Annotated in this window: 50 protein-coding genes and 11 pseudogenes (1 of these 61 running past the window's edge); 11 read left to right on the top strand and 50 right to left on the bottom strand. The window is 38.3% G+C overall.

Annotation, left to right across the window (positions count from 1 at the left end; translation table 11 throughout):
• The 15 genes and pseudogenes from WKT05_RS04970 to WKT05_RS04900 all read right to left on the bottom strand — a co-directional run.
• Positions 1-114: the 5' portion of an ABC transporter ATP-binding protein gene (locus tag WKT05_RS04970; protein WP_340413155.1), read on the bottom strand. 1281 nt of this gene lie to the left of the window's left edge; only the first 114 of its 1395 coding nucleotides appear in the window; its start codon is at positions 112-114; its stop codon lies off the left edge, out of view.
• Positions 107-808 carry an energy-coupling factor transporter transmembrane component T gene (locus tag WKT05_RS04965; protein WP_340413154.1) on the bottom strand — a complete coding sequence of 234 codons (702 nt, stop codon included), beginning with the start codon at positions 806-808 and terminating at the stop codon, positions 107-109. Before WKT05_RS04965 ends, WKT05_RS04970 begins: the two co-directional genes overlap by 8 nt.
• Before the next feature lie 19 nt (positions 809-827).
• Complete coding sequence (locus WKT05_RS04960) at positions 828-1415, bottom strand: MptD family putative ECF transporter S component (protein WP_009525612.1); 588 nt, start codon at positions 1413-1415, stop codon at positions 828-830.
• A gap of 19 nt (positions 1416-1434) precedes the next feature.
• On the bottom strand, positions 1435-2028 hold the full coding sequence (locus tag WKT05_RS04955) for a TetR/AcrR family transcriptional regulator (protein ID WP_340413153.1): 594 nt from the start codon (positions 2026-2028) through the stop codon (positions 1435-1437).
• A gap of 98 nt (positions 2029-2126) precedes the next feature.
• Positions 2127-3974, bottom strand: a pseudogene (locus tag WKT05_RS04950) (DUF4368 domain-containing protein).
• A gap of 40 nt (positions 3975-4014) precedes the next feature.
• Positions 4015-4740 (bottom strand): annotated as a pseudogene (locus tag WKT05_RS04945) (type IV secretory system conjugative DNA transfer family protein); the annotation flags it as partial.
• Between the two features lie 128 nt (positions 4741-4868).
• Positions 4869-5306 (bottom strand): hypothetical protein, encoded by a 438-nt coding sequence (locus tag WKT05_RS04940; RefSeq protein ID WP_106459980.1) that lies wholly within the window; start codon positions 5304-5306, stop codon positions 4869-4871.
• Positions 5293-5514 (bottom strand): helix-turn-helix transcriptional regulator, encoded by a 222-nt coding sequence (locus WKT05_RS04935; protein WP_106459979.1) that lies wholly within the window; start codon positions 5512-5514, stop codon positions 5293-5295. Before WKT05_RS04935 ends, WKT05_RS04940 begins: the two co-directional genes overlap by 14 nt.
• 80 nt (positions 5515-5594) lie before the next feature.
• On the bottom strand, positions 5595-7055 hold the full coding sequence (gene mobQ, locus WKT05_RS04930; RefSeq protein WP_340413152.1) for a MobQ family relaxase: 1461 nt from the start codon (positions 7053-7055) through the stop codon (positions 5595-5597).
• Positions 7056-7295: 240 nt separating this feature from the next.
• The gene (locus tag WKT05_RS04925; RefSeq protein ID WP_340413151.1) at positions 7296-7601 is read right to left on the bottom strand and encodes a DUF3847 domain-containing protein; all 306 of its coding nucleotides are present in this window, start codon (positions 7599-7601) and stop codon (positions 7296-7298) included.
• A 90-nt stretch (positions 7602-7691) separates the two neighbouring features.
• Positions 7692-8462: an alpha/beta fold hydrolase gene (locus tag WKT05_RS04920; protein WP_340413150.1), complete on the bottom strand. Its 771-nt coding sequence runs from the start codon at positions 8460-8462 to the stop codon at positions 7692-7694.
• Positions 8463-8491: 29 nt separating this feature from the next.
• A pseudogene (locus WKT05_RS04915) lies at positions 8492-8773 on the bottom strand (DNA alkylation repair protein); the annotation flags it as partial.
• 47 nt (positions 8774-8820) lie between these two features.
• Positions 8821-10200, bottom strand: coding sequence for an MATE family efflux transporter (locus WKT05_RS04910; protein ID WP_340413149.1), 1380 nt, complete (start codon positions 10198-10200; stop codon positions 8821-8823).
• A 1-nt stretch (position 10201) separates the two neighbouring features.
• Positions 10202-12676, bottom strand: coding sequence for a PEP/pyruvate-binding domain-containing protein (locus tag WKT05_RS04905; RefSeq protein ID WP_340413148.1), 2475 nt, complete (start codon positions 12674-12676; stop codon positions 10202-10204).
• Between the two features lie 23 nt (positions 12677-12699).
• Positions 12700-13296 carry a TetR/AcrR family transcriptional regulator gene (locus tag WKT05_RS04900; RefSeq protein ID WP_340413147.1) on the bottom strand — a complete coding sequence of 199 codons (597 nt, stop codon included), beginning with the start codon at positions 13294-13296 and terminating at the stop codon, positions 12700-12702.
• Positions 13297-13743: 447 nt separating this feature from the next.
• On the opposite strand from WKT05_RS04900, the pseudogene WKT05_RS04895 reads away from it, so the two are divergent.
• Positions 13744-13953: pseudogene (locus WKT05_RS04895) on the top strand (plasmid mobilization protein); the annotation flags it as partial.
• A gap of 155 nt (positions 13954-14108) precedes the next feature.
• Here the strand turns inward: WKT05_RS04895 and WKT05_RS04890 are convergent.
• From WKT05_RS04890 to WKT05_RS04835, 12 genes and pseudogenes are all read right to left on the bottom strand, one after another.
• A complete protein-coding gene (locus tag WKT05_RS04890; protein WP_340413146.1) occupies positions 14109-14747 on the bottom strand; it encodes a DUF4435 domain-containing protein in 639 nt (212 codons plus the stop codon).
• On the bottom strand, positions 14735-14986 hold the full coding sequence (locus tag WKT05_RS10640; protein WP_445323182.1) for a DUF4435 domain-containing protein: 252 nt from the start codon (positions 14984-14986) through the stop codon (positions 14735-14737). Before WKT05_RS10640 ends, WKT05_RS04890 begins: the two co-directional genes overlap by 13 nt.
• Positions 14987-15008: 22 nt before the next feature.
• Positions 15009-16544 carry an AAA family ATPase gene (locus tag WKT05_RS04885; protein ID WP_340413145.1) on the bottom strand — a complete coding sequence of 512 codons (1536 nt, stop codon included), beginning with the start codon at positions 16542-16544 and terminating at the stop codon, positions 15009-15011.
• Positions 16545-16923: 379 nt separating this feature from the next.
• A pseudogene (locus WKT05_RS04880) lies at positions 16924-17765 on the bottom strand (nucleotidyl transferase AbiEii/AbiGii toxin family protein).
• Entirely contained in the window at positions 17762-18349 is a 588-nt protein-coding gene (locus WKT05_RS04875) for a type IV toxin-antitoxin system AbiEi family antitoxin domain-containing protein (RefSeq protein ID WP_340413144.1), read from the bottom strand. The pseudogene WKT05_RS04880 and the gene WKT05_RS04875 overlap by 4 nt, the downstream one beginning before the upstream one ends.
• Before the next feature lie 497 nt (positions 18350-18846).
• A complete protein-coding gene (locus WKT05_RS04870) occupies positions 18847-19716 on the bottom strand; it encodes a ketopantoate reductase family protein (protein WP_340413143.1) in 870 nt (289 codons plus the stop codon).
• Between the two features lie 100 nt (positions 19717-19816).
• Positions 19817-20008, bottom strand: a complete 192-nt coding sequence (locus tag WKT05_RS10635) for a hypothetical protein (protein ID WP_445323181.1) — start codon at positions 20006-20008, stop codon at positions 19817-19819.
• Between the two features lie 152 nt (positions 20009-20160).
• Positions 20161-21159: pseudogene (locus WKT05_RS10630) on the bottom strand (recombinase family protein); the annotation flags it as partial.
• Between the two features lie 97 nt (positions 21160-21256).
• Positions 21257-21418: a hypothetical protein gene (locus WKT05_RS04850; protein ID WP_340413142.1), complete on the bottom strand. Its 162-nt coding sequence runs from the start codon at positions 21416-21418 to the stop codon at positions 21257-21259.
• 667 nt (positions 21419-22085) lie between these two features.
• Positions 22086-23822 (bottom strand): ABC transporter ATP-binding protein, encoded by a 1737-nt coding sequence (locus WKT05_RS04845; RefSeq protein WP_340413141.1) that lies wholly within the window; start codon positions 23820-23822, stop codon positions 22086-22088.
• Between the two features lie 3 nt (positions 23823-23825).
• Complete coding sequence (locus tag WKT05_RS04840) at positions 23826-25736, bottom strand: ABC transporter ATP-binding protein (protein ID WP_215508875.1); 1911 nt, start codon at positions 25734-25736, stop codon at positions 23826-23828.
• Between the two features lie 50 nt (positions 25737-25786).
• Positions 25787-26392, bottom strand: a complete 606-nt coding sequence (locus tag WKT05_RS04835) for a TetR/AcrR family transcriptional regulator (protein WP_340413140.1) — start codon at positions 26390-26392, stop codon at positions 25787-25789.
• A gap of 327 nt (positions 26393-26719) precedes the next feature.
• Between WKT05_RS04835 and WKT05_RS04830 the strand changes: the two genes are divergently transcribed.
• The 3 genes and pseudogenes from WKT05_RS04830 to WKT05_RS04820 all read left to right on the top strand — a co-directional run.
• Positions 26720-27160 (top strand): hypothetical protein, encoded by a 441-nt coding sequence (locus tag WKT05_RS04830; protein ID WP_238318865.1) that lies wholly within the window; start codon positions 26720-26722, stop codon positions 27158-27160.
• Entirely contained in the window at positions 27117-27521 is a 405-nt protein-coding gene (locus WKT05_RS04825) for a helix-turn-helix domain-containing protein (RefSeq protein WP_340413139.1), read from the top strand. The genes WKT05_RS04830 and WKT05_RS04825 overlap by 44 nt, the downstream gene beginning before the upstream one ends.
• A 17-nt stretch (positions 27522-27538) precedes the next feature.
• Positions 27539-28333 (top strand): annotated as a pseudogene (locus WKT05_RS04820) (IS3 family transposase); the annotation flags it as partial.
• On the opposite strand, the pseudogene WKT05_RS04815 reads toward WKT05_RS04820, so the two are convergent.
• The 6 genes and pseudogenes from WKT05_RS04815 to WKT05_RS04790 form a co-directional block, all read right to left on the bottom strand.
• Positions 28331-28579: pseudogene (locus WKT05_RS04815) on the bottom strand (recombinase family protein); the annotation flags it as partial. The pseudogenes WKT05_RS04820 and WKT05_RS04815 sit on opposite strands and share 3 nt — an antisense overlap.
• A 161-nt stretch (positions 28580-28740) precedes the next feature.
• On the bottom strand, positions 28741-30462 hold the full coding sequence (locus WKT05_RS04810) for an ABC transporter ATP-binding protein (protein ID WP_340413160.1): 1722 nt from the start codon (positions 30460-30462) through the stop codon (positions 28741-28743).
• Entirely contained in the window at positions 30462-32204 is a 1743-nt protein-coding gene (locus tag WKT05_RS04805) for an ABC transporter ATP-binding protein (protein ID WP_340413137.1), read from the bottom strand. The genes WKT05_RS04810 and WKT05_RS04805 overlap by 1 nt, the downstream gene beginning before the upstream one ends.
• On the bottom strand, positions 32188-33600 hold the full coding sequence (locus tag WKT05_RS04800; protein ID WP_340413136.1) for an ABC transporter ATP-binding protein: 1413 nt from the start codon (positions 33598-33600) through the stop codon (positions 32188-32190). The genes WKT05_RS04805 and WKT05_RS04800 overlap by 17 nt, the downstream gene beginning before the upstream one ends.
• A 9-nt stretch (positions 33601-33609) precedes the next feature.
• Complete coding sequence (locus WKT05_RS04795) at positions 33610-34290, bottom strand: energy-coupling factor transporter transmembrane component T (RefSeq protein ID WP_340413135.1); 681 nt, start codon at positions 34288-34290, stop codon at positions 33610-33612.
• Positions 34290-34895, bottom strand: a complete 606-nt coding sequence (locus WKT05_RS04790; RefSeq protein WP_340413134.1) for an MptD family putative ECF transporter S component — start codon at positions 34893-34895, stop codon at positions 34290-34292. Before WKT05_RS04790 ends, WKT05_RS04795 begins: the two co-directional genes overlap by 1 nt.
• A 150-nt stretch (positions 34896-35045) precedes the next feature.
• Between WKT05_RS04790 and WKT05_RS04785 the strand changes: the two genes are divergently transcribed.
• Both WKT05_RS04785 and WKT05_RS04780 read left to right on the top strand, forming a co-directional pair.
• Positions 35046-36014, top strand: a complete 969-nt coding sequence (locus tag WKT05_RS04785; RefSeq protein WP_340413133.1) for a helix-turn-helix transcriptional regulator — start codon at positions 35046-35048, stop codon at positions 36012-36014.
• 365 nt (positions 36015-36379) lie between these two features.
• Positions 36380-37385 (top strand): annotated as a pseudogene (locus WKT05_RS04780) (IS3 family transposase); the annotation flags it as partial.
• 150 nt (positions 37386-37535) lie between these two features.
• Here WKT05_RS04780 and WKT05_RS04775 read toward each other — a convergent pair.
• From WKT05_RS04775 to WKT05_RS04760, 4 genes and pseudogenes are all read right to left on the bottom strand, one after another.
• The gene (locus tag WKT05_RS04775; RefSeq protein WP_215508878.1) at positions 37536-37907 is read right to left on the bottom strand and encodes a metal-dependent transcriptional regulator; all 372 of its coding nucleotides are present in this window, start codon (positions 37905-37907) and stop codon (positions 37536-37538) included.
• Between the two features lie 11 nt (positions 37908-37918).
• A complete protein-coding gene (locus WKT05_RS04770) occupies positions 37919-39628 on the bottom strand; it encodes an ABC transporter ATP-binding protein (protein ID WP_012993135.1) in 1710 nt (569 codons plus the stop codon).
• Entirely contained in the window at positions 39628-40299 is a 672-nt protein-coding gene (locus WKT05_RS04765) for an ABC transporter ATP-binding protein (protein WP_340413132.1), read from the bottom strand. The genes WKT05_RS04770 and WKT05_RS04765 overlap by 1 nt, the downstream gene beginning before the upstream one ends.
• Positions 40300-40412: 113 nt before the next feature.
• Positions 40413-40628: pseudogene (locus tag WKT05_RS04760) on the bottom strand (hypothetical protein); the annotation flags it as partial.
• Between the two features lie 140 nt (positions 40629-40768).
• Between WKT05_RS04760 and WKT05_RS04755 the strand changes: the two are divergent.
• Positions 40769-41158 (top strand): pyridoxamine 5'-phosphate oxidase family protein, encoded by a 390-nt coding sequence (locus tag WKT05_RS04755; protein ID WP_215508879.1) that lies wholly within the window; start codon positions 40769-40771, stop codon positions 41156-41158.
• Between the two features lie 452 nt (positions 41159-41610).
• On the opposite strand, the gene WKT05_RS04750 is transcribed toward WKT05_RS04755, so the two are convergent.
• From WKT05_RS04750 to rlmD, 4 genes and pseudogenes are all read right to left on the bottom strand, one after another.
• On the bottom strand, positions 41611-42105 hold the full coding sequence (locus WKT05_RS04750) for a hypothetical protein (RefSeq protein WP_340413159.1): 495 nt from the start codon (positions 42103-42105) through the stop codon (positions 41611-41613).
• 20 nt (positions 42106-42125) lie between these two features.
• Positions 42126-42271 (bottom strand): annotated as a pseudogene (locus WKT05_RS04745) (DUF3847 domain-containing protein); the annotation flags it as partial.
• 70 nt (positions 42272-42341) lie between these two features.
• Positions 42342-42533: a CD1845 family protein gene (locus tag WKT05_RS04740; RefSeq protein ID WP_445323180.1), complete on the bottom strand. Its 192-nt coding sequence runs from the start codon at positions 42531-42533 to the stop codon at positions 42342-42344.
• An 88-nt stretch (positions 42534-42621) separates the two neighbouring features.
• Complete coding sequence (rlmD, locus tag WKT05_RS04735) at positions 42622-44205, bottom strand: 23S rRNA (uracil(1939)-C(5))-methyltransferase RlmD (RefSeq protein WP_340413131.1); 1584 nt, start codon at positions 44203-44205, stop codon at positions 42622-42624.
• An 81-nt stretch (positions 44206-44286) separates the two neighbouring features.
• Between rlmD and WKT05_RS04730 the strand changes: the two genes are divergently transcribed.
• From WKT05_RS04730 to WKT05_RS04720, 3 genes are all read left to right on the top strand, one after another.
• Positions 44287-45687: a protein adenylyltransferase SelO gene (locus WKT05_RS04730; protein WP_340413130.1), complete on the top strand. Its 1401-nt coding sequence runs from the start codon at positions 44287-44289 to the stop codon at positions 45685-45687.
• 84 nt (positions 45688-45771) lie between these two features.
• Complete coding sequence (locus WKT05_RS04725; RefSeq protein WP_340413129.1) at positions 45772-46449, top strand: aspartate/glutamate racemase family protein; 678 nt, start codon at positions 45772-45774, stop codon at positions 46447-46449.
• A complete protein-coding gene (locus WKT05_RS04720) occupies positions 46449-47660 on the top strand; it encodes a carboxylate--amine ligase (RefSeq protein WP_340413128.1) in 1212 nt (403 codons plus the stop codon). Before WKT05_RS04725 ends, WKT05_RS04720 begins: the two co-directional genes overlap by 1 nt.
• Positions 47661-47726: 66 nt before the next feature.
• Here WKT05_RS04720 and WKT05_RS04715 read toward each other — a convergent pair whose 3' ends face one another.
• The 7 genes from WKT05_RS04715 to WKT05_RS04685 all read right to left on the bottom strand — a co-directional run bounded on the left by WKT05_RS04715 (position 47727) and on the right by WKT05_RS04685 (position 55174).
• Positions 47727-48284 (bottom strand): hypothetical protein, encoded by a 558-nt coding sequence (locus WKT05_RS04715; protein WP_340413127.1) that lies wholly within the window; start codon positions 48282-48284, stop codon positions 47727-47729.
• A 163-nt stretch (positions 48285-48447) separates the two neighbouring features.
• Positions 48448-49893, bottom strand: coding sequence for a carbon starvation CstA family protein (locus WKT05_RS04710; RefSeq protein WP_340413126.1), 1446 nt, complete (start codon positions 49891-49893; stop codon positions 48448-48450).
• A 324-nt stretch (positions 49894-50217) separates the two neighbouring features.
• A complete protein-coding gene (gene yycI / locus WKT05_RS04705) occupies positions 50218-51057 on the bottom strand; it encodes a two-component system regulatory protein YycI (RefSeq protein WP_340413125.1) in 840 nt (279 codons plus the stop codon).
• Positions 51054-52391, bottom strand: a complete 1338-nt coding sequence (locus WKT05_RS04700) for a hypothetical protein (RefSeq protein ID WP_340413124.1) — start codon at positions 52389-52391, stop codon at positions 51054-51056. Before WKT05_RS04700 ends, yycI begins: the two co-directional genes overlap by 4 nt.
• Entirely contained in the window at positions 52388-54193 is a 1806-nt protein-coding gene (locus tag WKT05_RS04695; protein ID WP_340413123.1) for an ATP-binding protein, read from the bottom strand. Before WKT05_RS04695 ends, WKT05_RS04700 begins: the two co-directional genes overlap by 4 nt.
• Positions 54183-54866 (bottom strand): response regulator, encoded by a 684-nt coding sequence (locus tag WKT05_RS04690; protein ID WP_215508552.1) that lies wholly within the window; start codon positions 54864-54866, stop codon positions 54183-54185. The genes WKT05_RS04695 and WKT05_RS04690 overlap by 11 nt, the downstream gene beginning before the upstream one ends.
• Before the next feature lie 59 nt (positions 54867-54925).
• Positions 54926-55174, bottom strand: a complete 249-nt coding sequence (locus WKT05_RS04685) for a chorismate mutase (protein ID WP_340413122.1) — start codon at positions 55172-55174, stop codon at positions 54926-54928.
• Positions 55175-55192: 18 nt separating this feature from the next.
• On the opposite strand from WKT05_RS04685, the gene WKT05_RS04680 reads away from it, so the two are divergent.
• On the top strand, positions 55193-56050 hold the full coding sequence (locus tag WKT05_RS04680; RefSeq protein WP_340413121.1) for an ATP-grasp domain-containing protein: 858 nt from the start codon (positions 55193-55195) through the stop codon (positions 56048-56050).
• A gap of 150 nt (positions 56051-56200) precedes the next feature.
• Here WKT05_RS04680 and WKT05_RS04675 read toward each other — a convergent pair whose 3' ends face one another.
• Complete coding sequence (locus WKT05_RS04675) at positions 56201-56674, bottom strand: peptidoglycan recognition protein family protein (protein WP_340413120.1); 474 nt, start codon at positions 56672-56674, stop codon at positions 56201-56203.
• Complete coding sequence (locus tag WKT05_RS04670) at positions 56643-57200, bottom strand: RNA polymerase sigma factor (RefSeq protein ID WP_340413119.1); 558 nt, start codon at positions 57198-57200, stop codon at positions 56643-56645. Before WKT05_RS04670 ends, WKT05_RS04675 begins: the two co-directional genes overlap by 32 nt.
• Between the last annotated feature and the right edge of the window lie 471 nt (positions 57201-57671).

Raw genomic sequence — 57671 nt, 5'->3', positions numbered from 1 at the left:
TGTTCCTGAATGTCCTGTAATGACGGTTACTTCACCGGGTTTGAAAACCATATTTATATTTTTCAATATGCTTTCACCGTCAAAACTCACTGTTAAATTTTGTAATTCAAGCATATTTCCCCCTCATATACAGATAGATTATCCATACCATTATTGAGAAAAATATATAATCCATAAGTCCCATATATGTTTCACTAATACTTGTCCTCTTTTGATTTACAGCCAACCCTTTCGTCATAGCTGATACCGTCAAATCGTCTGCTGCTTTTGACAGGCACATCAATAATGGCACAAATCTATATTCAAATAATAAAATCGGACTCTTTATTAACTTTTTAAGCGTCAATCCTCTCAAACGCATAGCCTTTTTTATATTACTATAATCAATCCTTGCAGCATAAAAGAAACGTACCATTACCGTCAAGGGAATGGCTATTTCATCAGGACATTTCATTTTTTTTAATGAGTAAATGCTTTCTCCAACATTTGATGTAAGTATGGTATATCTCCCCATCAAAAATGCGGGGAGAATTTTTTTAATAACCATCACTATTATCAATAAAATTGCAACCACAGGATTGTAATTAAGCCCTATCAGAAATTTATCAGTAGCATAAACAAACAAAAGAGTAGCCACTCCAATAATAGCTACTCTTTTATATTTTGCGTTAATTAAAAGTATTATCGGAATTGTGGATATTAAAATGGCTTGCACGAAATACTTTGTTTGAATATTGCCTAATACCATCACATATGAAAGAACTATCGTCATAAAAAGTTTTGTGCGAAAATCAAGTTTGATTATCATCCTAACTCTCCATGAAATCTTATTTTTCCATACCGGTTTTTTTGAAGTGTTTTTTTAGAAATGCCATTCCAATGCTACAACCTATATATGCACCGATAATTCCTACTATTGCCATTACAACAATAATCCAATTTGGCATAACACTAAGCATCTTATCAATGAACTCTTGATCGTATCCTTGTTCTAACATTTGCTTAATATATTCATTTCTTGATATAAAAATTGGAAGCCAATTACCTAACGTGCAAAGAGGAGCAATTGAAAATGCCAATCTTGCTTTCTTTACATTGGTATATTCTCCTGATTTCAAAATTATTTCAGCAATAATACCGGCGATAACAGCCGTTAATAATGCCCAAGGTCCATGTCCCATAGCAACATATATCAATGCAATCAATAATGATTGAATAAAAATCATTCCTCTTTTTTTAATCTTGGTAGAATATAGCATATTTACAGGTCCTACCAAAACTCCCTGTGCAAATGGGACAACCGGCATTAAAACCGGAACCATTGCTAAAAATGATCCAATCATCATAAATATGAATCCTAATACGGAAAATAATCCTATATTGATTAAATCCTTTACCTCTAATCGTTTGCTCATTTGAAACCTCCTATTTGTTTTAATTTTTCTTTTCTACATCAACAATATAATTTATCATTGTTTCTTTTATATATCGTTTATGCTCGCTATAAGACTTTCTCGCACCTAAAATTTCTGAACTTAATATCAATCCATTGATATAATTCACTAAAAAACCGTCACCAAATATATCTGCTCTAATTCCAAGCTGCTTGGCGATTAAACTTAGCTCATTAGTCGTATTAAGTTTCAATTCTTGATACAACTTTTCCAAATCCTCATTATATTTTTTTGCCTGTAAAAGGAGCGTATATAATCTCATCAAATCTGTATCAGCCAGTGACTTATCAACCAAAATATCACCCATTTGCTGATATTTATCTTTGCCTCGATTATTTCCCAAATACTCATTTATCAAGCTGTTTCTGTAATCATTACCATCAAGCATTAAGTCTTTAAGCATTTCATTTGTACTTGCATAATGATGATAAACACCCCCTCTACTCATACCTATCTCTGTAATGACATCTTCCATCGTTGTGCTTTGAAAGCCTTTTGTTAAAAAACATTTTTTTGCAGCTTCTCTAATTTTCTTTTTTTTGATTTGTCCTACTTTTTGTTTTTCTTCTTTCAAAATGAAGACCTCTTTTCTACTCAACAGATAAAAACCGACAATGTCGTCGGTTTTTATTATATGCTATATGATAGTTAATGTCAACTAACTATTGTATATCATTTTTGTTTTTTAAATATTTTTCTATACTCACTTACCGGTATCCCTGTTCTTTTCAAACTCTTTAGCTTTTCCTGTTTTTTCTCCTCTCTCCTTGCCTTATATCTATCCTCATATTCTTTTTGCTTGCCGCTTGCTTTACGCTTAAAGTAGCTTTGATGAAGTCTGTTTTTTCTTGCCCTTTCTTTTTCTTCCTCCTCCCTTAATTTCTGCATTTCTTCTTCGGATAATTCTTCTTTCGGCGGTGCATAGTTGCCGATAAAGTTGAAGTAGATTTCGACTTTCTGATTGGCGGTTTGACTGCCTTTTCGATCTCGTTCGTGGACTAAGATTTTTTCTACAAACTCGTTAATGATAGTCGGTGTCAGTTCGTCAAAGTTATCATAGCGTTCAATCAACCGGATAAACTTTTTGGCTCTGTCGGTTTCTTTTTCGTATCGCTTGATGGCTTTTTCCAACTCATCGATTTCTTTACTAAGTTCCCTTTGCTCGGTTTCATACTGATTATTTAAGATTTCATATCGGTTATTCGGTATCTTCTCCAATATCATATCTTCGTATATTCGACACATTAAGCATTCCAATTCCTGAAGTCTGTTTTTACTATCTATGAGCCTTGTCCTTTTCTTTTCCATTTCCATTTTTTCGCTTTCTTCCATTTCGTTTTGATATGGAATGGAGAAAGGCTTCGTTATCTTCATCAAGGCTTTTCTTAATGTCTTGTAAGGTGCTTTGAATGAGATTTAAGACTGCTTCTGCTTTTATCCTGTGAGCGGATGGACAAAGTGTCCCGCAAGGTACTTTTTTGTAAGCACTTCAAGTATAATATGGGATATTCTTGTAATTATTTGTTCTATGCACATACATCTTGCTTCCACAATCGGCACAATACATCAGTCCTGTAAGGGAATGGTATTCTCCCCAACCATCAGGATGCCTTTTTACATTTCCTCCTATCCTTTGAACATTGTCAAATGTTTCTTGGTCTATACTTGGCTCGTGGGTATTTTCAAATATCAACCAGTTATCTTCAGATACGCATTTACTTTTCTTGTCTTTGAAATGTTTTCTTGTTTTGAAATTGACTGTATGCCCTAAGTATTCCTGTTTCTTTAAGATACTTGCAATCGTGGAGCTGCACCAACGATACGGATATTCAAACACTTTTTTTGATGTAGTCCATATCCCAATTTCTGCTGATGATAGGCGGGTATATCTATCTTGTCGGCTTCTAATATTCTTGCGATGGCATAGGGTCCTTTTCCGTCCATCGTCAGATGGAATATTCTTCGGACAACTTCTGCTGCTTTCTCGTCGATAATCCACTGATTTTTATCGTCCTTGTCTTTGATATATCCATAGGGTGGACTGCTTCCTGTATGCTTTCCGCTTTCGCCTTTGGCTTTGAATGTGGACTTGATTTTCCTTGAGGTATCTCTTGCATACCACTCATTCATAATGTTTCGAAAAGGAGTAAAATCATCGTCTTTGTAAAAGCTGTCTACATTGTCGTTTATGGCAATGAGTCTTACTCCCTTTTGTCTTAATATCTCCATACATTGACCGACTTTGAGGTAATCTCTGGCAAGTCTTGACATATCCTTTACGATGATACAACCGATATTTCCTTGATTAACTCCGTTCATCATTGCCATAAAGCCCGGACGATCAAACTGTGTTCCGCTGATTCCGTCATCGGTAAAATGAATGATGTTCTCCAAATGATTTTTCTTTGCGTATTCTTCCAAAATTTTCTTTTGATTGACGATCGAATTGCTCTCGCCTTGTAGTTCATCATCTCGGCTTAACCTCTCATACAAAGCGGTTATTTTCTCATAATTTCTCACGATTACCTCCTTTCGCTCAAATTCTTCAATAAAAAAAGAATTAAGCAAAACATTTTTCACTCAAATAGTGATGAAGTGTTCTTCTTAATTCTATTACTCCAGCAGCCAATTTGTACTTTTTATATTGCTTCACCGCAAAGTGTGTCGGTTCTTTCTTTTCCAATGCTTCAAAGAGTCTATCAATCGGATTCATGTAGGTTTCATCATCTTCTCTTACTTCTGAAGCGTCTATCATATCAAGCAGTGTTGCAAAGTTCTTTTCTTCTCTTGGAGCCTCATACCAGATGTAACCGATAAGTGCCGTATAGTAGAGTTTCTCAGCTTTCACCCAAAAGTCCTCACCTGCTTTTTCTCCCTCGCCCTTCGTGTTTGCGATGATTGTCTGAACGAGTTTTAAAATATCTTTTTCTGATCGAAGATAAGCAAATGGATTGTATTTCATAGATTTTTTAAAGTTTATTGTATTTAAAATCTTTATATCATATCCATTTTCATAAAGCATTTTCCCACACTCTAACACAAGTGTACCTTTAGGGTCTGTTACTACATAGGAAGAGTGCATTTGCATTAGATTTGGCTTTACATAAAATCTTGTCTTACCTGATCCAGAACCACCTATTACTAATACATTTTTATTTCTAGCGTATTTAGGGTTTTTAGGCCTTGAGTTCATTGTTAGTCTTTCGGTATTAGTTATAAGAACATTGTTTTCAAACTTAGGGTCAATGTATGGAGCAATATCCTTGCTTTCTCCCCAGGAAGCGTTTTGTCAAGTACCTTTTTATATTTATGGACGCTTGTCCTATACGGAATTTTAACTTTTAGTGAAAGAAAAACAGTAAACCTTTTTTGATTTACTGTTTTCATAAAACATATTTTCTTGACTATTATTTCTCATTCATATTTTTTTAATAAGCTGTTGAATACAATTACTCCTATACAAATTTGACTAATTAAATATGCTCCTAAGTATACTACAATGTGTTCGGTATCCATAATATCTAATACACCAAGAATTGAATACACCATGATAGAAATAGCTATAATCAACATTCCAATCCAATAAGTATATTTTCCTGCTTTATCCCTCAATTTTTGTTTTAGTTCATCTTGCTGTTCTATTTCTTCAATCTCCAATTTTTGTTGATACTTTTCCTTATTCTTTTGCCAATAAAAATATCGAGTTATAGTAACTATGCCACTACCTCCCAAAGCACCTGTCATACCATAAAATATCCCTGACATCTTATTGTCAAAAGCAATAGCTACATACAATGATATTCCGGCTAATATAATGTAAATTAGACCATAAATTAGATTACTTTTTTTCATGATTTTCCTCCTTTTCATAAGTAAATACTTCCTCTATTGTCTTGTTGAAATAAAGTGCTATTTCAAATGCTAAATCTAAAGATGGATTATATTTACCATTTTCTATCGCACTAATAGTCTGCCTTGAAACTCTTAATTCTTTTGCAAATTCTTCTTGAGTTAAACCATTCAGTTTTCTCAGTTCATCTAAATTGTTTTTCAAACACACCACCTTCCTTTTATCAAGTTTCCTTTACATTATAATTGTAACTTCTTTTCTTCATATTGTCAGGTTTCCTTTACAAAAAATCATAACCCTATCTCGTTACTTTTTACCTGTGATAGTTCCTTTGAATGCTCCTGTAACTGCTCCATACAGGTTTTAACTTTTTCTGCCTGTGCTACTTCTTCTCGTATCTCTAATATTTGATTGTATAGGCTCTTTTTCTCTTTCTTCAAAGTGGCAACTTCTGATTTCCATTTACTGATGGCTAAGGTTTTACTTTCTCCTAAATGGTCTTTCAAATATTTCTTAGCACTTTCAAATAAAATGAGTTCTGCTGTATGCTCATTATAAAAATCTTCCTGTCTGCTTTTCTTAGTTTGGGTATAGGCTTTGTAGGTATCCTTGTACTTCAAATATTTTTCTGACTGGTCTATGAGTTGCGTTTTTTCATCAATCTTCTTCTCGGTATCTTTTAAGGCTCTTGTGGTCTTATAGTTCTTATCTCTAAGGATAACTATATTTTCTTTAAGCTCGGATAATGAAGTGATGTTTTTCTCTTTGAGTAGCTGATAACTTTCAATATATTTCTCTAAGTCTGCATTATTCTTATCTGCGTTTTTACGGATAAGATTTTCCAAAACTGATAACAGATTTTCTTTGGTTGGGAGGGTAGACTTTATATTTTCATTTTCTACTTTTTCTTCTTTTCCTATTCCTCTTATCCAACTTAACAAGGCTTTTATTCTTCTTGAGATTTCTCTTAAAATCATATTTTGATGTTTGATTTCTCGGTTGATATTTCCTCTGTCGGTGGCTATGCTTTTCTTTTCCATTTGAGTAGCCGATACTCCTAAATGAATGGTCGGTATTTGCTCTATGCCCTGTCTTTCATAAGAACGGTGATCCACTTTTTCTTGTATACTGTTTTCTTCCAAATATTTGTTTGTAATATCTGCCCATGCATTTCGCCACTCTTCTGCTTTGTCTTGCTCATTCCAATCTGTTGTATTGATTTTTCTTGTTTTGTAATTGCCGTTTTTGAGTTTTACTTTTTCTCCGTTTTCATCAAGGATATATTCCTTTTTTGATTTTGCTCCCCATGTTGTATCTTCATTTAGTGGTCGCATGGTAAGTAGGATATGTGCGTGTGGGTTTCCGTCATTTTTATCGTGTATAGCAATGTCGGCACACATACCTATTTTTACAAAATTTTCTTTTACATACTCTCTTACAAGCTCTATCTGTTTTTCTCTATTTAATTCTTTAGGCAATGCAATTTCTATTTCTCTTGCAAGCTGTGAGTTTTTACTTTTTTCTATTTTCTCGACACTGTTCCATAAGACAGAACGGTTTGAAAATTCTTCAGGTGCATTTTGCGGTAATAGAATTTCGGTATAGGCTATTCCGCCTTTTCTTGTAAAGTCATGGACTATTCCGTCATATTCGTTTTTTATCTTTTCGCCACTACGATAGGCGGAAGCTGCTACTGCACTTTTGCCTTTTCCTCTTGAAATAATCTTTATACTAAGATGATATATAGCCATAAGAAAAAACCTCCTCTCTTTTTTAATGTGGGGACGATGGCGATGATAAAGACTTACTAAAAAAAATCGGATTGCTTTTTATCCGATTTCTTTTAGGAAGTACACAAGGGGTAGGAAATTTATTTCCGTAGGGGAGTGTAGATCCCCTGTATCAGCGTTAGCTGATATGCCCTCTGCAAGAGCCTTCGGAGAACGCACGCGCCTGTTAAGGTGTATATGTGCGCCCTTGTAAACAAGGGACTATTCCACTGTTTCCATTTCTTCCTCTTGATTTTCGCTTTCTTCTCGCTTCTCTATGATTTTTAAGATTTTTTGATTGATTGCTTCTTTGATAGTTGAAAATGAGATTAGTTGATAGAATTCATCTTTTGTAAAATCCTTGCTTTCGGTAAAGATACTTTCAAAGACTGCTCCTTTTTCATAAAGCCTTTTATCCCTCTTTTTGCGTTCTTCCTGTTTCTGTTGATTGATGAGCTTTTTTCTTTTGTTTTGTAACTGCTTGATTTCTTCTTCTGCCATTAAAATTTTTTCATCTATGTTTTTCATTTTCTGTTTTCCTTTCTTCTTAATTTTGAGCAAGAAAAAAACAGTAAACCTTTTTTGATTTACTGTTCTGTGTTAGTTTTTATTAAATTATCAATTAGTTAAAAATGGATTAACCAGTTTTATCCACTCTAATGGTAAATACGCTGATAAATATCCATGATTATAACCTTTAGCTTCGTAGAGAATACAATCAGGATGCATTTTTTGAAATAGCTTAGCCGATTCCTTAACGCAACCCATTTCTTTTTCACCATAAATATATAGAACCTGCGCTTTGCTTTCTGTAATAGAATATTTAAGCCTATATTCTCCCATATATGTTTGATACATAGTCACCAATGTTTTAATCGGCATCCTTGGCATATCCTCCATATAATAGCCTTCTATTTCTTCCGAATAAGCCATATTGGGATACATTTTTTTCATTAAACTCAACTGAATTTTACATGCATATTTGCTAAACATAAGTTTTCCGAATAATTTTACAATAATTGTACTAACCCTTGCCAGCTTGGGCTGAGGAATACAAATACTACCATCTATTATTGCTTTCTGAGCTATATCACTATTTAGCGATAATAACTCAATGGCAATTTGACCTCCCAAAGAAACACCTCCCACAGCAAACAATTTTCCATCGCAATTGTTTTTTATATAGTCCATAATTTGATGTGCGGAATTTTCAGTTGAAATATACTCTTTTTGATATTCTTCTCCATGACCATCAAGTGTTGGTAAAATCACATGATATGTATCGGATAATATACGAGCTTGCCGAAGATAATTCCACCAGGAATTACCTCCGCCGTGTATCAATAATATATGTGGAAATTTTTTATCACCAAATTCATGAATTATCATATTCCAAAACCTCTACAAACTCAAATTTGTTAGCTAATAAGTTTACTCGCTAACTTATACACTTGATTTATTTCTTTGTTTTCTAACTTCCAGTTATTGAGTTCAGCCTTAATTAACTCCGGCAATTTTTTGCTAATATCCCTTAAAGCATTTCCTACTGATTTCCTAACATATTCACTCGTATCTTCTTTTAAGTTGGCAATTCGTCTAATAGCTTCATTCGGATTATCTTTGAAATATGGTCTGCTCGTCCATATTCTCAGTCCCTCTGTAACTGCTCTCCTTGTATTAGGATTATTATTTTTTAACCATTATATAACACATATCGATAACCTCCACTATTTAATTTCTTGCTTTCTTAGGCACATTTTTGCTCTTTTCTACTAATTGTATTCATACCTCTAACAACAATAATTGCTAAGAAAAAAGACAATATGTCAGAAACGGGTTGGAGCAAATATATCCCAAACTTCCCATATAAATTAGTAAGTAAATATAAAAGAGGGATGTAGAAAATACCTTGCCTTGAAATCGAAATTATCAACGACCAAAAGTATTTCCCTATATTTTGCATTAACATACTACTTATCGCATAATAGGCTAACAAAGGAATGGATATACATTGCATTCTAAGAATTTGTACTCCTATAGAGATAACTTCTCTGTCCTTCGACATCAATGTAATTAAATACTCTGAAAAAATATATATCACTACTGTTGAGATAACCAAAAATCCTGTGCCAATAACAGCTGTCAATTTAAATGACAATCTAACTCTATCATATTCTTTTGCTCCATAATTCATTGCACAAATAGGTTGAAATCCTTGCCCCCATCCAATCATAATCATATAAGCTATGGCAACTATTCTTGAACTTACGGTTAATGCTGCAATAATACTGTCCCCAAAGCTTGCTGCAACTCTATTCAATAAAATGAGGGAAACACTTGTAATTGCTTGCCTAGAAAAGTTAGGCATTCCTCCTACAAGAATATGGTATATGCGTTCTTTACTACATTTGACATTTTTCAAAGAAACAGGAATATTACCATTTCTTTTCGCCAACATAGTAAGTGAAATACAAGCAATTATTTGCCCTGTCAACGTTGCAATTCCAGCTCCAACAAACCCGAACTTGAATATAAACATAAATACAGGATCAAGAACCATATTGCTGAACATTCCTAAAAGTAAACCTGTCATTCCATCTTTTACATTTCCACAAAGCCTCAGTTGATTATAAATAGTAATAGAATACAGACTAAATGGAACGCTTATTATAATCACCTTTAAATACTGAGTAGTAAATTCAAATAAGTTAACAGAAGCATTCCCACCAATGAACTTTGTCAAGTCTGATATAAAAATCCATGACATTATAGCTATCAAAAATCCACTTATAATAGAAAATGCTATTCCTATGGAAGAAATAATTGTCGCCTCTTCTTCATCTTGTTCTCCAAGTTTTTTAGACATAATATTACCGCTACCATATCCAAACCAAAAACCAATAGCCTGAATAATACTCACGAAGCTAAAAACAACACCAATAGCGGCCGTCATCGATTTATCATTTAAAAGTCCGACAAAAAAAGTGTCTGTCAAATTATAAATAACCATAATTAGCATACCAACAATTGTTGGAACAGACATTTTTACTATCAAAGGTAAAAGTGGTTCACTTAAAATCTTTTGCCTTCTCAATTCTTTTTGATCTATTTGATTTTTTGATTTCATATCAGCAACCTTTGACCTCGCCGGTATTACCATCTACTTGTATGGTATCTCCATCTTTGAATTTAGTAGTTGCAAAACCAACTCCAAGAACTGCCGGTATATTATATTCTCTTGCAACAATTGCAGCATGGCTCAAAGCAGAACCTGTATCTGCCACAACAGCACTTGCCAGCTTAAATAATGGAGTCCATTCAGGATCTGTAAGATGACAAACTAATATATCTCCTTTTTTCATTTTATAAAATTCTTTGGGACTATTTATTAGACACACCTTTCCAACTGCAATGCCAGTGCTTCCGCTTACTCCTTTTAAGACATCACCATCTGTTTTAAAAATCAATAACTTTGAAGCTTCCCAAACTTTTACTGCTAAAGGAAATTTTTCGTTTCTCCTATTTATTTTTTCCTTATCTGATTCATTTAAATTACCTCTGTTAATTACTTCCAACAGTTCTTTATGAAAAAGATTAGCCACTCCAGTTTCTATATTTTCATCACCCAAGAGTATAAAGTTAATTCTTTTAACACACTTTCTCACATAATAAAATAGTGTTTCCCACAAATATTGACTTTCTTCACGAACCACATGAAAATATCTAAAATATTTTATCTGTTTTTCTACATCCTGATACTTTCTACCATAGATTTCCTTTACGCTCTCCATAAGCTTAGAAAAATCCTTTATATCGTTACTTTCATTACTATTTACATTTAATATAGGTCGTAATATATTTATCAGCCTATCAGGATCCTCAAGAAATGTTTTTGCAGATAAACAATAACAGTTATAATCAGATTTAAAGCCATTATCTTTCATAAACTTATCTGATATATTCTTAAAATAATTGTACTTTTTATATAATTCCTTAAAATTATCTCCGGAAATTATTGCTTTTTTTAAAGCTTCATTTTTTCTTATCTCACGAGCCATTTTATAGACATCATTTGTAACCACTGATGTTTTATTATCTAAGTCCCAATAAAAATCAAATGATGAATGATTGCTATTTACTTTTTTTATTATTTTGGTAAATTTCTTGCTATTTAAAACTGATGGAAATAATGCATATTTGAATCTATCATAAGCAAGCTTTTGCAAAAGAACATAACTTTCTTCTAAGAAATTTCCACACTCCGTTAATGTCATATTTTCAAAATTTAAGTGCTTAATTTCTTCTATTTCAACTTCATATATATTCATAAAATCTTTGCACTTCTTATAACAGAACTCAAAATCTTTCATGTTCTTTAAAATATTAAAAAGTTTAAAAATATTCTTTCCAATTCGCTTTCCGTCATCAGAAAAAGTTTGTATGCCATCATCATTTATAATTGGATTTCTTGGTAAAATAATTCCACCTTCTGACAAAATGTTTACTTTCTGATCATTAATTGCCATCAAATAATCGAAATCAAGGACTCTATGTGCAAAAGGCATTTTTTCTAAAAAGAATGACATCACTTCTTGTGTATCCTTTTTGATTTTTTTACCCTTTATATACTTCTCTATTAAATCATTGCCAGTTATATCATTCTTGGAATTTTTTAATGTGGTAATCGCTCTCGCTTGTAAAATATAGACAATATCATTTTTGATAGCCCATTCAATATCCATAGGCATACCATAGTGTTTTTCAATCTCTAAACCGCACTTCATAAGTTCAAGTGTTTCTCTATCATTTAATGCACGAGTTTTTCTTTTATCAGAGTTTACCGATACTTCAACAGTTTCCTTATCCCCGTATATAATTTGAGTTTCCTTGCTTCCAATATTTACTTCGATTATATTTCCAGATTTGTCAATAATGTAGCTATCCGCTGTAACTCTTCCACTTACAACGCTTTCTCCTAAGCCAAAGCTTGCATTTATTTGCATCTCATTATCTTTTTTGTTTACTGGGTTTACAGTAAATAAAACTCCTGATTTTTCACTCTCTATCATTTCTTGAATAACAACTGCAATAGAAACTGAAGTTTGATCATAACCTTGATGAAATCTATAGCTTACAGCTCTATTCCCCCAAAGTGAAGCATAACAATTACGCACCCCATTTAATACACTTTCAATACCTTGAACATTTAAATAAGTTTCTTGTTGCCCTGCAAAACTAGCATCCGGTAAATCTTCTGCCGTTGCTGAAGAACGCACTGCAACTCTTGTATTATTTCCAAGATTAAAATATTTTTCTCTTATTGCATTTTCCAATTGCTCAGGAAATTTTCCAGACTTTATCTTTCCTCTAAAATGCTCAGCTTCATTTAGAAGTTTTCTTTCATCTACTACTGATTTTTTAATTCCATTCTCAATTAGAATGTCAATCCCATTTACTTTTAAAAAATCTCTATATGCGTCTGCTGTTATAACAAATCCACTTGGAACATTTATTTTAGCCGAAGTCATTTCTCCAAGATTAGCACCCTTACCTCCAGCAACTAATATATCTTCCTTTTTTATCTCATTAAAATCCAGAATCATTGCTATCACCTTCCTTTATTCAATTAAATTTCTATATATTTAAAAACAATGCTTTGTATATAGATATTAAGCACTTCTTCAAAGGTATCTTTATTAAAATGGAAATAATTTGAACATAGAACGAAGCTGCCAACAAAGGCATTTGATAAGCCTTGCTTATCTACGCTTTTTACTACATTATTTTTGTACCAATAATCTATTAACCTATCCAAAAAATCCCCATATAGATGTTCTACTCTATTCACTTTCTTTGAATCTTGACTTGCAAATATTCTAAATGCCTCTTGATAAATTGGTTGAGTTTTAATTTTCTCAGTCATATCTATTGAATACTTAAAAATTACCTCTGAAATGAATTTTTTAGGATTCGTAAGTGAATTTGAAAACTCTTTTTCAATGTTCTCCAATTTTTGTATTGACCTATATGCCATTAAGTCAATGACAAGAGATTCTTTATCTTTCCAAAAATTATAGAAACTCCCTTGAGCTATTCCGACTCTTTTTGTCAATTCCGAAATACTAAGTGATTTTGTACCTTTCTCATGAAATAAATCAAGAGCGGTTTCCATAATACTTTCTTTGATTTTTATCTTTTCTTCTTCTGTAAATGCCTTTCCCATATTTTTATCCTCCAAAAGTAGTTTATTTTTTCTGTGAATTTCTATCTTTTTATTCATAGATATTATAACTCTGTCAACAGTGAAAATCAATGAATATTATTTTTTATATTCACTGGCTGTCTAGAATTGAATAGATCGTTATAATTAGGCATAGTATAGTTATTAATTGATATCTAGCTTAATGCTTGTTTTACAAATCATTCTTTTGTAGCAAGCACAGTAAGTGTGCGGACGCTTACGAAAAAATTAATGGAGCAGCCCTTTACGGAATGCTCCATTTTTTTACGCACCTAACCACACGAAAGTTTACTTAAGTGTTTGGTAGGTGCTATGCAAGGACTTCCCAAGAGCTAATATAGTTAGCGATTGGTTGAAGCCTACTGCTAATTTTAACCTTGTTAGGGAAAACCCTAAGACCCCGAAATATATTTTATAAAGGAGAATAAAATGGCAAATAGATTTAGAAATGAAAGGATAGAAATAAAACTAACTAAGGAAGAAAAAGAAGCTTTTGAAAAGAAAATGAAACTTGCAAACTGCAAAACTATGTCCCACTTTCTTAGGAAATGTGTATTAGAAAAAGAGATTTATGTAGTAGATTTAGAACCATTTCGAAACCTACAATGGCTGCTTTCAAATGCAACAAACAATGTAAATTAGATAGAATTGTTATATAAATTTCAAATTTAAATAATTAAAGAATTTTGTTTTTGGTTCAGCAAACTATTATCATAAAAAAACTTAAAAATACATATTTCTTATTTAAAAATGTTTTTTCTTATTTTAATATTCTAGAAATATTATAGCTGCTATTACACGGATAATCTTTCTCTAATATAAGAAATCAATTCTGGTGGTGTATCTGCATATGCAGACAATTCTGAAATTATGTCATATAAATTAGCATGTATTTTTCTTTTTTTCGAAAAATATTTTCTATTACATTTTTTACCTGCATCTTGAAATACATCTCTAAAAACAGGTGTTAGTGCTTGAGTAAAATACTTCCCTCTTATTTTACTTACTGGATTTAATCTTAAATTTTCTATCTCTTTGTTGATTTCAGACTCTTTAATTTCAAGTGAATTTTTAACTAATTTCTCAAGGACTTCTATTTGACAAATATTCTTAATGGTACTATATTCTTTTAAATTTGACATTTGTATATGCTCAATACCTTGTTTAGATTTTTTGATTTGTAATGAATACCAAGCATTCGCATAAATAATCTCTTCAATAATTTTATCTCTTCTACTTGTTATATGATTATAAACAACTTTAAAGTCTAAATTATCATATTCATTTTCTTCAGAAATCCCAATTACTCCTATTAATATTCTCTTTATTGCAGAATTCGTAAAATAATTATTCTCTATTGAATAGGACGATGTTACATATATGCTATCAGGTATATTTTCATTATTGTCATAATCACGATCTATAAAATACATGTTTTTTTTAAATCTCCAATCGCGGTTTGATTTGAAATCATATTATGAACTGCTATAACATTATTTTTACAATTACAATGAAAAACGCTATATTCTTTATCTAAAATATACGAAGATATTCTACTAATATAATACTTAAAATCATCCTTGCCTTCAAAAAATAAAAATATGTCTTTCTTACTCTTTGAGGTTATATAACTTTGAAAAATAGACTCTATACAGTCAGATTCATTCTCCATAAAATTCAATAAACCCACAGGTCTACACCTCCCTATACTTATCAAGTTCAATAACGAATTTTCTATATTCATTTTTGAATATAAAAGGAGAATGTGTCGTTGCAATCATTAATCCAATTTTTTGAGAGTCAAAAATATCCTTCAAGAATTCTTTCTGCCACTCTATTGATAACGATATCTCTGGTTCATCAATTATAAATATACAAGGTGTTACTACGTCCAAATAAACTTTAGAGAAAATAGAAATAACCTGTTTTTCTCCTGAAGATAAATCTTCAAAATCAATTTTCCTATTATTAAAATCATAAACATTCATTGTTAAAAGCGATTCATCATATACTATTTTTTTACCAGATAAATACTTTGTACAAACATCAGAAAATTTTCTAAGTTTTGAATCTAATGGTTTTTGTTCATCATATATTTTTACTAATTTTTGTAAATAATATAATAAGAATTCTATATTAGGCATTAGGTTACCTTTTCCTGAATTATTGATGAAATTTTTTAAACTATCAATATTATCGATTCTTTCCTCGCCAATTCTTTTTATTATTACATCTACTTTATGCATATCGATTCTATTATATTCACTAAGATATTCTCTTACATTTTTCTTCAGTAACTCACTAATGATATTTGCATTCATTTCTATATATGCTGTATTTGCATCTTTTCTCATTTTATTTAGCAAATTACCTATTCTGTTCTTGACATCATTCATTCCAAATCCCATGTATTTTGGTGATAACTCATATCTATTGTACTCATCTCTACGATTTAGAAAAACTTTATCCAAACCAACTTCCACTCTTCTATACGTTGGATAAAAAAGAACGTCTTCTTCTAGTGCATCTTTTATTTTATACAAAATTCTAGAAAGATCTTCATATTGTAACTCTTTTAATTCTTGCAATATATACATAATCTTCTTATTTTTGATTAAGTCAATCTCATTACCAAAATATCTATAGGTTAATTCCTCAATTAGATCTAAATCAATATATTGTTTATATTCAAAATCCTTCCTTAATTTTATGGAATAACTTCTTGGCAAATACATTGATATTTCTTCGAGTAAATTTTCTATTCTTCTAGAATATTTATTATTTTTACTATTAACTTGAAAATATTGTTCTCTATCTATTTCATATTTTTCTCCCGAAATACTAACAGTCACTTTTTTAAAATTAATATCCATTAATATATTTTTATCGCTAGTCAAAATTGCAACTATTATATTCAATATAGTTGTTTTACCAACACCATTTTCAGATACCCATATAGAAATATCATCTTTAAATTTTATCAAATAATTATATTTTCCAAATAGCCCTTCTATTTTTATGCTTTCAAGAGATGTTAAATTAATATGATTATTCAATTTTTTATTAATGTTTATCTTATTTAAAACATCTATTATATCTTTATCACTTAAATCAATCTTATCTAAATCACTTAGTGAATCAATGTCATTTAATAGCAAATAGTTTCTTAATTGTTCATTTGTAAGTGCATATTCCTTGGCTATTTCATCTATACTTCCATATTTTTTCACTTATACATCCTCCTTAATTTTATTCCTTTAGCTATTTCTTCAATTTCACGATCTAAGAAAATCACAAATATATCGGTTGTTACATTTTGTCCATTCTTACTTTTATAATATTAACTTTTCCAAATTTTGCTATTTTTATCAATTTCTTTTTGTCATATCCAAATCTATTAGTTCTTTAAATAATCTTATATAAATAAAAGTTCTCAATATACCCAATGTTTAAGACTTGTATTTATTATATTATACCATTAAATATCCGTTTAATATAAAACGTTCTCTTTAAAAGAACATTTAAATTTAACAAAAGAACTAAAATAATTTCACTTCTCTAATACTTAATATTTTCTTGTCTATGATTTGCCAGACAGTGTCCGTTAAATTACATTTCATTAATTCTATTTGAAATAATTCTCACTACGTCAACAACCTTATCAAACTTCAGATTTCCAATATACTTATTTTCACTGAGATATACATCCCACAAGGATCTTAGGTATGAATCTTCTTTTATATCCTCGATTATTTCCTTATAGTCTTTCATTATCTCCTGACTTTCTCTTTTCTTTGAGGTTCTCTCTATTGCTTCTTTTAAAATTTTATAATCTATCTCATCTTTTTTTAGTTTGTAGAGGGTGTATAGGTCATAAAAGTCTCTCATTCGTGTTGTTGTTATATTTCTTCTGATTATGGTTTCGTATTTTTCAGCTAAAGTTGTTTCTAATGGATATGCCATTATTTTTATATTTTCTTTGCTAAAGATACATGGATAGGTGTATTCTATTTCTTTTGGTGTTATTGCATCTCCTGTTGTTAGGTCTAGTTTCATAGGGTTTTTGGTCTTACCAACATTTGCTGTTAGTGAAATTCTAAAGTTTTCGTACTCATCTTCTTCTCTTATATAAGAGATATCTTTCATTTCAAATTTTATTCCATCATCGACATCTATATTTATAATTTCATCTACGATTTCTTTTATTTTTTCTTCTTTTAGGGCTATGCCTTTAATGGTTGTGTCCATGTCCATAGTTGTTCTGTTTTCAATGCCAATCAAAGATGATATAAGAAATCCTCCCTTTATTACAAAATTGTTTTTTATTGTGATTTAGATAGTCTTTCTAAAAATCTTTCAAAGAAATATATTTGCAGAACTTCTTGCGACTTTAGATTTTTCTTCTCTGCAAGACTTCTTATCTTGCCCTTTATACTCTCGATATTAATCACGATAATACCTCCATATATTTCCTAATTTCATCTTCTATTTTAAATAGTCTACTGTATTTTATGAGTCGTCTTAGATTTTTATTTGGTGATTTAAAGTATCTTTTTAAGGCTTCTGTAAAAATCTGTTTATCTATTTTTTCTCTGTCGATTATGATGTCGCAAATTGTTCGATCTATATCATAAACTGGTATGAGATTGCCTTGCGGTGATTTTATTTCTGTCTTTCCTATTTCGTATAAATTTTTTTTTACATAGTGAACTTGTAGATCTTCGTACCTCTTTTTGATATGGCTGGCATTGTAGCCTTGGGGTACAGATATATGAAATACATTTGGAGTTCTGTCGGATAGGTCGTAGAGGTAGAGCGCTGTTTGATGGGAAAATATAATTCGATTACTATTGGATGATATTAGAACAAAATCATCTATTACTTTGCCTTTTAGTTGATATAGTCCTGGTCTTAATCTTTCTAATTGTCCAATTCTCGTTAATTCTGATAAATTATGCCTGGTATATCCTAGTTCTTCTGCTTCTTTGTTGGTGATTATTAAATTTTCTTGTATATACTCTTTAAGTGTATTCATAGTCCGCCTCCTCTCATTTACGCTTTTATTATAAGTTATAAAAGCGAATATGTAAAGTTGGCTCGTGATTGTTTTATATTTTGAAAAGGATGTAACGAATCCTTACTCCCCTTCAATAAAAAAAGAGCAGCTTTTACGCTACTCTTATAGAAAGGACAAAATGAGTTAATTATATTTTTTGTGTTTCCTCATACCAGCCTCAAAACTACTCTTACGTCCATGTAGTTTTTTTGAGTCTTTTTGACGTATCCTTCTTCATCTCTATCAAAGACAAAATGCTTATAAAACTGCTTGAAATGCAGGATTTCTAAGTTTATATCTTTTGTATCAACGCTATAGCTTCCACGTGTGTCAAGACTACCCTGATGATAACACTACATCAAGAACTTGGTCTGCACGCTCGTTGCACGATGGAAGTTGGCAAAGGAAAGGATGCTTGAGAAAAAACATCCAGTATGCTTTTAGAAAAGCATAAAAAACTACAAACACTTATCGGTTCATACGTCATAAATACCTATATAGTTATAAAATTGCTCATGCAACCGCCTCATTTCATCCGGAGCCTTTATTGAATGTCGGTACATAAACTTTTCTCCAAAACGGCTTCGAAAAATAATCCCAAGAATAAACCCCATAATGGAGCATGGAAGAATTTGTAAAAACTTCATTTTTATCGGAACAGGTTTAATTCCTTTTGTTTTAACATTAAAAAGATTTCTTCTGATTTGCTTCGCTGTTTTATTCATTAATACACGATCGTTTCCGGCATGCTCAGGATCATCTGAATGATAATAAGCATCTGCAATCGGCACGACCATTGCAAGATGACAAATCTGCCATGAATGCATGTCTTTTACAACTTGGCATGGAATCATTGCTGATCGGAACAAATCGAACAGTTCTTTTTCACGACCACCTGACATGCCGATTGTAGTTGGCTGAATAAAGCGAGGCGTAAGGGCTGCATCCAAAATATCTCCGTCAAAGCCGCCGCCGGCACCCGGGAAAGCAGGGAGGATACGTCCTTTTCCACAAATCTTTTCCCATGTATCATACGTTTCTAAAGAATTTACCATAGTTACAATGACAGGACTTATATTAGCTTTCAGTTCCGCCAAAGCAATATGTAACTGATTTTCTCTTACCGCAAGCAATATAAAATCATAACTGTCTAACGGCAGCAGTCGAGATAAAACGGATACTTTGGCAGTCCGAATCTCATTATTTTTTTTATACCTTAGCCCATACATCTGTAATTCTTTCAAACGATTTCCACGAGCATATACGGATACATCTGCTCCCGCTTCGGAAATCAAAGCCGCATAAAGACTTCCTATCACTCCTGCACCATAAATCAATACTCTCATCTTCACGGTCCCTTTATGTTTCTTCCTAAATTTCGATGTATTTTACGTATCCAAACAAAAGCTCACTATCCATTTAGATAAATGACCCGAAAATTCATCTTCATAATATTCCAACAATCAAAGCCTGAACCGCCGCTACAAACGATATGATCAAAAACGGAGTAACTACAAAATGTTCCTTGATTGCCAAATGCTTCATCCAATTACTGAATTCATAATCCGGATGTCCCTCTGTCCCCTGAATGACGATTTTATCCTTATATTTCCCTTGGAACAACAGACAATCCAACAAAAAGAAATCTCCTAAGTTTAATATGCTCCACTGAATATACCCCATCCAAAAAAGATTCCAAAAGCCCGAAATGCCTGAATGTATAAGACTTGCTATGGAATATATGAAACAAATCCCGCAAATTACAATTGTTATAATGAAATTTATATTTTTCTCTTTTTTTTGATACACTTGTTCCCAAACATTCCCACTCCACATATCGGGCATTTTACAATTCCAGAAAGCAAGTGTGTGCGTGTATCTTTTCCTTTATCCACATGCTCATATTTCTTTACTTGAGATTTTAGCTTAACCTGAGCAGCTTGCCAAACTTCATCGGAAACTATAGCTTCATGTATCCCTTCAGATATTAGATATTCATCTTGTTCAACCTGCTTATATTCATTTCTTGTACCATGAACTTTTTCTAAAGTTCTTCTTCCAAATACTATTTTCCCATTATATACAGGATTCTTTAATATCTTTCTTATAAGACCTGCATCAAACAAAGGATTCTTACCATTCTGTCTTGGGATTTTTCTAATTCCATGATTCTCTAAGTATTTAGATAGCCCATTGGCTCCTATCGTAGTATTTACATACTGGTCGAAAATCGTTCTTATTGCAACTGCCTCTTCCTCATTTATAAACAGCTTGCCATCTTCAAGTTTATATCCATACGGAGCAAAGCCACCATTCCATTTTCCTTCCCTTGCTTTTTGAATGCGACCTTCCATTGTTTGAATATGGATGTTTTCTCTTTCTATTTCAGCCACAGCTGATAAAACAGTAATCATTAGTTTCCCGGCATCTTTAGATGAATCAATACCATCTTCAACGCAGATAAGATTAACTCCATAATCCTGCATTATCTGAAGTGTAGAAAGAACATCAGCGGCATTTCTTGCAAATCCTGATAACTTAAACACAAGAACAAAAGACACTCCATCTTTTCCGGATTTTATATCTTCCATCATTCAATTGAACTGTATTCTACCTTCAATAGATTTGCCAGACTTTCCGGCATCTTCATACTCTCCGACAATTTCGTAATCGTTGTAAATAGCAAAGGCCTTCATTCGTGATTTTTGTGCCTCTAACGAATACCCCTCTATCTGTATTGACGTAGATACTCGTGTATAGAGGTATACTTTTATTTTTTCTTTTGACATAGCATTAACCTCAATATAACTTTTCTATATCATATATAGTTTAGGATTTTTGAATTTAAGTTTGGACTATCATTTCAAGTATATTATAACGCTTTTATTAGTCCGTCTCAATTTGTGTTTTTGCCATGTCAAAACCATTTTTCATCTCTTGATTTTTTACTGGCGTTGGATCGGGCAGATTATCTAAATCTAAAACACCAGCATATTTTGTAATCAGATTTGCAATTAAATCAGCCAGTCCATTCCAGTCACTATCCACAGATACCCCTCCTTCCTTTACAAACTTTCTATAATCAAAATATGTTTTCTTCTATATTTTAAGTTTAACGACTTTGGTAGGTGCTTGGCAGCAACATAGGAATCTCACCTCCGCCTCTTATTCCAGACGAGCCGGCTTAAACTATTGAAGTCTCATTATCACTACTTGTTTCATCGAACAGGTTGCCACATCTGTTTTTATGTATTCTTATTTGTCGCTCGCTTTCTTGTTTCCTTGATTTCTCAGTATTCATAAAACCAAAATTTCTTTCAGCAGAAAGGTCATGGCATAAGTCATAATCCTCCACAAGTAGATAAAGTCCTACCTTTGGTCTACTCAGTTGTCAAGGAACAATTATTTGAAAGGGACTTTTCTTTGTATTCTTTTCATTTGAAATAGGCAATCTTCACTATCATCAATAAAATACAGGAAGTCAAACTTCCCTTCACTTTACATAAGGACAGATTGACCCCCCTTGGTTACCGAATTTTTAATTTATTTGATAAAATTTTTCGGTTTTCCATTAATTTTGTTTTTTATAATTTAAAAATCACGATATAAAAGCGACTAAGTTATTTTATTCTTAATCGCTTCAAAAATTGTCTATATGTGCTTTACAAAGCTTTTTAATTCTTAAATGTCGGTTGCTTTTAATCGTTTACTTTTTTTACAATCTCCAGCTTGCAGCTCGCTCTCTTGCCTTGATAAATGCTGAATAAATTCCTTCTCTATTTATCAAATCGTTATGTTTGCCTTCTTGAACCAATTTACCGTCATCAATCACTAGTATCTGATCGGCTTTTTTCACCGTTGAAAGTCTGTGAGCTATCGAAACTACAGTGTGTCCTTTGGACAATTCCTCAACCGCGGCCAAAATCTCATATTCATTTTCAGGATCAACGGAGCTAGTCGCTTCATCTAAAAGAATAATAGGTGCATTTTTAAGTAATGCTCTAGCAATAGAAATTCGTTGTTTTTCACCACCGGAAAGAGAACTGCCACCCTCACCTACCATGGTGTTATAGCCATCAGGAAGTTCCATAATAAAATTATGGCAACGAGCCTTTTTAGCAGCTTCCACTACTTCTTCATGACTTGCCTTAGGATTTGCAAAGCGAATATTATTCTCTATAGTATCTTGAAAAAGATAAACATTTTGGAAAACAAGTGAAAGATTTTTCAGTAAACTTTCTACTTTATAATCTCGTATATCCCTATTTCCTAATCTTATTTCACCACTGTCAACATCATAAAAACGAGAGATCAAATTGATTATTGTCGTTTTTCCGGATCCTGACGGTCCTACGATAGCTGTCTTTGACCCTTGTGGAATAGTAAATGAAAGGTCTTTTAAAACAGGCTTCCCTTTGTCGTAACTAAAGCTCACCTTATCAAAGACGATATCCTGATTTTCCATAACTTCCAAAGTCCCGTCACTTATTTCAGGAATATCTAAAACCTCATCCAAATATTGCATATTGGCAGGATTCTTAACCATGAGGATGGCTGCATTTTCAAGTTGTTTTAAACCGCCGAAAATCATAAAGCCGGCAGCTGAAACAGTAAGCGCTTGTGGTAATAAAACTTCCCCTTTCGTATAAAGATAACAAGAAAATAATGTAACAAGTAGACTCGAAAGATTAATAACAGTAGAAAAAATTCTTGCATAAATAACAAAGACGATTTCAAAATGTACTTGAGAGAGTCTAAGTTCTTCAGAAGCATTTTCCAATTTAGAATGTATTTCTTCAACAACACCTTCATCTGCAAACGGAAAACTGCGAAGCACAGGAATCCCGCTAATGCTATCAACTAACGCATCACCCACCTTTGTAATAGCTGCATGCTCACGTGCAACCTCTTTTTTTGCTTGATTAATCATAAGAGACATGCATAGCCAAATAAGAATTAAACAAATTAAAGTTAAAAATCCAATTTTAGTATTTACACCGAACATCCCAACCAACAGAAAAAAGGATATTGAAATGCCTGAAATCGCAAAGTCGATACTCATTGCAGAGTAATTTTCAAGACTCTTCATAACATTGGTAAATGCCGCCATAATTCTTGATAGGCTTTGTTCTGCAAAATATCCCATAGGCGCCTTTTTAAGTTTTTCGCCAACTGCAAGTCTGTAGTCCTTGAAAATGCCAAAGAAAACACCGTCACTAAGACCACTTTTCGCCCAGCCTGTCAAAAAATTAAAAAGAAAGGAAGCAAAAAGCACTCCGAAAATTGTCCAAATATGCTCCCTTGTAGTTTCATTCATCCAACCGAATGCAAGAAAGAGAGCGAAAAATCCAAACAGCATTGAAGCATTTTGCAGAAAAATAAGAAACATTCCTGCCTTAAGACGATTTTTATACTGTCCTGCCAGTTTGAATGATAATCTTATAAACTCCATGTCTTATTCCTCCCCTAAATATTGTTTCCACAGGCTTGCATAAAGTGGCTCTTCCATCAGTTCTTCATGTTTACCCTTGGCTATAATTTGACCTTTATCGATTAGAATTATTTGGTGTGCCTGCTTGATTGTATTTAACCTATGAGCAACCATCACAAGATTTTTCCCCTTTACTAGATTCGATATTGCTTCTTGGATGAGAGCTTCATTCTCAGGATCGGCATAAGCTGTCGCCTCATCCAAAATAATGGTTGATGCAGGTTTCAAAATTGCTCTTGCAAGGGTTATCCGTTGTCTTTCACCGCCTGACATTGCTCCTCCTGCTTCTCCTGCTTTGGTATCATACCCATTAGGAAGTGCCGTAATAAAATCATGACAATGAGCAGCTTTTGCTGCCGCAATAATTTCATCTTCGGATGCATTAGGCTTTCCAAGACGAATATTATCTCTAAGGCTTACATCAAAAAGAAAGTTATCTTGTGAAACAAAAGAAATCTCTTCAGCAAGCTGCTTAAATGAAATATTCTTTGTATCCACATTACCAATGGAAATTTTACCCGATGACTGATCCCAAAAGCCTGCCAAAAGCTTTGCAATTGTAGATTTTCCGCCACCTGAAGGTCCGACAAGTGCAGTCACTTCTCCGGGGCTTGTTTCAAAAGAAATATTATGCAATACCTCAGTTCCGTCATGATAAGAAAAACTTACATTATCAAATTTTATTCCCTTGCCCCTATCTATAGTAACTTTATTTTCTGCATCAGGACGTTTTTGGGCAGGCATATCAAGCAATTCTTGTATGGATACCCAAGTATTGGAAGCCATCTGAAAAAGTTCAAAGCTCATCATGATTGCAAAAGCTTGTGGAAGGATAGCAATTGGCAGAATAAGTGATAAAAGCAATGTTTCAATGCCTATTTGCCCGTTCCCATATAAATAGAAAGCGAAAGGTAAGCTCACTATCTGTGGTGTCATCATTGCAGCCGTCATAAGTGCTTTGCCAAACCAACTTTGCTTCCACCATTTCATCGTTGAAAAATGATAGAATTTTACCGCATCTGCAAACTTTCCATACGAAACTTTGTCTTGTGCAAATGCTTTGATTACAGGGATTCCACGAACATACTCCGCACTTCTGTCGGCAACATTAGCATAACTTGATAGCCACACCGCCATTCTACTACGGTATTTATACATCATTGTAATCATCGCTAAAAAAACAATTGGTAGCGGCACAAATATTGATAATCCTATACGCCAATCTAAATAAAACAAAATAACTGTGCAGAGTATCGGATGCAAAAGCTTACTAGGTAGTTCAGGCATCAAATGGGCTACCCAGTCTTCCATATCCGCTACTCGATCCATGATAATTACCTTTATTTTACCTACAGAATTATCCACCAAGTACCCCATTGGAATTACATTTAATTTTTCAAACAAAGTCCGTCTAAGTTTTGCAAGTATGGAAAAAGAGGTTTTATGTGAAATGGTTGTGCTGAATCCTGAAAATATAAAGTAAAGGAGCAGTGATCCTATTGCAAAAAAAGCATATTTCATTAACGCATGAAAGCCGACCGGATTACCCCCGGCATTTTTTATAAGCCATCCTGCTGCATAAGCACTAAAAAAATAGGTAGAAAAACTAAAAAGCTCTCCAATGCAGGCAAAAATAACAGAAATTCGCATCCTACCCTTATACTCAGGTGCTACACTCATAAGTGCTTTATTTAAACCACTCATACTGATTTTAGGTTTTTTTTCGCTTTGCTCTACATCACTTTCGATTCGCTGCATAATCTCATCAGGAACATCCAAGTTTAAACTCTCTACCTCTTTTATTAAATTTTTATTTTGCTTGAGTTTCTTGCTGTCCGAAGCAGAGCAAATCAACTCATCATTTTTTTTCTTCATTAACTCATCTCCTTTTCAGTTAGCTTATACTAACTATTCGTTTAAAAAAATTACCTTATTTTACCTTTTTCATAACTATCAATAAACAGCTTTATTATTTCTATAAAAAACTCTCTATTATTTATAAAGCTATCCCTTGCCCCATCTAAGATTTCACAACCTAGTATAACTGTATTCATAAAAAATATTAAAAAGTCATTTGTGAGATATTCACACCCATCTTTCTTTGCAACTTTAACTCCTATATATGTAGCCTTTAAGGATTCTTCGACCAAAATTGGGAACAAATTCTTTAGGTCATCATTGTTTTTCGTAGCCTGAAGATATATGGCATATACGCTCATGAGTTCACTTTCATCAAGTACTTTATCGACAATCATATGTGCTACAGCATTAGCATCTAACTCTCCCGAATACTCTGCCAGAACTTCATTAATCTTATCGACTCGATAAGCCATACCTTCTCGCATTAAATCATGTAATATTTCAACTTTATTTTTGTAATGGTAATACACACCTCCTCGAGAAAGCGAGGTTTCAACAATAATATCTTCCATTACCGCGTCAGCAAAACCCTTCCTTAAAAAAACCTTTTTAGCTGCATCTAATATTTCTTTTTTTCTGATTTGACTGACTTTTTGTTTTTTCCCTCCCAAAATATATACCTCTCTTTGTAAACAAAACTGACAAAACTGTCAGTTTTATTGTAGCGTCATTTTAAGTTAGCGTCAACTAACTTTTTCGGAATACACTTTATGGTGACTTGTAATATGAAATGCAACAAATAAATAAAATAATCCATGGCTAATCTGATAAAGTGTTACTACCCACAAAAACACAAAGGAGAAGCCATGGATTAAGTATATTGTACCAAGACTCGAGAAAAAGGAAGCCATTTAACTTATCAAGATCGTCAAACCTTAGAAAGGATGGTCATGGAGAATCACAGGAAACCTGCTAAGGAGAGAATATCAAAGAGTAAGATGGCAGAAATGCTTGGCGTTCATCGCTCAACAATCAGCCGAGAGCTCAAAAGGGGCGAAATCACGCAGCGTGATATCCTGTGGAAAGAATACACTTCCTATTGCGCCGATGTAGCACAAGATCTCATTGATTCCAATACCACGGCAAAAGGTCCCTCTTTAAAGTTAGGTAAAGATCAGCTCTTCCATGATTTTGTTGAATACTGGATAATAGAGAAAAAGTATTCACCGGATGCGGTAATCATGAAGATCGAAAACGAAGGACTCTCTTTTGAAACCGAGATTTGTACAAAAACCCTCTACAACTACATCAGCAAAGGTTACTTCCTCAATCTGACGAATAGAAACTTACCCCGTAGAGGTAAAAAAGTCAAAAGAAGATATCAAGGAGCAGGAAATGTATTCAAAAGAACAACGAGAAACCGCATTGCAACTGCATGATGAGTTTCAATCAGTTACTAAAGTCATACAAAAGCTTGGCTATCCCAGTCGGCAAGGTATGTATAAATGGCTCCGGGGACGCTCAAATCCTCCTGAGGATAAAGCAGAGCGCAAAAGAATAAACAACTCTAAAGAGCATCCTTTGCATCCTTCTGTAGAGACCAAGTTCGCAATTTTAGAGCGTTGTTTTATGAAGAGCGAAAACGTACAATTGGTTTCTGAGGAAACCGGTTATAGTCGGACATCAATCTACAGATGGAGAAAACTATATGTATCACAGGGAGTAGCCGCACTAATGAATGAAAAAGATAGACCAAGAGGAGAACCGGAAGAGGGCCCCAGGCCTCAAAGGATGAAATAGTAGAGCTAAAACAGCAAATGCTCGAAATGCAAATGGAGATAGATATCTTGAGGGAGACGATCAAAGTCATAAAAAAAGACCCGGGCGTCAACCGGAAAAACCTGAACAACAGGGAAAAGACAACGATCGTTGACGCCTTAAAGAACCGCTACTCGTTGTCGCAATTGCTGTCAATCCTGCATCTTTCTCGGAGCAGCTATTATTATCAAGAGGCAACACGCAAGAAGCCGAATAAGTATACTCACTTAAGAGTTCGTATTGCAGAGCTCTTTGCCGAAAATCGAAAGTGTTACGGTTATCGTCGCATTCATGCTTTGCTTCAGCGTGAGGGCATTACCGTTTCAGATAAGGTTGTCCGCCGTATCATGAGCGAAGAAAATCTTGTAGTTACCGTAAAAAGGCGGAGGAAGTACAACTCCTATCAGGATGAGGTTTCCCCGGCTGTTCCTAATTTAATCCGGAGCGACTTCCATGTAGAGCAACCGAATAGCAAATGGCTTACTGATATAACAGAATTTGCCATACCGGCCGGCAAAGTCTACCTGTCTCCAATCGTAGATTGCTTTGACGGTATGGTTTGCGCATGGTCAATCAGCGTCTCTCCGGACGCTAAACTAGTTAACGAGATGCTGGAGAAAGCAATAGACACTCTTCAGAGCGATGAGAATCCCACGGTCCATTCAGATCGTGGATGTCACTACCGTTGGCCGGGTTGGATTCAGCGTATGGATGAGGCGGGCCTTACTCGCTCCATGTCTAAAAAAGGCTGTACTGGCGACAATGCTGCTTGTGAAGGCTTTTTTAGAAGCTTGAATTTCAGAAATCAAAGCTGTAATTAACTGCCTACGCTCTATATCATTCATGACTTTATAAAGTTTATCAAAATAGATCAGAACCTTATATATGTTATCTCCTGTGAGTTTTTCAGCTTCAATAGTCTGTTTTTTTGCTTTCGCATCAATTAGTGATGATTCTAATTCATCTATTTTGTCATACATACGATAAAGTCTATCGTCTAAATCCTGTTTCCTTCTCTTATAATGCTTATCTTCAACATCATATAATTTTTAAAAGTTAATATTTGTATCATTTTTAGCTTAAACTTTGTGCTTATTACGACCTGTTTTTAATGCCGTTGTTTGAAGTCAGTTTATACAATAGACAATTTATAACTATGAATTTTTGTTTATTAATCAGTCTATTTCATTTATATAATAATCTAATACACATAATTTTCTGTGTTTATAGAGTTGTCTATCATTTTTCTATAAGTAAGAGAATTATTGAGTAACTCTTTATGTGTACCAATCGATTCAACAAATCCATCTTTCATAACTACAATTTTATTTGCATTCTCTATTGATTTTAATCTATGAGATATAATTATTACGGTCTTATCTTTTGTTAATTTATTAAGAGCTTCTTGAATTTTTACCTCATTTATAACATCAAGAGATGAAGCTATTTCATCAAGAATCACAATAGGAGCATCTTTTAATAAGGCTCTAGCTATCGATATCCTTTGACGTTCTCCCCCAGATAGCCTTGCCCCATTTTCACCAATTCTAGTTTGAAACTTATTTGGAAGTTTTTCTATAAATTCATAGCATCCAGAGGCTTTTGCCACTCTTTTAACTTCATCATCACTTGCATCTAGGTTTCCAATTCTAATATTATCCATAATTGTTGTATCAAATAACGTCACGTCTTGAAAAACAACAGAAATATACTTAAATAGGCAATTTGTATCAATTTCTCTAATATCATGACCATCTATCATAATACTTCCATGATTATAATCATAAAGTCTACTGATTAATCTGAGTATAGTAGTTTTGCCACAACCACTCGGTCCAACTAAAGCTGTAACCTCATTTTGTTTAGCAATAAAACTGACCCCTTTGATTACTTTAGCACTTTCATTATAAGAAAATTCTACATCTTTGAGATTTACATCAAAGTTTTTCAACTCAACTATTTTCCCTTGTTGAGTTTTTGTATTTCTAATTTCTTTAATCCTTTTAATTCTAATATCTATATAAAAAATTTCTTCAATATACTCATAAAGAGCAGAAATTCCACCAGACATTTTTGCCGCTGCTATAATATATGCAATAAGCATAACAAGATTAATTTCTTTAGAAACATAGTAATTAATTCCGAAATAGATGGTAAATCCTATAGAAAGTTGTGCTATATAGCTAGCCAAACTAAGTGGTAAAGCTGAGATATTTTCTGTTTTCCATTGGATACTCTCTGCTTCGTTTAAATCTTTTTGTACATTAATTTGAACTTTATCTTTTAAGCCATAACTACGAATTTCTTGATTCATTTCTATTGCATTTTGAAAATTTTCTGATATTTTTCTAAGTTTTAGATAGTGTTTTTTCCTTTGAATTATCTGAATTTTTTTTGTCGCAAATATAACAATCACAGATAATACCAGAGGAATAATAATTGACAGAGCCAATTTAAAATTTCCAATAAGCATCATTATAGACATGATTATAAAATATACGCTAAATCCAATGCAACCTCCAATCGCATGTGCCAAAGCATGTTCAATTACTGAAATATCAGACATTATAGTCTGTGCCAAATCAGAGACATCATGCTTTGAAAAATAAGAAAGTGGCAACTCTCTTAAATGATTTGCTATATCAATTCTAAGGTTGGCAGATTCCTTATAAGTTTCATTAAATTTGACTTTGTAGTCTACATTTGTCAGAATCAACATTATTATAGCTGCGATTACTAATGCAATTAACGAATTGAGTATTTGACCATTATTACCTGATACTATTAAATTTGCAAAAGTTAATACAATAAGCAAAGGTGGTAAAAATGAAAAATAGTATAAAAAAGCAGTAATACTTGATTTCAAGAGTCCCTTAGCTCCGGTTTCAGTTAACTGAAATTTATTTTTTAAATACTTTGTCATCATGCAACCCTCCATTCATTTGCCTTGTTATATAAATCTTGGAGTGCTTTATATTTTCCTTCAAGCTTCATCAGTTCACTGTCCGATCCCCTTTCTACAATATGACCATCTTCTATGTAGAGTACTTCATCTACATTTTTTATAGAGGAAAGACGATGGGCAATCATAATAACCGTTTTATTTTTCATAAGAACTGAAAATGCTTTTTGAAGTTCGTACTCATTTTCGGGATCTGCAGCTGCAGAAGCTTCGTCTAGTATAATAATTTTTGCATCTTTTAAAATCGCTCTAGCTATGGCTATCCTTTGGACTTCTCCACCAGATAAATAAACACCTTTTGAGCCTATAATTGTATTTTCCCTTTCTTTAAATTTATCCAATATTTCATTGCATCTTGCAGCTTCCAAAGCTTTCATAATCTCTTCATAACTAGCATTTGGATTACCTATTCTTACATTTTCATAGATACTAGTTTTAAATAATTTAGAATTTTGAAATACAAAGGCAATATTTTCCAAAAGCACTTTTTCTGAATACTCTTTAAGATCATGACCACCTATCAAAATTTTGCCTTCATTAATTTTATAAAATCCCGAAATTAGTTTTGCAATTGTAGATTTCCCGCCACCGCTAGGCCCTACTAAAGCATAGGTTTTATTTTCGGGAAGAAGTAAGTTGAAATGTTCTAAAACCATTTCTTTTTCATATCCAAAAGAAACATTTTTAAATTCGATGTTATAATTCTCAATATTTTCCAGACTACCATAATTTATTTTATTATCATTCATATCTATTAGAGCATCCTCTAGCTTTTTCACTGCATCTTTGGCTTTAAAAGTATCTGTTGCAACCGACATAACTAAAGAAAAAGAAGATAGCAATAAACTTGAAAATACAGCAAAGTAAATGACTTTCGCTAGTATTAACAAGGTGTTTTCTCCCTTAGAAATATAAAAAATCGCGAAAGGTACACAAAAAGCATAAAACAAGTTAAATAATACCTGAAAAGTAATGTTTGGAATACGGCATGATTGTGAATATTTGTAAGTATAATTTTTATAATTCATAATAGAATCTAACATTGACTTATAATATTTTACAGTTACCCCGAATATCTTAATAACTTGCATTCCTCTAATATATTCAACCGTTGCAGCACTCATTTCTTGCAAAGAATTCATTGATTTTTCCATCAAGTCCATTCTTTTAAACATCCCTTTATATTGTAAAATTCCTATAATACTTGTTATCATAAGCAATATTCCCTGCCTATAATCAATTTTAAAAGCTAGAGTAAACATTAAAATTGGCGTAAGTATGGCAACAACAGCATTCGGAATTAAATGAGCTACAGCTTGATGAGTATTTGCTGCATTGTCATCAATTATTCTTCTTATTTCTCCAGAAGAATTCTTATCGAAAAAAGAAAAAGAAGCGTTCATCAGTCCTTTAAGACCCGCTGTTCTTAAGTTTCTTTCCAACCTAAATCCCACATAATGAGAAGCCATAGTCCCACTCATGATTAACACACCTCTAAAAATCATCAAGATAACAAGTTTAAAGGAATAATCCAATGCCAGAGAATAATTTGCATCTACAAGCAATGATTTAACGACTATCCAGAAAACCCAGTAAAATGCAATAAACACAAACACAGATATTGCTGCCAGTGTGATGGATAAATAGGCATATTTTTTTCTTTCCTTAACATATGAAAATAATTTTTTATATAAATTTTTCATTTATACCCTCCTTTTTCAACACAATAAATTTATTACAAACAAGATTGGCAAACTCCATATCATGAGTGGCAATGATAGTTACTCTATCTCTGGATACTTGCTTGATTAATTCAGTAACTCTTAACATATTCTCCAAGTCTAAACCACTCGTAGGTTCATCTAATAAAAATAAAAGTTTGTTATTAGCAATACCTACCCCTATTGCTAATCTTTGTTTTTGTCCGCCTGACAATAAATTTGGATGCTTGTCTGCATATTGTTCAAGATTTAATTGAAGCAATATTTTTTGAATCCTTTCACAATCAATACTAGGATTTCCTAATTTCAATTCGCTCTTGACACTTTCCGAGAAAAGTTGGTAATTCACATCTTGCATTACCATGTAAGAATTTCTAATCCTATTTTTAGCTTCAAACTTTTTATCATTCCAAGTTATATCACCCTTAAAACTATTAAATAGTCCTGAAATTGTTCTTAACAAACTTGTTTTACCGGTGCCATTAGGAGCAATTAGTCCTATAATATCTCCCATACTAGCCTCAAAATTAAGGTTAGAAATAATCTTTCTATTTCCTCTATAAATAGAAAGATTATTAAGTTTTAAGATTTTTTTATTATTAATTTGAAGCTTTTCTTTTTGCTGAAGTAATCTATTCGTTCCTTTTATTGATCTAAGACCCATTTCTTTTCGTACATCATCACTAAGATTTACAAACTCTTCTTTAGAATAAATCTTCTCAATCTTTCCATTCTTAAGATAAATTGAGCGATTTATTAAATCCATTAGATAAAACAATCTATGCTCCGCAATAATAATTGTCTTACCTTGACTCTTTAATAATGATATATACTGTTTCAAATCCTCAATTGATTTATAATCCAAATTTGAAGAAGGTTCATCCAATACATAAATATCAGGGTTTATAGCATAAACAGATGCAAATGCAATTTTTTGTTTCTCTCCACCTGAAATTTTAAAAATACTTTTGTTCAATAAATTGTTTATCTTTAAATCATTACAAGTTTTTTCTAATCTATTCTGCATCTCTTGTAAAGACATCCCTTTATTTTCCAATCCAAAAACAATTTCACTATCAGTATCTACATTAAAAAATTGTGTTTTAGGATTTTGAAATACAGAACCTACTCTATCCGCTAGAACATACATAGGAATGTCTTCTGTATGTTCATTATCTAAAATTACATTCCCTTTTAATTCTCCTTCATATAAAGTAGGCACTAGCTTATTTATAAGCCTCAATAAAGTTGTTTTTCCACAACCTGAACCTCCACAAATTAATATACATTCGCCCTTTTTAATATTTAAATTGATATTTATCAAATTTGAGGTTTCCTCATTTTTATATTTGAAGTTCATTTCTTGCAATCTAATCATCTTTTTAATTCACCTCACTATCGCATAAAAAATAAGTATACCCTCAGCTAATAAAACAATATAATCTACTATCCTAAACTTTATTTGAATAAGAGATGTTTTTTTACCTGGATTTTCAATACCTCTTGTAACTGCCGCTATAGTTAATTCATCAATAGCATTTGAGGCACTTATTAGAAGTGGAGTATATAAACACTCTATAAATAATGATGGTGATTTTAAAAAACCTATGAAACTTGAACGAATCTCTCTAAGCTTCATGGAATCTTTAATATAACCCCAATTCTCTTTAAGTGTAGGTATATATCTAAGCATCATTGCAAAAGTGATAATAAAAGAGTCCGGAAGTCTTAATTTTCTCATAGCTGAAATAAATTCACTTACTTTCGTAGTTTTTATCATAATAATTGCCATCATTGTGCTCGGATATACCTTGTATACTAAGGTCATCCAAGCACTAAATAATATACTTAGAGAATTATCAATTAAAACAATATAATGGGTCCAAACATACATCAAAGAAAAGTATATTAACGAAAGTATTAATGAAAATTTAATTTCGCCACTTAATGTACCTATTATAGCAATAACTATTATAAGAACACTTAGATAAGTTATTTCCGCTGCCAAAGCTGTAATAATTGCACAACCTAGCAAAAAGAATAACTTTGTTCTCGGATCGAATTTCATTAAATAATTCCTGCCTTTTCAAACTGCTTATTTAACAATTTTTTCCCAATAAGTCCACTAATCAAAGCAACAATAACTGTACCAACTACCATAATAATCAAAACAGTAGGGCTGGCAACAGATTCCATTTTTTTAATATAATCAGCAGGTGATGATTTTAACATATAGTTAATCCAAGCTTCTCTGTTTACAAAGTAAGCAAAATAAGTTCCCATCGAACCAAAACAATAAATAACATAGGAAAAGATGTTAAAAAAAGAACTTCTGTATTTTTTAATTCCTGCAATTAAATCTGCAACAAGACTTGCTATAACTGCACCAAGTGCCATTGCCCAATGCATTCCTGTTGCATAAGAAATTACACCTCCAATAATTCCTACCATAAAAATAACTCCTCTTTTGGGAACCTTAGCAATTAATAGTAAGTATGGAGTTCCTGGCAATACTGCTGCAGCAATCGGGAAATAAAAAGTTAATAATGGATTAATTGCTAAAAATCCCCCTAATATTGATCCTGAAATAAGAATTATAGCCGTAAATACTCCGATAGTAATCAAGTCTTTTATTGTGAATCTTTTTTCTTTTTTTTCTTTTGTGTAATTCATTTTATCCTCCTTAAAACTTCTATTTGGGTATCAGTTACCCTACACTAACTATTGTACAAAATTTGAGTATATAATATAATAGGTTTTAAGTTGGTATGTCTTTTCATTTCTTTTTTGTGTCTTATCGTTTCATTAAATGGAGGTACTTTTATGCAAAATATTTTAGATGAATTTAAAAATGAGATAGAAAAAAATGATTTTTTTAAACAAATAAAAACACCAAACGAATATAATTCAATAGGAACTACTTGGGAAATTTCTGAAGAAATCGGAACTGGATTTTATTGGGTATATGCTCAAAAAGATTTATTTGATATTAAAATTCATGACTTTTTCTTACATGAAGATTCATTCTTAGAATTTAATATTCCTGAATGTCTTAGCATCACTGAATACTTTTCGATTTCAGGGGAAGAGTTAAATCCTTATAGAAGACTAAATGCTGGTTGTATTAAAACTTTTATAGGTGGATATAAACCCTATAGAGTTCTTATTCATAAAAATATTCCGATTCAATCTATAGGAATTGAAATTATGCCAGCTTTTTATGAAAAATATTTAAAAGAACAGTATTCTAATAAATATATACATCCGCTTAAAGCATTTCAGATAATTGATCAAATTTATGAATTTCCACAAATTCAAAAACTTTTCTTTGAATTGAAAAATTATAAGGAAAATAATGGATTAGCTAGCCATCTTTACTATGAATCAAAAGTAAATGAATGTGTTTCTTTAGTATTGGATTATGCTAATGAACTTAAGACAGAAAAGTTAAATCCCTTAGCAGCTGACGATATTTCCTTACTAAATGATGTTGTCGATTACATCAACGATCACTATGCTTTTGATATTCCACTTAAAAGATTGGCAAATATAGCTTTAATGGGAACAACTAAACTAAAAAAATCTTTTAAACAATATAAAGGCTGTACAATTACCGAGTATATTCAGGCTAGACGAATGGCTCAAGCAGAGCACTTAATTATAGAAACTGATTTAAACATTAATCAAATTGCAAAAACTGTAGGTTACTCTACTTCAAGTAGATTTGCTACTTTATTTAAGGAAACTACTGGATTACTACCTAACGCTTATCGTAAAATTGCCAAAAAATAATTTTCCTTTTTTTGCACATCCCTATTACTATAACCGTTAAATGTTCATGTTTATTTTCTTATTCCTTTAACGCACTTAAATAAACATTGTGATATAATAATTTATATAAATTCAAAATTTGCTTAACGCCGTTCTTGCACTAATAGTATAAGAGCAAGCACAGTAAGTGTACGGACACTTACGAAAAAATTGATGAAGCAGCCCTCTGGGACCTGCTTCTTTTTTTATCAATTTTTAGCTTGTACCCTCGCCTAATAGTTTCATCGATTCGAGCAAACTCTCATTGGAAACTATTGGCTGGGGCAAACTTTTAGGGAGAACCCTAAGACCCCGAAATACATTCAAAGGAGGATTTACCTATGGCAAATAGAGTACGAAATGAAAGACTTGAAATTAAATTAACAGAAGAAGAAAAAGAAATTATAAGACTAAGAAAACAACTAAAACAACTAGAAATGGAAAATGATATTTTAAAGCAAGCAGCACTACTGCTAGGGAAAAGATAAAGCTCATAATCTCAAACAGAGAAAAATATAGCATTAGTGCAATGTGTAAAATACTAGGAATAACAAGAAGCCTCATATACTACCACCTTGACAAAGAAAAAGAACAAGAACAAAAGCCCCTAGAACAAGAAGAGCAAATAGAAAAAGAAATAAAAGAAATATTTAGAAAAAGCAAAAACCAACTACGGAACAAGAAAAATAAAAGTAGAACTAGAAAATAAAGGATACCAAGTATCCAGAAGAAAAATCTCAAGAATAATGAGAGAAAATAAGTTAGTATCAAACTATGCAGTAAAAGAATACAAAGTAGAAAAAACAGTAAGTAACGAAAGTAAAATAGAAAACAAAATAGACAGACAATTTAATGAAAGAGAAAAACTAGAAGCAATAGTAAGTGACCTAACATACGTAAAAGTAGGAAATAACTGGAACTACATATGTACCATAATAGACCTGCACAACAGAGAAATAATAGGCTATGCAGCAGGATCAAAGAAAGATGCAAACCTAGTAAAAGAAGCAATATACAACATAAAAGAACCATTAAACAAAATAAAAATATTCCACACAGACAGAGGGAAAGAATATGACAACAAGAAAATAGAAGAAATCCTAAAAACATTCGGAATAGAAAGATCCCTAAGCAAAAAAAGGAAGCCCGTATGACAATGCAGTAGCAGAAACAATAAACAAAGCAATGAAAACAGAATTCATATACCAAAGAAAATTTAGAAACCTAAAACAGCTGCAACAGGAACTAGCAGAATATGTCTACTGGTACAACAACATAAGACTACATGGATCATTAGGATACATGAGCCCGAGAAAATACAGAGAATTAGAACTGATTTCAACAAACAAATAAAATATATGGAGAAATAGTCAAGGGCGAATCGTAAGATTCTGGCGTAGCCGAACCCTTGACTATTTAGGAATATATTTTAGAATGTTTTGAAATCAGTCTAATGATTTATTCGATTTTGAATTGTCCTAAAAAGTGTTGACATACCACAGTTTAGTCTTGCTCCTGTGCAGCTGCCTCCTTCAGCCGCAAAAAGCTCTCGTCGCTAATGATGTGTTCAATCCGGCAGGCGTCGGCCTCCGCAGTTTCAGGGTCAACGCCCGCTGCGATAAGCTGCTCAGTGAAAAAGCAATGGCGCTCGTAGATTTTTTCGGCAACTGCCCGGCCTACATCGGTCAGGTGCAGGAAATAGTCGCTGTCCATCGTGAGAAAGCCACCGTCCCGCAGGGTTGCTACTGCATGGCACACACTGGGCTTTGACACCTCCATGTGCCGAGCCACATCTACGGAGCGTACCATACCGAGTTTCTTTTGAAGAACAAGAATGGTTTCCAGATAGTCCTCCCCGGACGCATGAAGTTTCATTAAGACCTCCCTTATGCAGATAATTTCTGTTCGGCGTTCCACATGGCCGCATACTTTCCGCCTTTAGCCAGCAATTCATCGTGAGTACCGGCTTCAGCAATCTTTCCGCCAGATACCACAAGGATTTGATCTGCATTTTTGACGATGGAAAGGGTATGAGCAATCATTACCACAGTCTTTTTCTCTTTCAGCAGATTGGCGATGGCCTGCTTTACTGCCAGTTCGTTCTCGATATCAAGGGACGCCGTTGCTTCATCCAAAAGCAGGATCGGGCTGTTTTTCAGGATAGCGCGGGCGATTGAAATTCGCTGACGCTCACCACCCGAGAGAAGGTTTCCGTTTTCGCCGGTCGGCGTATCGTATCCCTTTTCCATCTTGCGGATGAAGCCGTCACAATTAGCCTCCCGGCAGGCAGCCTCGATTTCCTCGTCCGTGGCATTGGGGCGGGCGTGCCGGATATTCTCACGAATGGTATCATCAAAGAGAAATACATCCTGATCTACCATCGAAATTTGTTCCAACACACGCTCAGCGGATATATGACTGATTGGCTTACCGCCGATACGGATTTCGCCGCCAGTCGGCTCATAGTATTTGGCGATCAGGTTCAAGATGGTGGATTTACCGGAACCGGAATCACCAACAATTGCAGTCAATTTCTGATTTGGAACTATAAAGGAAGTTTCCTTCAAAACTGCTTCGCCAGGAATATAGGAGAAGTCCACATTATCAAAAACAATCTCATAATTCTTAACTGTGAACGGTTCTGTACTGCCGTTTTCTTCTGGCTCATGGATTACTTTTAAAATATTGTTTTTTGAAATCACAAGGTTTTTGTAGCTAAACAAATCTACTGAAATTGCCCCGATTAGCTTTGCCAGCAACATAGGGAGCATACATAAAAGCAGAAAATCAATCGTCTGAATTTCTCCTGCCATCCACGGAGAAATCCCAATAAACATAATAAAAGGAACCATAAGCCAGTTAATAATGTTAAAAGCAAAGTTTATGGGAATACCATGCGCTTCATATTCAAAGCTGACCTGACTGAACAATTGCATTGCTTCTGTGGTTGCCTTATTTTTTGTGCCAGCCACGCCGTATGCACGAAACGTCTGAATACCTTCTATATATTCCACAATGCTGCTTACTGTTTCAGATGAAACCTTATTTTTTCTGGTTCCATACTTTTTTACCGTTCGGAAAGAAAGCCACATTTCAGGAATCAGCATGGAAGTAGACAGCAAAAGGATCCCTCCTGCGGGCAGATATAAATAACAGATAAATACAATAACCATAACGGCCAGAGCAATATTTTTGGTCAAGTTACTTACCTTGTGTGTCAATATTTGTTCATAACTATTTACATCGCATGTCATTGTATTTACATATTGCCCCACCTGCCCATGTGTGAAGCGAAAGAGAGGAATCCTCTTAAATTTATCTCCAAGGAAAAGGCGAAGATTTTTTGAAACGGCAGCCCCGCCGATCTGGTTCTGTGTATAACCTATACTGTAAATAAGCACTCGTAAAGCATAGACTACGCACAGAATTCCTGTGATCGTTAAGATGTCTGTTGTAGTTGTTTTCTTGCCGAGCAGGATCTGAATGACTAGGTAAATCGTCATATAACTGCATCCAGAAAGAAAACCTTCAATAACCGTGAATATCACGCCTATATTAAAGTGGATATTTTTATGTAATGGCCCTGTTTCTTTCATTATGCTTCATCTCCTTTCCCGCCATAGACGATTTTTCTTGAAGCATTGTAATCGCTCCATGCCTTTCTATAATAATTATTTCTGGAAAGGACTTCTTCATGGGTGCCTGCATCGGTTATCGTGTGATTTTCGACAATTGCCACTTTATCACACATTTTAACTGCACCCAAACGATGTGCGACAATCAAAACGGTTTTCCCTTTGCAAAGATTCTCAATTGCCCGATCTATTTCCAACTGATTTTCGGGATCGGCTGCACTTGTGGCTTCATCTAATATCAGAATAGGAGCATTTTTTAAAATAGCTCTTGCAATCGCTATCCTTTGTTTTTCTCCGCCAGAGAAACGGGAGCCAAAACTGCCTACTTTCGTATCATATCCATCTGGCAAAGACATGATGAAATCGTCAATCTGTGCCTCTTTTGCGGCTGCCCTCACTTCTTCCAGAGTGGCGTTACTGCCCATACGGATATTCTCCAAAACACTGTCGCGGGTCAAAAACGTCTTTTGAAATACAATGGATATGTTTTGAAGCAATTTTTCATAGTTTATGTTTTTTACATTTATACCGCCGATTAATACCTGACCTTCCTGCACATCGTAAAATCGGGAGATCAGCTCAATGACTGTGCTTTTACCAGCACCGGAAACACCAATCAGAGCTATTTTCATATAACTGTTCATTGCTTATATCTATTTCTGATAATTGGTTCTTTTTAAGCTACAGCCCCTTAAAACAAATAGCCAAGAAGTCGAATTGAACATTACAAGTTATGAATTTCTAGTTAAACCAAAACGGTCAGTAAATATGCCAAAATTAGAATCACGAAAAAGAAGATTATAACTTTTGTGATCTGACTTTTCGCATTAAACCCAAAATTATCATATCCCTTGGCTCCAACCGTCTGTGGATAAACTTTAGTTGGTAATTTTAACTTGGTAAGCATGAGATAATCAAAAAATATAATATCAAAAAGCTTATATCCTTCAATTCGTAAGACTTTTTTACTTTAGTCCTGCTTGAATTTTTATTATTTCAATTATGTTTATTATTTTGCAGTCAATAGTGATAATCATTATTGACAATTTCCCCCAGATGTGCTATCCTATAAATGTAAATAATATACAATGAGGTGTATGTATGAAACTAACTCAAGAAATAAAAGACTTAATTGGTGAACAGCTTGCTTATATAGCAACTGTAGATGAGAATGGTAATCCTAATATAGGGCCAAAAAGAACTATGAGGGTTCTTGATGATGAACATCTCATCTTTTGCGAAAATACAGATGGCAAGCACCATGCCAATATTAAAAATAATGGCAAGATAGCTATCGCCTTTGTTAAAAGAGAAGACAACAAGGGCTTTAGGATTGTGGGTGCAGCCAAATCTTATACAGACGAAGAGCATATGAACCTAGCCAAGGAAAAGGCTGGTGTAATGCCAAAGGCGGCTGCTGTAATCATAGATATAGAAAAGATCTATACCCTTGATTCAGGTCCAATAGCTGGAAAATTATTAGAAGCCTAATTCCCATAGTTATTAATAATTCTACAAAAAAGTTTGGTGCACGGATTATTTCTTGTGTACCAAACTTTTTTATAAATGATGAATTGCAAATAATATTGCGACACCTAAGCCAAACTAAGTTCGTGCATAAATAAATCAAATGGAGTTTGATATTCTAGAGGGTCTGTAAATAATTTTGTGTATCAACCTAAGTCATGATAAAAGGGCAAAGGTTGATACATTTTTTTGTGTCAGTATTTAGCCATTCCTATAGTAATGGTTCTTGTCTTGTTTTTTAGGTATGCTCACATATTAGATTGAAGTTTCTTTCGCTTATATTTTCCTCTAACCTATCTTCATATAACTGTTCATGGCTTATATCTATTTCTGATAATTGGTTCTTTTTAAGCTACATCCCCTTAAAACAAATAGCCAAGAAGTTGAATTGAACATTACAAGTTATGAATTTTTAGTTAAACCAAAACGATCAGTAAATATGCCAAAATTAGGCTCACGAAAAAGAAGATTATAATTTTTGTAACCTGACTTTTCGCATTAAACCCAAAATTATCATACCCCTTAGCACCAACCGTATCTGGGTAAACTTTAGTCGGCAATTTTAACTTGGTAAGCATGAGATAATCAAAAAATATAATATCAAAAAGCTTATATCCTTCAAATAGTATTAAAAATCTAACAAAGGCTTGCTGAAAAGTTAAACTAAATTTTACTGTATCAACAATTGCCCAGCCTAGAACAGCTGCAATAGCTAGCAATCCAAGTATCATGATAAGTCCGCCGATTATATTGACCCAACTCGGTTTATCTGGCAACTTACTCATCATAACTTTGATATCATCAGGTGCGCCGAAATGCTTCGAGCCAAATTTCGGTATAATAAGTATAAAATTCACCATCATAATTGATGCTGTTAAGCAGATGATGAGTAACATTCCAATTGTTTTCATCAATTTAGTTTACCTCCTCTTTATCTTATTATTCTAGGTGTTTTTTTTAATTCTTTTGTCTTTGTTGCTTTTCTAGGATATTTATTTCTTCATCTGTTAAATCTTCTACATTTTCTATAAGGCTTTCTAAGATTGATCCTCTTGTTATTAGACTATGAGTTCTTTTCAGATTAATATCAAAAACTGATAATTCAGGAATCATCCTACTAAAATCCATATTCCCTCCTTGACAAATACTAATTTATCCAAACCGCTTTAATTTTATCATTTATCAATTCAATAAACGCTATCACAGTTACTCCTACTATCGGAAGTCCGTAAGGACTAAATAGGAAACCAATAACCAATCCAAAAATACCTATTCCGACTTCTCCTTGAATAAAAGAAGATAACGCCCAAAATAAGCAGAACACCATAATGATATACAACAACGCCGTTCCTATACTAAGTAGGAATGTAATAAATGCAGAAAGTCGTATGCTGTCATTCTTTTCTATTAAATCATTTTGAAGTGTCTCAAAGCATCCATGATGGCTTCTTCTTTTTCAGGTGTACACTGTGGAATAATTGATTTCTCCTTTTAGACTTGTTGTAATGTTCTCGTAATTCTATTCCACATTTCCTTTTTATCTGTGCAATATATAATGTCGAAACTTTTAATTCAAATTTATTCCAAACATATTCTTTGATTTGAGCATATGTTGCCTTACTTTCAGCACTTGTCAAATCAAGCTCATCCAGCTCAATTTCAATATTTATATGCTTATCGACATCAAGTTTGGACAAAAGTGCTACCGTCTCCACGTGTGCCGTCCTGGGGAATTGGTCCACGGCCTCTAAATGTTGCACCTTATACCCCTTCGCCTCAAGTATTTCGATATCACGAACTTGGGTCACTGGGTTGCAGCTGATGTAGAGGATGCGTCTCGCGCCGAGGGCGGCGAGTTTTTCGATGGCCTTCGGGTGGATGCCGTCGCGAGGCGGATCCACGACGAGGAGGTCGCAGGCCTCATCCACGGTGTCGATCATCTCCAGCACGTCGCCGGCAATGAAGCGGGCGTTGTCGATGCCATTACGCGCGGCGGAGCGATTGGCATCTTCCACGGCGGATTCAACGATTTCGATGCCCACCACTTTTTTCGCCGCCTTGGCCAACACCTGCCCGATGGTGCCCGTGCCGGAGTAGAGATCGAAGACCACGCCTTTTTCTTCCGCCGCCAGGGCTCGAGCCTTTTCGTAGATCAATGTGGCCGTGTCGGGATTGGGCTGAAAGAAGGAAAAGGGCCCGATGTCGAAGTGAAGGTCCAGAAGCTCTTCGCCGATAACTTCCTCGCCATAGAGGTGGCGCACTTCCTCGGGCTTAATGGCGTCGGCCCAATCGTCGGTGATGGTGCGGTAAATGCTTGCCACGGTGCCTTTTAGCTTCAAACCACGAAGGAAATCCACAAAGGCCGCCTCGTCTACCGCATCGGAGGTGGTGACCAGGTTCACCAAATAGCTGTCCGTGGCCCGGGCGTGGCGCACGACGAGAAAGCGCAGGGTACCTTCGTGCTTCATGCGGTGGTAAAAGGGGGTGTTCAGCTCGCGGAAATAGCCCTCCACGGCGGCCCGAATGGTCTCCATGTCTTCCGGCACCAAGAGGCAACCTGCGGTGGAGACGATGTCGTAAAAGCCTTTTTTGTGGTGGAGGCCCAGGGTGAGGGGGCCGCCCTTTTCCGCATCGCCGAAGGTGTATTCCATTTTATTGCGGTAGTGATACTCCCTCGGCGCCGGGGTGTAGGGCACGTCCCTGCCGTAGAGATCGTCGATCATGGCTTTTTTCAGGGCCGATTCCTTTTCGTAACTCAGGCTCTGATAGGTGCAGCCGCCACAAATGGCCGCGTGGGGACAATCCGCTGCCTCTTCCATGGGTGATGGGGCCAAGAGTTCCACGATCTTTCCCTTTTTATTATCTTTTCGATTTCTCGTAATGCGCACGCCCACCTTTTGCCCGGGCAAGCCGCCTTTCACCACGACTCGCGTGCCGTCTTCCGCTTCCACCACGGATTTGTTGGGGAAGTGCCGCTGAATGATTTCGCCTTCTACATATTTTTTCGCCATAATGCCTCCTTTTCTGTCTATGGCATTATACCATAACCCTGTAATTTCCCCTTCTTTGGGTATATAGATAGCGGTGATATTATGTTTAATCTTGACAATTCTTACGGGCGCTTGCCGCGGCGGTTTTACCGAAAGGTGGAGCCGACGCCGGTGGCGGATCCCGCGTTTTTTATTACGAACAATGCTTTGGCCCGGGAGCTGGGCATCGACGACGAGGCCCTTTTCTCCGAGGAAGGCCTCGATTATTTAAGCGGCAACGCCCTGCCCGAAGGGGCCGCCTCCCTTGCCATGGCCTACATGGGCCATCAGTTCGGCTACCCGGCCATGCTGGGCGACGGGCGGGCCATTCTTCTCGGGGAGCAGATCGCGCCCGACGGCCGCCGCGTGGACATTCAGCTGAAGGGGGCGGGGCAGACGCCTTTCTCTCGCATGGGTGACGGCCGGGCGGCCCTGGGCCCCATGCTCCGCGAATACATTTTAAGCGAGGCCATGTACCACTTGGGCGTGCCTACGACACGGGCCCTGGCCGTGGTGAGTACGGGGCAATGCGTGCAGCGCACAGAGCGGGAGCAGGGCGCCATTTTAACCCGCGTGGCCGAGAGCCATTTGCGGGTGGGCACCTTCGAGTGGCTCGCCTCCATCGGCGGCGACGTGGCCGTGCTTTTGGACTACGCACTTAAGCGCCACGACCCGGATCTGCTCCTCGCCCCGGACCGCGGGGGGAAGTGGCTCGTTCGTGTGGCCGAGCGGCAGGCGGATCTCATCGCCCGCTGGATGGCCCTGGGCTTCGTCCACGGGGTCATGAACACAGACAATATGACCATTTCCGGCGAAACCATCGACTACGGCCCCTGCGCCTTTTTGGACGCCTTCAATCCTAAGACGGTGTTCAGCTCCATCGACCACTTCGGCCGCTACCGCTTCGAAAATCAGGGGCAAATCGGCGTGTACAATCTATCGAAACTGGGCGAGGCTTTAGGGGACATTCTCGGCGACGAAAAGGCGCAAGAGGAAAAAATCAAGGCGGCCCTCGAAGCTTACGGCGACACCTTCCAAAAGGCCTATTTCCGCTACATGGCCCGCCGCTTAGGCTTTCATGACGCCGACGAATCGGTCTACGGGCTGATCAACGAATGGCTGGATCTTTTGATGAAAGAGGAATTGGATTACAACGAATCCTTCCTCCGCCTCACCCACGGCGACGAGCGGGATGATTGGTCCTCCGGTTTCTCCGCCCTCTACGAAAAAATTATTTCCGCCACAGGAAATGCAGGCGAGGGGATTCGCCGCGCAAACAATCCCGCCATCTTCCCGCGCAATTACCTCGTGGAGCGGGCCATTCAGGAAGCGGAGGCGGGAGATAAAAGCTTCCTGCTGCACTTTATGAAGCTTTTGGAAGAGCCCTACGCCCACAACGAAGAGCAAATGGCCTTAAGGGGCGCCCCGGCCATCCCCGGGTACAAAACCTTTTGCGGGACTTAAGCTTTGCCTAAGATTGTCCCGCTTCCCCGGCGCGACGCCGCCTCTGTGGTACAATAAAGAAAACAGGATAAAGGATCTGAGACTATGAACTATGAATTAGGCATCGTCGGCGGCATGGGGCCCTTGGCCACTTCCGTCCTCTTCGACTACATCGTCCGCCACACCGAAGCCCATAAAGACCAAGACCATATTAACGCCTTGATATTAAATCACTCGACCCTGCCCGATCGCACGGAGGTGATCCTCCACGGCAAAGACGAGGATTTTCTCGACGCCGTGAAGGGCGACTACGACATTTTAAACGCACTGAAGGTGCCCCTCATCGCCTTTCCCTGCAACACGGGCCACTACTTTTTCGAAGCCATGGAGGGTATGGCCGACGGCAAAATCATCAATATGATCGACGAAACCCTGGCCCGCTGCAAAGCCATGGGGGCGGATAAAGTGGCGGTCTTCGCCACGGAAGGCACCCGATCCGCGAAGCTTTACGATCGCTACGCAAAGGCACACGACCTGGCCGTCATCTATCCCACCGCCGAGGAACAGGCGCAGATTACTCGGGTGATCTACGACGTGAAGGAGCTGGGCGAGACCCGCTTCCCCGTCATGGACGAACTCATCGCCAAGTACACGAAAGACGCCGTGGTGATTCTCGCCTGTACGGAGCTTTCCACCATCGGCATCGACCATTCGCGGGTCGTGGACACCACCGAAGTCTTAGGCGACGTCATTATCGCCCGCTGCGGCAGAAAGAGGGTTTAATGGAATTTATATCTATTATTTTAGGCACGGACAACAATGCCTACGGCGTGGCTCGCTCCCTTCACGAGGCCTACGGCATACATTCCCACGCTTACGGCATCAAGCCCCTGCGCTTTACGCGGAAATCGAAAATCGTGGATGTGGAAATTCACGAAGGCTTCGACACGGAGGCGGGTTTTATGCCCGTCATGGATGCCATTTATGATCGTTTCAAGGACGAGGGTCTGCCCCTGCTCCTCACTTCCTGCTCCGACGGCTACACCGCCCTCATCGCCAAGTACAAGGATCAGTTGAACGGCCGCTTCCGCTTTAATTACATCGACTACGACCTTCAACAAAAGTTGGAAAACAAAGAAGATTTCTACGCCATTTGCGAGGAATACGGGCTCCCTTACCCGAAAACCGTGATTATTACGGAAGAAAACAAAGACAACTTGGATCTGGGCCTCACCTATCCCGTGGGCCTGAAGGCCAACGACAGCATCGCCTTTGTGCATCTGCATTTCGAGGGGAAAAAGAAATTTTACAAAATCCAAGACGCCGAGGAACTGGCCCGGGTGGTGGACGATATTTACGCCGCCGGCTACAAGGGGGATCTCATCGCCCAGGATTTTATTCCCGGCAACTCCTCCGCCATGTATGTATTAAATGCTTACGTGGACACGCGGGGTGCGGTGACCATGATGTGTCTGGGCAAATGCCTTCTAGACGAATGTTTGCCCTATGAAATCGGCAATTACAACGCCCTTCTGACCATGGGAGATCAGGCCCTTTACGATCAGTACGAAGCCTTTTTAAAGGCCATCGACTACCGCGGCTTCGCCAATTTCGATTTGAAATACGACGTGCGGGACAATACCTACAAGGTGTTTGAAATCAACATTCGCCAGGGCCGCTCATCCTACTACATGACCGCCGGCGGCTGCAATTTTATGACCTACCCGGTGCAGGATTTGATTGCCTGTGAATCCACGCCCTGCCACTACCACGACGCCCGCGGGCTCTGGCTCTTTGTGGATCCCGCCGTCTTAAGAAAATACGGAAGCGAAAAAGACCAAGATTTAATCGAAGCCTCCCTGAAAGGCGGCTTCACCTTTACCCAGTGGTACGAAAAAGACCGCTCCCTTCCCCGCTGGCTGGATTACATGCGCCGGCGCATCTCCACGCGGAAATACTATCCCCACTACGAGCCCCAGCGGCAAAACGATTGATTACACACAAAAAACCGAGGATGCACCTCGGTTTTTTCATGCATTTTTTCATGCAAGGGATGGTATTTATTCTCCGCCTTCCATTAAATCGGCCATGCCGCCGACGCCGGACATTTCCATCATAATGGTTTCAGGATCGGCAACCTTCCAGCTGTCGCCTTCCTTCTTCACTTCGATTTCCACGTCTTTCGTCTTTTCTTCCATCTTCGATACGTCGATGCCGGCCATGATTTCTTCTTCCGACTTGCCTGCCAGAATGTCATCCATGGATTGGGAAATGATGCTCATCATGTCCTTCGCCGTAATGGCATAAACCAATTTGCCTTCTTCGGCGCCATCTTTAATTTCGCCGGACTTAAATTCAAACTTGGCACTTTTAAGAATGTCGACGAAAAATTTATTTTCCGGCTTGTCCATTTCCTTCATGAAGTCGTCGTCTTTTAAGGCGTCTTTGTCCTTTTCCAAGACGTATTTTTGCGCATCGTCAATTTTCAGTTCGCCGAGGGCGGTCATAAAGCCTTCGACGGATTCCTTCGCCAGATCCGTGTCGGATTTTTTGCTGCAGGCGCCAAGGGCTACGAGCATCATCATCGCCAGGGCGATCCACAGTAATTTCTTTTTCATATACGGCCTCCTTCTTTTTGTGCAAGGGAATATTTCTTGTCTATAAATTACCACCTTCATGGAAAGGAAACATCGCCCGAAAGGGTGACGCCGCCGATATTTTTTAAAAATTTGCACAAAAAAAGAGCGCGGAGCATGCCGCACTCTTTCATTTCAATAAAATTTACACATTGGCGAGATCTTGTTGTTTGCTGCCTTCTTTGGAGACAACGTAGCCATAGACCAATGCAATGGCAATGCCGATGACATTGGCTGCCATGTAGGGCAGGCGGAAACCGATCTTGGCGCCGAAAATGTAAGACGTAATAATATAGGTGTAGAACATTCCCGGAATCAAGGAGATGATATAGGCTCTGCCGTGGCGTTTCAGGTAAATGGCGATCATGGCAAAGGCAAAGACTGCGATGGTTTGGTTTGCCCAAGCAAAGTATTGCCATAAAACATTGAAACCGTTGGGACTTAATTTAGCGAAAATCAAGATCACGAGTACGCCGGCGAAAATAGCCAAGGAAAGGCTTACGCGGTTTTTCATATCCTTTTGGGAAATGTTCAAGTGATCGGCGATCATTAAGCGGGCGGAACGAAGGGCCGTATCCCCGGAAGTAATGGGGAGCACGATAATGCCGATAACGGCGATTAAACCACCGATGGAACCTAACATGTCGTTGGCGACGAGACCGATAACGGCGGGTTTGCCGATTAAGCCGGCGTCGATGCCCTTGTTGTAAATACCCATAGCGGCAGCGGCCCAGATCATGGCGATGAAGCCTTCTAAGATCATCATGTCGTAGAAGACGAAGCGGCCTTCTCTTTCACTCTTGACGGAGCGGCCGATTAAGGTCGCTTGAGTGGAGTGGAAGCCCGATACGATACCGCAGGCCACGGTAACGAAGAAGACGGGGAGAATGGGTGTGCCTTGGGGGTGCATGCTGCCAAAGTTGCTCATGGTCAGATTATCTAATTGATAGCCCTTGAAGAAGAGACCGAAGAAAATGCCGATAGCGGAGAGCAAGAGGATGCAGCCGAAAATCGGGTAAACGCGGCCGATGATCTTGTCAATGGGGAACAGCGTCGCAATGATGTAGTATGCGAAAATGCAGGCATAAACGATCCATACCACGGGATTCGAGGCGATGGCTTCTTGATGCAATACATTGGCGACGATTAAGTCCCCGGGGGTGTAAATAAATACGGCACCGACTAAAACCATGAGTACGATGACGAAAATGTTGTAGACGGAGTATACCTTGCCGCCTAAATTGCGCTTAATCAATGCCGGCATTTGTGCCCCGTCGGAACGAAGGGAAATCATCCCGCTCATGTAGTCGTGTACGGCACCGCCGAGAACACAGCCGACGGGAATCATAATAAATGCTAAAGGTCCAAATAAAATCCCTTGAATCGGTCCTAAGATCGGGCCCGTACCGGCGATGTTCAATAACTCGATTAGTGCGTTTTTCTTTTTGTCCATGGGGACGTAGTCTACGCCGTCTTGGCTCTTAATGGCCGGCGTTTCTCTGTCGTCCGGTTGGAAGACTTTCTCGGTGAAACGACCATAGACGATTCCGCCGATGAGCAAAATCGCGAGGCCGATGAGAAATGTGGTCATAAATACCTCCTTAAATTAATGTCTAAATAAAAGCCAATCATCTACTAAGGCTTTTACTACTTACTCATTTATTATAACGCTGTTTGTGAAAAACACAACAGCTTAAGGCAAAAAAATCGGTAAATTTACAGGCTTTCAGCACCTTTTTCGGTTTTGTATACACTATTCACAATGCATTGCACAAACTCGCCTTCTTCAAAGTGATTGCACGGAAAATGCCATGGATTTCACCGCTGTGCAATCATTCGAACCACGGGGACGCTCCCTTTTTATCGAGTGAATTTATTCTTTTTTTGCAACAAAAAAAGACCGCCCACGCGGTCTTTAGTGTAAGAGTACCAATTCTTCCCCTCCGTCAAGTTCCATGCGCCATGCCACGGTGGCGTAGCCGCGAATGCCGTGGGAGAGGTTTTCCACGGCGCCCTGGGCTTCGGGATTGAAGTAGTAACAGGGATCGATTTTTTTAATGGTCCTGCCCTTTAAGCTGTCGTGGGACAGAAGGCGGAGCAGGGATTGGGTGGCCATAGGCAAGGGCTCCCGCTCGTCGGTTTCGTCGATGACGTCGATCCAGAGCCGGTCCATGCGCACCACCTTGTCGCCCACCAGGTCGATTTCCGTGTAGGCGGATTCCACGTAATTGTTTTTGTAGGTCTTGGTGAACATGAGTTTCCTGCGATTGCCCGAAGCTTCACTGTAAAACAGGGCGAGGTCGTCGGTGGGAAATTCCCGGGCCTCTAAAAAGTCCAGGGCTTTTTTCTCCGCCTCCTTCTCGCTTAAAAAGGCATTGGAGGTGGAGTCGGCTTCATAAATAAGCCGCCGCTTGTCCAGCACTTTCAGCTGCGCCCGCTCTGTGCGAAGCACGAGGCGTCGGTCGTCGCCCTCGGCAATGCGGCCATGGCCTTTAAAGAAGCGGCGATTCAAATTGTTTTCCGTGTCCGTTTCGTAGGCCACATCCAAGACGGGCAAGGTGGATCCGTCTTTGGGAATGTCCGCCTCCACGGTAATGCCCGCCTCTTTCAAAAGGGATTTCGTCTCCCGGTGAAAGGCGGCGGCATTTTCCGCCGGGGCCACGCGGATCCGGTCCACGTAAAGGACGCCGGCGAGGAACAAATCGGTGATAAGAAGGGCCACGATGAGCACCGTTTTTGCTTTTTCCCAATTCATGGTCGCTCACCGCCTACACAGTCCCCGCTCATGGCGTCGAAAAGATAAACCTGCTCCCCATAAAGAACGTAGTAGCCGGGGACGAGGGCCTTTTTCTCTTCCCTGCCGTCGTCTAAATAGCAAAGGCTCACCCGCTTTAAGGGCTTGAGTAATTGATCGTAGCCCTCTCCTTTCGCGCCGAAGATCTCCGGATGCATGGCCACCACCTCGGCGAAGTCCATGCCTTTGACGGCGTGGCTTTCGCTTTCTTCCTCGGCCTTGTTGCGGTAGAGATAGGTCATGCGCTTCACCTGATTGTTAAACAAATCCACCACGATGTAATCGGTGTTTTCGTCTTGCACGGGAAAGACGGGCAAGCCCTTTTGCGAATGGTTCATGGTGACGCGATAGCCGCGGACGCCGCCGTTTGTAATGGGCTCCAGCTTTTCCAAATACACGTCGTCGATGGTGCCGGTGTTTTTCGCCACAAACTCAAAGGCCCGCTCCACGGCACCGGCGGAATCCATGACTTCCTTCGCCACTTCCGTCTGGTCTTTGTAGTCCAAAAGGCCGTTATTATACAAACGCACCGTGCGCTGACCGTAGACGTAGAGGGTGGAATCCTCTTCGCCGATTTCGTGAAGATCGTCGATGTTGGCCTTCAAGAGGCGGCGAAGCAAGTCGCTTTTGTAGGTGTTTTTCATGTGGGCCAGGTCGTTTTCATAGACCACGCCCCCTTCGAAGACGGGCTTTTCGTCGGGAAGGTACACCGCCCGCTGAATGCCGTAGCGCTCCCAAAGGGAGCTGTAGGGCGGATTGGCCTCCCGCTCCAGGGAGCGAATGTATTTGTTTATGTCCGAAAGGTTCACGGTGAACTCGGGCTTCATGGCCCCTTCCTCCGTTTCGAAAATCACGCCGTCGGATTCGGAAAAGTAGATGGCGGAAATCTCGCCATGTAAATCGTGCAGATTGTACACGTTTTTAAAGAGGTCGGAGTAAGTGCCCTTGGCCACTTCGAAAACCACCGAGGGCTTGTCGTGGCATTTTAAATAGTCTTTGTAGGGCATTTTTTTCCAGTGAATGTCTTCTTTGCCGTCAAAACTTTGCTTTAAGATGTTGCGGTAAAAGGGCCAGAGGTTTTTCAGCTGCACCGTCTGCGTGTGGGCGCCGCCGCCGAAATTCACCACCATGGCCGCAGGCATCATGCGCCCGATGACGGCATCGGTAAGCTTGGGATCCGCGGCGGCAATGAGTTTGTTGCCCGTCGGCGGCGGAGAGAGCCAGATTTGCCTGGCGAGAATCAAGGTCAAGACCAGAAGGGCGGCGAGGACGATGGTTTTAAGTCGCTCTTTCATGCTTCCTCCTGATCCATGGGAAAGCTCAGAAGGACTTCCGTGCCCACATTGAGCTCGCTTTTAATGCGGATGCGGCCCCCCATGTTTTCCATAATGTCCTTGGCGATGGAAAGGCCCAGGCCGCTTCCGCCCATGGCGCGGCTCCTGCCCTTTTCCACGCGGTAAAAGCGTTCGTAAATTCGTTCCAAATCGCTGCGGGCAATGCCGATGCCGTTGTCCTTGATCTGGATATGCACCCGAGAACCGAAATTTCTTCCGATGACTTCGATTTTTCCCGCGTAGGTGGTGTACTTAAAGGCATTGGTCAAAATATTGGTAATGACCTGATAAGCCCCGTGCTTGTCCGCCAAAAAGGGGCGAATGTCCACGGGAATGTCCAGATACACCTTGTGGTGGCGCTCCTTAATCATGGGCTGCAATGATTCCAAAATAGCCGTCACCACCTCATAGGCATCCATGGACACGGGCTCCCAATTGGTGCGCTTGGCATCCATATTGGAAAGCTGCAACAAATCCGTGACCAAATGGGTCATGCGGTCGCTTTCACGGTCGATAATGCCTAAAAACCGCAGCTGGGCATCTCGATTTAAAGATGCCGTCATCAAGGTTTCCGTATAGGATTTAATGGTGGTAATGGGCGTCTTCAGCTCGTGGCCCACATTGGCCACGAAATCTTTCCGGAGCACATCCAAATTGTGCTCTTCCGTAATATCCTGCAACACGGCGATAATCCCCTGAGGCCGCTTGCTCTCCCCTTTGTAGGGGGCGTAGCGGATGTTGTAGAACTTGTTTTTAATTTCGATTTGGCTCAGGCCCGTTAAGGAGCCGGCGTCGTAGTAATTAATCTTTTGAATGTTCAGCCGCTTCATGTCGAAGGCTTCGCCCACGGCGTCGTCGGCCAGATCCAAAATCTCCTTCGCCACGGGATTCACGTGAACCAATCGGCCCATGGCGTCCACGGCCACGATCCCCTCGGACATGTAGTGGAACATGGTGTCCAGCTTGGAACGCTCGGAATCCATACGGGAGATGGTCTCTTCCAGTTCCGTGGTGAGGTAATTAAACATACTCCCCAGCCGGCCGATTTCGTCGTTGCTCTTGACCTCGACCTTTTGATTGAAATTCCCCTCGGCCATTTCCCGTGCCTGACGGGTCACATCCCGAATGGGCAAGGTAATGGAGCGGGCCAAAATATAGGCGAGAAGGGTGGTAATGCCCATGGCCACCACCATGGCGTAGGTCATAATGACCCGGGCGTCGTCTACCACGCCGTAAAGACCGCTTAAATCGGAGACCATGTAAAATAAGCCCATGACGCTGCCGTCTTTTGCGAAAACCGGCATGGTGTAATGGGCGTGGCGCACCTTGGTCTTTCCGTCTTCACGAATCACGGAAGAGCCTTCGCCGCGGAAGCCGTCTAAAATCAGTTTCGGCGATAAATCGGAATCGCCCAGGGCATTTTGCCCCGCCACAAGCTCCCCGGAATTGTTGGTGGAGGCAATAATCTTGGGCACCCGCCCGGGGCCGATGGCATAAATGGCCTCGTCGCTTCCGATGCGCCAGGCGTCCAAGGTGTTTTGAATGCGGCTGTGCACCTCATCCCAGGGCGTTTCCGTCAAATAGGGCGATGAATTGGCCATGGAGCTTAGGGTCTGCTCCATGTCCGTCTGTACTTTCTCCAGCTGCGCGTCTTCCAGTCGATTGACGATAAAAGCGCCGATAATGGCCATAACCACCAAGACGAGAAGAACGTAGATAAAAATAAATCGCCACTTAATGCTGGAATAATGCTTATCCTCCAAAGTAATAGCCCACTCCTCGCTTTGTCAGAATGTAGCGGAAATCTTCCCCCGCATCTTCAATCTTTTCACGCAAACGGCGCACCGTCACATCCACGGTGCGAATGTCGCCGTAATATTCATAGCCCCACACCTCTTCCAAAAGGGTTTCCCTGCTAAAAACCGTGCCCGGCGACTGGGCTAAATACTTCAGAAGCTCAAACTCACGAAGGGTGAGCTCGATGACTTTCCCCCGCTTCGTCACTTCATACTTCACGGGATCGATGTTCAGATCCGCCTCTTCGATGACCTCGTCGGGCAAATAGCCTTCGTTTTCGAAATCCTGGCGGCGGAAATTCGCCTTCACGCGGGCGATTAATTCCCCCATGCTGAAGGGCTTCACTACATAATCGTCGGCGCCCAGTTCCAAACCGCGAATGCGATCGCCTTCGGAATCTTTCGCCGTAAGCATAATCACCGGCACCCGACTTTTCTTGCGGATCTCCCGCAAGGTTTCAAAGCCGTCCATGCGCGGCATCATGACATCCAAAAGCACCAAATCCGGCGCCCAGGTGTCGAAGGTTTCCAAACAGTCTACGCCGTCTTTTGCCATGGCGGTTTCGTAGCCTTCGTTGGATAAATTGTATGCGATAATTTCGGCAATGGCCGATTCGTCTTCTGTAATTAAAATTTTCATAGGATCCCTCCTCCCTTGATTATATCATAGGTGAAATCGGTTATAATCAAGAGGAGGTTTTACTCCTGAAGGTTTCGGGAAAGTTCCATCATTTTTTCATAGAGGGCTCGCACTTCGCCGCCGTAGGGCGCAGCCTTCTTCTCCACTCGGGCGAGAAGGGCCGCCTCCCGCTCGGGATCGTAAACCGCCCGGCCCACCTTCTTCTTCTCCTCGCCCATGGCGCGAGACAAATCGAAGCGGGCCTTTAAAAGATCCGCCAGCGCGTCGTCCACGGCGTCGATTTCATTTCGAATAGATTCTATAGACATACTACCTCCGGAGGTTTCATGATTCACATTATTTATCACGGTTACTTTTCCTTCGCCATCCACAAGGTGGTGCAGGATCTCGCCGCCAAAGGGGCGGACATTCTTGCCAAGCCCCACACAGACTACGTCCTTTCGGCGGGAAAAGAGGGCTTCTTCGCCCGAGACATAAAGGGCGATCCCGCCCCCGACGCCATCTTGTTTTTCGACAAAGACGTGCGCCTCGCCCGGGCACTGGAAAAGCAATGCCCCCTCTTTAATCCGGCGAACGCCATCGCCTTGGCCGACGACAAAATCGCCACCTTCGACGCCCTGGCGCCTGCCCTTCCCATGATCGACACCGTCCCCGCCCCCTTCCACTACCGGGCCGGGGTGCCCACAGACGACTTTCTCGCCTATGTGGAAGGCCGCTTCGGCTACCCCATGGTCATTAAAGCCGCCAAAGGCTCCTTCGGCGAGCAGGTGTTTCTCGCAAACAATCGCGACGAGGCAAAGGCCATCGCGACAAATATGGGGGCGGAAGACTACCTCTTTCAGCCCTTTATCGCCGAATCCACCGGGGTCGACAAGCGGGTGCTCGTCGTGGGCGACGGGATCCTCGGCGCCATCGAGCGCAGAAACGAGCACGACTTCCGCGCCAACATCGCCGCAGGATCCACGGCACGGCCCATCGATCTCACCGAGGAAGAAAAAGAACTGGCCCTCGCCGCCCACAAAGAGGCGGGCCTCGCCTTTTCCGGCATCGACCTTATCGACTCCCACAGCGGCCCCCTCTTGGTGGAAATCAATTCCAATATGAGCTACTTAGGCTTTCAACAAGCCACGGGCATCGACGTGTCGGAAAAAATCCTCGCCTATGTGGCGGCTGAGATCCGCTAAATTCAGTGTAGCACGTTTTTAAGAAAGGAACAAAGGGCACGCTTTGCCGAAACCACAGAAACCCCCGGAGAACGGGGGTCTTTTCGTGCAATAAAAAAACGAGCCCGAAGGCTCGTATCGTGGAAGGAATCCGTGGGGCGGCTGCGGAATTTAAAGACTTTCCCAAAAGCCCCACCACTCGGCCCAATTGTTTTTGGCCATAGTGCCGGGACAAATCTTGCGAGAGGCGTCGAAGTGGCGCACCACGTGATCTTTCGGGATGCGGTAAAAAGCCATAAGCTCCTTTACCAAGCTGCGGGCATAGGCCAAGGCGGCCTTGCGGTCGATGCCCTGATTGATGCAAATCTCCACGCCGATGGAATTGCGATTGGTGATGCCGTGCTTTCCGTGGCCGTCGCCGCAATGCCAGGCGGCGTACGCGTCTTCGATGATTTGCACTACGCCCTTGTCGTCGACAAAATAATGGGCGCTGGCCTTGCGATTGCCGCCGGAGAAATAGCGAAAATGGGCCATGGCATCGGCACCGGCGGCGGGATTGCCCGTGTCGTGGACCACAATGTAGGCGATGCGCGCGCCGTTTCTCGACGAAAAATTATAGTGAATCAACTGTTTGTTTAGAATCATAGATCCTCCTTAAATGCTTCATGGCACGAGACTTTGTGTTGGCCACCGTTTGATAGGAAATCCCCAGGCGGGCGGAGATTTCCGAAAGAGACAAGTGGCAGAAAAAATATAAACTCACCACCGCCCGCTCTCGGTGGGGCAGATCATTGACGATTTGATGCAGCGCCTCCGCCCGCTCCAGGAGAATAAAATCCTCCTCCGTGTCCGCCACGTCGGCGACAAGGCCTTCCATTTCCGTAGTGAGGGGAACGGTGGCCTCCTTTACGCTGCGCTTTAAATCGTCCATAAGGAAATAAGACAGGCGCTTCCTGTAAAAAAGATGAAAAGGCACGCCCCGATCGGGATCGAAATCCTCCAGGGCATCTAATAAAATCAGATTCGCCTCTCCGTATAAATTATCCGGATCCGGCGCATAAGGCTGAATGCGACGGATCGTGGCCCGAGTGATGGGCGCGAGATCCACGAGCAATTGGGCCAAAGCCTCGGGATCCCGAGATTTGGCACGAGCGATCATTTGGCTTTCCATAGAGACTCCTTTCACGATGAAGTTGAACAAATGTTTCGTTTTCTTTTTATTTTACCACAGGAGAAACATATGTTCAATGCAGGGAGGTTATAAGGGCGAGATGTTATCTCGCCCTTATAACCGGGAAATGGTGAGGATATTCTTTTTTTTATTTTGTGCTTTTTTCTTTTTTTATTTTGTTTGTCGCTTTCCTATTGCGGAGCAGACGTAATTTCGAGTTAATTCTATTTCGCTTTAGATATCATTCCCGCACGATTTTGAAACCCGGGGGCGGGGAAAAGAGCTCAGAGCGGAAGGCCGCATTTTCCCCGCCCCCGGGGCCCCCGCCCCTTTTTTGGCCGCGTTTAAGCTGTATGAAAATGCCTGCGGCATTTTCTACTAATTGGGCTGTGTCGCGGAAAGAAGAATGTGAGTTGGGCGAAAAAGAAACTTCGCCCAATTCAAAATGATTCATAGGCGAAGATGCCCAAT

Source organism: Peptoniphilus sp. HCN-40583 (assembly GCF_037892835.1).
GTDB classification, from domain to species: Bacteria; Bacillota; Clostridia; order Tissierellales; family Peptoniphilaceae; genus Aedoeadaptatus; species Aedoeadaptatus rachelemmaiella.
The sequence above is the reverse complement of the archived record's forward strand: the minus strand, read 5'-3'. Positions and strand labels throughout refer to the sequence as shown.

Bases quoted from the DNA above. Each gene is read 5' to 3' on its own strand.
- WKT05_RS04965 (WP_340413154.1), bottom strand. From the start codon at position 808: ATGATAATCAAACTTGATTTTCGCACAAAACTTTTTATGACGATAGTT.
- WKT05_RS04960 (WP_009525612.1), bottom strand. From the start codon at position 1,415: ATGAGCAAACGATTAGAGGTAAAGGATTTAATCAATATAGGATTATTT.
- WKT05_RS04940 (WP_106459980.1), bottom strand. From the start codon at position 5,306: ATGAAAAAAAGTAATCTAATTTATGGTCTAATTTACATTATATTAGCC.
- mobQ (WP_340413152.1), bottom strand. From the start codon at position 7,055: ATGGCTATATATCATCTTAGTATAAAGATTATTTCAAGAGGAAAAGGC.
- WKT05_RS04925 (WP_340413151.1), bottom strand. From the start codon at position 7,601: ATGAAAAACATAGATGAAAAAATTTTAATGGCAGAAGAAGAAATCAAG.
- WKT05_RS04920 (WP_340413150.1), bottom strand. From the start codon at position 8,462: ATGATAATTCATGAATTTGGTGATAAAAAATTTCCACATATATTATTG.
- WKT05_RS04910 (WP_340413149.1), bottom strand. From the start codon at position 10,200: ATGAAATCAAAAAATCAAATAGATCAAAAAGAATTGAGAAGGCAAAAG.
- WKT05_RS04905 (WP_340413148.1), bottom strand. From the start codon at position 12,676: ATGATTCTGGATTTTAATGAGATAAAAAAGGAAGATATATTAGTTGCT.
- WKT05_RS04900 (WP_340413147.1), bottom strand. From the start codon at position 13,296: ATGGGAAAGGCATTTACAGAAGAAGAAAAGATAAAAATCAAAGAAAGT.
- WKT05_RS04890 (WP_340413146.1), bottom strand. From the start codon at position 14,747: ATGTATTTTATAGATCGTGATTATGACAATAATGAAAATATACCTGAT.
- WKT05_RS10640 (WP_445323182.1), bottom strand. From the start codon at position 14,986: ATGGAGAATGAATCTGACTGTATAGAGTCTATTTTTCAAAGTTATATA.
- WKT05_RS04875 (WP_340413144.1), bottom strand. From the start codon at position 18,349: ATGAATACACTTAAAGAGTATATACAAGAAAATTTAATAATCACCAAC.
- WKT05_RS04870 (WP_340413143.1), bottom strand. From the start codon at position 19,716: ATGAGAGTATTGATTTATGGTGCAGGAGTGATAGGAAGTCTTTATGCG.
- WKT05_RS04845 (WP_340413141.1), bottom strand. From the start codon at position 23,822: ATGGAGTTTATAAGATTATCATTCAAACTGGCAGGACAGTATAAAAAT.
- WKT05_RS04840 (WP_215508875.1), bottom strand. From the start codon at position 25,736: ATGAAGAAAAAAAATGATGAGTTGATTTGCTCTGCTTCGGACAGCAAG.
- WKT05_RS04830 (WP_238318865.1), top strand. From the start codon at position 26,720: ATGGCAGAAATGCTTGGCGTTCATCGCTCAACAATCAGCCGAGAGCTC.
- WKT05_RS04825 (WP_340413139.1), top strand. From the start codon at position 27,117: ATGTATTCAAAAGAACAACGAGAAACCGCATTGCAACTGCATGATGAG.
- WKT05_RS04810 (WP_340413160.1), bottom strand. From the start codon at position 30,462: ATGACAAAGTATTTAAAAAATAAATTTCAGTTAACTGAAACCGGAGCT.
- WKT05_RS04805 (WP_340413137.1), bottom strand. From the start codon at position 32,204: ATGAAAAATTTATATAAAAAATTATTTTCATATGTTAAGGAAAGAAAA.
- WKT05_RS04800 (WP_340413136.1), bottom strand. From the start codon at position 33,600: ATGATTAGATTGCAAGAAATGAACTTCAAATATAAAAATGAGGAAACC.
- WKT05_RS04795 (WP_340413135.1), bottom strand. From the start codon at position 34,290: ATGAAATTCGATCCGAGAACAAAGTTATTCTTTTTGCTAGGTTGTGCA.
- WKT05_RS04790 (WP_340413134.1), bottom strand. From the start codon at position 34,895: ATGAATTACACAAAAGAAAAAAAAGAAAAAAGATTCACAATAAAAGAC.
- WKT05_RS04785 (WP_340413133.1), top strand. From the start codon at position 35,046: ATGCAAAATATTTTAGATGAATTTAAAAATGAGATAGAAAAAAATGAT.
- WKT05_RS04775 (WP_215508878.1), bottom strand. From the start codon at position 37,907: ATGAAACTTCATGCGTCCGGGGAGGACTATCTGGAAACCATTCTTGTT.
- WKT05_RS04770 (WP_012993135.1), bottom strand. From the start codon at position 39,628: ATGAAAGAAACAGGGCCATTACATAAAAATATCCACTTTAATATAGGC.
- WKT05_RS04765 (WP_340413132.1), bottom strand. From the start codon at position 40,299: ATGAAAATAGCTCTGATTGGTGTTTCCGGTGCTGGTAAAAGCACAGTC.
- WKT05_RS04755 (WP_215508879.1), top strand. From the start codon at position 40,769: ATGAAACTAACTCAAGAAATAAAAGACTTAATTGGTGAACAGCTTGCT.
- WKT05_RS04750 (WP_340413159.1), bottom strand. From the start codon at position 42,105: ATGAAAACAATTGGAATGTTACTCATCATCTGCTTAACAGCATCAATT.
- rlmD (WP_340413131.1), bottom strand. From the start codon at position 44,205: ATGGCGAAAAAATATGTAGAAGGCGAAATCATTCAGCGGCACTTCCCC.
- WKT05_RS04730 (WP_340413130.1), top strand. From the start codon at position 44,287: ATGTTTAATCTTGACAATTCTTACGGGCGCTTGCCGCGGCGGTTTTAC.
- WKT05_RS04725 (WP_340413129.1), top strand. From the start codon at position 45,772: ATGAACTATGAATTAGGCATCGTCGGCGGCATGGGGCCCTTGGCCACT.
- WKT05_RS04720 (WP_340413128.1), top strand. From the start codon at position 46,449: ATGGAATTTATATCTATTATTTTAGGCACGGACAACAATGCCTACGGC.
- WKT05_RS04715 (WP_340413127.1), bottom strand. From the start codon at position 48,284: ATGAAAAAGAAATTACTGTGGATCGCCCTGGCGATGATGATGCTCGTA.
- WKT05_RS04710 (WP_340413126.1), bottom strand. From the start codon at position 49,893: ATGACCACATTTCTCATCGGCCTCGCGATTTTGCTCATCGGCGGAATC.
- yycI (WP_340413125.1), bottom strand. From the start codon at position 51,057: ATGAATTGGGAAAAAGCAAAAACGGTGCTCATCGTGGCCCTTCTTATC.
- WKT05_RS04700 (WP_340413124.1), bottom strand. From the start codon at position 52,391: ATGAAAGAGCGACTTAAAACCATCGTCCTCGCCGCCCTTCTGGTCTTG.
- WKT05_RS04690 (WP_215508552.1), bottom strand. From the start codon at position 54,866: ATGAAAATTTTAATTACAGAAGACGAATCGGCCATTGCCGAAATTATC.
- WKT05_RS04685 (WP_340413122.1), bottom strand. From the start codon at position 55,174: ATGTCTATAGAATCTATTCGAAATGAAATCGACGCCGTGGACGACGCG.
- WKT05_RS04680 (WP_340413121.1), top strand. From the start codon at position 55,193: ATGATTCACATTATTTATCACGGTTACTTTTCCTTCGCCATCCACAAG.
- WKT05_RS04675 (WP_340413120.1), bottom strand. From the start codon at position 56,674: ATGATTCTAAACAAACAGTTGATTCACTATAATTTTTCGTCGAGAAAC.
- WKT05_RS04670 (WP_340413119.1), bottom strand. From the start codon at position 57,200: ATGGAAAGCCAAATGATCGCTCGTGCCAAATCTCGGGATCCCGAGGCT.